The sequence below is a fragment of the Arsukibacterium sp. UBA3155 genome, from assembly GCA_002364615.1.
Classification (GTDB): Bacteria; Pseudomonadota; Gammaproteobacteria; order Enterobacterales; family Alteromonadaceae; genus Alishewanella.
Map to the genome: position 1 here is coordinate 173,015 of DEYP01000016.1, position 42,624 is coordinate 215,638.

46 protein-coding genes are annotated in these 42,624 nt (G+C 46.9%); 25 read left to right on the forward strand and 21 right to left on the reverse strand.

Annotated features, from left to right (window positions below):
* The first annotated feature begins 82 nt into the window (after positions 1-82).
* Entirely contained in the window at positions 83-841 is a 759-nt protein-coding gene (locus B2X65_RS07310) for an SDR family oxidoreductase (protein ID WP_290611615.1), read from the forward strand.
* An 88-nt stretch (positions 842-929) separates the two neighbouring features.
* Here the strand turns inward: B2X65_RS07310 and B2X65_RS07315 are convergent, their stop codons facing one another.
* The 3 genes from B2X65_RS07315 to B2X65_RS07325 are packed head-to-tail and all read right to left on the reverse strand — an operon-like array spanning position 930 to position 2,941.
* The gene (locus B2X65_RS07315; protein WP_290611617.1) at positions 930-1,400 is read right to left on the reverse strand and encodes a hypothetical protein; all 471 of its coding nucleotides are present in this window, start codon (positions 1,398-1,400) and stop codon (positions 930-932) included.
* A complete protein-coding gene (locus B2X65_RS07320; RefSeq protein WP_290611618.1) occupies positions 1,400-2,197 on the reverse strand; it encodes a hypothetical protein in 798 nt (265 codons plus the stop codon). The genes B2X65_RS07315 and B2X65_RS07320 overlap by 1 nt, the downstream gene beginning before the upstream one ends.
* A gap of 12 nt (positions 2,198-2,209) precedes the next feature.
* Positions 2,210-2,941 (reverse strand): tetratricopeptide repeat protein, encoded by a 732-nt coding sequence (locus B2X65_RS07325; RefSeq protein ID WP_290611620.1) that lies wholly within the window; start codon positions 2,939-2,941, stop codon positions 2,210-2,212.
* 372 nt (positions 2,942-3,313) lie between these two features.
* Between B2X65_RS07325 and B2X65_RS07330 the strand changes: the two genes are divergently transcribed.
* On the forward strand, positions 3,314-3,763 hold the full coding sequence (locus B2X65_RS07330) for a hypothetical protein (RefSeq protein WP_290611622.1): 450 nt from the start codon (positions 3,314-3,316) through the stop codon (positions 3,761-3,763).
* Positions 3,764-3,950: 187 nt separating this feature from the next.
* Entirely contained in the window at positions 3,951-4,400 is a 450-nt protein-coding gene (locus B2X65_RS07335) for a nuclear transport factor 2 family protein (protein ID WP_290611624.1), read from the forward strand.
* 119 nt (positions 4,401-4,519) lie between these two features.
* On the opposite strand, the gene B2X65_RS07340 is transcribed toward B2X65_RS07335, so the two are convergent.
* The gene (locus tag B2X65_RS07340) at positions 4,520-5,080 is read right to left on the reverse strand and encodes a hypothetical protein (RefSeq protein WP_290611625.1); all 561 of its coding nucleotides are present in this window, start codon (positions 5,078-5,080) and stop codon (positions 4,520-4,522) included.
* A 241-nt stretch (positions 5,081-5,321) separates the two neighbouring features.
* Here B2X65_RS07340 and B2X65_RS07345 point away from each other — a divergent pair, with 241 nt between their 5' ends.
* Both B2X65_RS07345 and lepB read left to right on the forward strand, forming a co-directional pair.
* Positions 5,322-5,777 (forward strand): SRPBCC family protein, encoded by a 456-nt coding sequence (locus tag B2X65_RS07345; RefSeq protein ID WP_290611627.1) that lies wholly within the window; start codon positions 5,322-5,324, stop codon positions 5,775-5,777.
* 96 nt (positions 5,778-5,873) lie between these two features.
* The gene (gene lepB, locus B2X65_RS07350; protein WP_290611629.1) at positions 5,874-6,545 is read left to right on the forward strand and encodes a signal peptidase I; all 672 of its coding nucleotides are present in this window, start codon (positions 5,874-5,876) and stop codon (positions 6,543-6,545) included.
* A gap of 48 nt (positions 6,546-6,593) precedes the next feature.
* Here the strand turns inward: lepB and B2X65_RS07355 are convergent, their stop codons facing one another.
* Entirely contained in the window at positions 6,594-8,246 is a 1,653-nt protein-coding gene (locus B2X65_RS07355; protein WP_290611631.1) for a tetratricopeptide repeat-containing response regulator, read from the reverse strand.
* A 218-nt stretch (positions 8,247-8,464) separates the two neighbouring features.
* Here B2X65_RS07355 and B2X65_RS07360 point away from each other — a divergent pair, with 218 nt between their 5' ends.
* On the forward strand, positions 8,465-8,776 hold the full coding sequence (locus tag B2X65_RS07360; protein ID WP_290611633.1) for a DUF6482 family protein: 312 nt from the start codon (positions 8,465-8,467) through the stop codon (positions 8,774-8,776).
* A gap of 36 nt (positions 8,777-8,812) precedes the next feature.
* On the opposite strand, the gene B2X65_RS07365 is transcribed toward B2X65_RS07360, so the two are convergent.
* The 3 genes from B2X65_RS07365 to wecA are packed head-to-tail and all read right to left on the reverse strand — an operon-like array spanning position 8,813 to position 12,405.
* Positions 8,813-9,979, reverse strand: a complete 1,167-nt coding sequence (locus tag B2X65_RS07365; RefSeq protein ID WP_290611634.1) for a polysaccharide pyruvyl transferase family protein — start codon at positions 9,977-9,979, stop codon at positions 8,813-8,815.
* Positions 9,980-9,990: 11 nt separating this feature from the next.
* A complete protein-coding gene (locus B2X65_RS07370; protein ID WP_290611636.1) occupies positions 9,991-11,304 on the reverse strand; it encodes a flippase in 1,314 nt (437 codons plus the stop codon).
* Between the two features lie 36 nt (positions 11,305-11,340).
* The gene (wecA, locus tag B2X65_RS07375; protein ID WP_290611637.1) at positions 11,341-12,405 is read right to left on the reverse strand and encodes a UDP-N-acetylglucosamine--undecaprenyl-phosphate N-acetylglucosaminephosphotransferase; all 1,065 of its coding nucleotides are present in this window, start codon (positions 12,403-12,405) and stop codon (positions 11,341-11,343) included.
* A gap of 155 nt (positions 12,406-12,560) precedes the next feature.
* Here wecA and B2X65_RS07380 point away from each other — a divergent pair, with 155 nt between their 5' ends.
* The 5 genes from B2X65_RS07380 to B2X65_RS07400 are packed head-to-tail and all read left to right on the forward strand — an operon-like array spanning position 12,561 to position 17,355.
* Positions 12,561-13,637, forward strand: a complete 1,077-nt coding sequence (locus tag B2X65_RS07380) for a glycosyltransferase family 4 protein (RefSeq protein ID WP_290611638.1) — start codon at positions 12,561-12,563, stop codon at positions 13,635-13,637.
* Between the two features lie 3 nt (positions 13,638-13,640).
* Positions 13,641-14,393, forward strand: a complete 753-nt coding sequence (locus B2X65_RS07385; protein ID WP_290611640.1) for a WecB/TagA/CpsF family glycosyltransferase — start codon at positions 13,641-13,643, stop codon at positions 14,391-14,393.
* A 13-nt stretch (positions 14,394-14,406) separates the two neighbouring features.
* Entirely contained in the window at positions 14,407-15,309 is a 903-nt protein-coding gene (locus B2X65_RS07390) for a glycosyltransferase (protein ID WP_290611642.1), read from the forward strand.
* Positions 15,309-16,673, forward strand: coding sequence for an O-antigen ligase family protein (locus B2X65_RS07395; RefSeq protein WP_290611644.1), 1,365 nt, complete (start codon positions 15,309-15,311; stop codon positions 16,671-16,673). Before B2X65_RS07390 ends, B2X65_RS07395 begins: the two co-directional genes overlap by 1 nt.
* A complete protein-coding gene (locus B2X65_RS07400; RefSeq protein WP_290611646.1) occupies positions 16,657-17,355 on the forward strand; it encodes a hypothetical protein in 699 nt (232 codons plus the stop codon). Before B2X65_RS07395 ends, B2X65_RS07400 begins: the two co-directional genes overlap by 17 nt.
* On the opposite strand, the gene B2X65_RS07405 is transcribed toward B2X65_RS07400, so the two are convergent.
* Positions 17,352-18,575: an MFS transporter gene (locus B2X65_RS07405; RefSeq protein WP_290611648.1), complete on the reverse strand. Its 1,224-nt coding sequence runs from the start codon at positions 18,573-18,575 to the stop codon at positions 17,352-17,354. The genes B2X65_RS07400 and B2X65_RS07405 overlap by 4 nt on opposite strands.
* A gap of 132 nt (positions 18,576-18,707) precedes the next feature.
* Here B2X65_RS07405 and B2X65_RS07410 point away from each other — a divergent pair, with 132 nt between their 5' ends.
* Together B2X65_RS07410 and B2X65_RS07415 are read left to right on the forward strand one after the other, a co-directional pair.
* On the forward strand, positions 18,708-19,700 hold the full coding sequence (locus B2X65_RS07410) for an amidoligase family protein (RefSeq protein WP_290611650.1): 993 nt from the start codon (positions 18,708-18,710) through the stop codon (positions 19,698-19,700).
* Complete coding sequence (locus B2X65_RS07415; protein WP_290611651.1) at positions 19,685-20,374, forward strand: gamma-glutamyl-gamma-aminobutyrate hydrolase family protein; 690 nt, start codon at positions 19,685-19,687, stop codon at positions 20,372-20,374. Before B2X65_RS07410 ends, B2X65_RS07415 begins: the two co-directional genes overlap by 16 nt.
* A gap of 51 nt (positions 20,375-20,425) precedes the next feature.
* Here B2X65_RS07415 and rrtA read toward each other — a convergent pair whose 3' ends face one another.
* Positions 20,426-21,025 (reverse strand): rhombosortase, encoded by a 600-nt coding sequence (rrtA, locus tag B2X65_RS07420; protein ID WP_290611653.1) that lies wholly within the window; start codon positions 21,023-21,025, stop codon positions 20,426-20,428.
* 164 nt (positions 21,026-21,189) lie between these two features.
* Here rrtA and ggt point away from each other — a divergent pair, with 164 nt between their 5' ends.
* The gene (gene ggt / locus B2X65_RS07425; protein WP_290611654.1) at positions 21,190-22,941 is read left to right on the forward strand and encodes a gamma-glutamyltransferase; all 1,752 of its coding nucleotides are present in this window, start codon (positions 21,190-21,192) and stop codon (positions 22,939-22,941) included.
* Positions 22,942-22,985: 44 nt separating this feature from the next.
* Positions 22,986-23,729: an enoyl-CoA hydratase-related protein gene (locus B2X65_RS07430; protein ID WP_290611655.1), complete on the forward strand. Its 744-nt coding sequence runs from the start codon at positions 22,986-22,988 to the stop codon at positions 23,727-23,729.
* Between the two features lie 38 nt (positions 23,730-23,767).
* On the opposite strand, the gene B2X65_RS07435 is transcribed toward B2X65_RS07430, so the two are convergent.
* Together B2X65_RS07435 and cysK are read right to left on the reverse strand one after the other, a co-directional pair.
* Positions 23,768-24,214, reverse strand: a complete 447-nt coding sequence (locus tag B2X65_RS07435; RefSeq protein WP_290611656.1) for a hypothetical protein — start codon at positions 24,212-24,214, stop codon at positions 23,768-23,770.
* Between the two features lie 107 nt (positions 24,215-24,321).
* Complete coding sequence (cysK, locus tag B2X65_RS07440; protein ID WP_290611657.1) at positions 24,322-25,296, reverse strand: cysteine synthase A; 975 nt, start codon at positions 25,294-25,296, stop codon at positions 24,322-24,324.
* 125 nt (positions 25,297-25,421) lie between these two features.
* Here cysK and B2X65_RS07445 point away from each other — a divergent pair, with 125 nt between their 5' ends.
* The 3 genes from B2X65_RS07445 to B2X65_RS07455 all read left to right on the forward strand — a co-directional run bounded on the left by B2X65_RS07445 (position 25,422) and on the right by B2X65_RS07455 (position 28,710).
* Positions 25,422-26,267 (forward strand): AAA family ATPase, encoded by an 846-nt coding sequence (locus tag B2X65_RS07445; RefSeq protein ID WP_290611659.1) that lies wholly within the window; start codon positions 25,422-25,424, stop codon positions 26,265-26,267.
* 185 nt (positions 26,268-26,452) lie between these two features.
* Positions 26,453-27,622 (forward strand): vWA domain-containing protein, encoded by a 1,170-nt coding sequence (locus tag B2X65_RS07450; RefSeq protein ID WP_290611660.1) that lies wholly within the window; start codon positions 26,453-26,455, stop codon positions 27,620-27,622.
* Positions 27,623-27,669: 47 nt separating this feature from the next.
* Complete coding sequence (locus B2X65_RS07455; RefSeq protein WP_290611661.1) at positions 27,670-28,710, forward strand: sulfite exporter TauE/SafE family protein; 1,041 nt, start codon at positions 27,670-27,672, stop codon at positions 28,708-28,710.
* A 16-nt stretch (positions 28,711-28,726) separates the two neighbouring features.
* Here B2X65_RS07455 and B2X65_RS07460 read toward each other — a convergent pair whose 3' ends face one another.
* The 7 genes from B2X65_RS07460 to asnB form a co-directional block, all read right to left on the reverse strand.
* Positions 28,727-29,020, reverse strand: coding sequence for a DUF3297 family protein (locus B2X65_RS07460; RefSeq protein WP_290611662.1), 294 nt, complete (start codon positions 29,018-29,020; stop codon positions 28,727-28,729).
* Between the two features lie 111 nt (positions 29,021-29,131).
* A complete protein-coding gene (atcC, locus tag B2X65_RS07465) occupies positions 29,132-30,022 on the reverse strand; it encodes a cold adaptation protein AtcC (protein WP_290611664.1) in 891 nt (296 codons plus the stop codon).
* A 44-nt stretch (positions 30,023-30,066) separates the two neighbouring features.
* Positions 30,067-30,828 (reverse strand): cold adaptation protein AtcB, encoded by a 762-nt coding sequence (gene atcB / locus B2X65_RS07470; RefSeq protein ID WP_290611665.1) that lies wholly within the window; start codon positions 30,826-30,828, stop codon positions 30,067-30,069.
* Positions 30,825-31,475: a cold adaptation protein AtcA gene (gene atcA, locus B2X65_RS07475; RefSeq protein ID WP_290611666.1), complete on the reverse strand. Its 651-nt coding sequence runs from the start codon at positions 31,473-31,475 to the stop codon at positions 30,825-30,827. Before atcA ends, atcB begins: the two co-directional genes overlap by 4 nt.
* Before the next feature lie 61 nt (positions 31,476-31,536).
* Positions 31,537-31,818, reverse strand: a complete 282-nt coding sequence (locus tag B2X65_RS07480; protein WP_290611668.1) for a J domain-containing protein — start codon at positions 31,816-31,818, stop codon at positions 31,537-31,539.
* 131 nt (positions 31,819-31,949) lie between these two features.
* Positions 31,950-33,113: a hypothetical protein gene (locus B2X65_RS07485; RefSeq protein WP_290611670.1), complete on the reverse strand. Its 1,164-nt coding sequence runs from the start codon at positions 33,111-33,113 to the stop codon at positions 31,950-31,952.
* 199 nt (positions 33,114-33,312) lie between these two features.
* Positions 33,313-34,977, reverse strand: a complete 1,665-nt coding sequence (gene asnB, locus B2X65_RS07490; protein ID WP_290611671.1) for an asparagine synthase B — start codon at positions 34,975-34,977, stop codon at positions 33,313-33,315.
* Positions 34,978-35,179: 202 nt separating this feature from the next.
* Between asnB and B2X65_RS07495 the strand changes: the two genes are divergently transcribed.
* The 6 genes from B2X65_RS07495 to B2X65_RS07520 all read left to right on the forward strand — a co-directional run bounded on the left by B2X65_RS07495 (position 35,180) and on the right by B2X65_RS07520 (position 40,371).
* Positions 35,180-36,013, forward strand: a complete 834-nt coding sequence (locus B2X65_RS07495; protein WP_290611672.1) for a DUF3025 domain-containing protein — start codon at positions 35,180-35,182, stop codon at positions 36,011-36,013.
* Positions 36,014-36,022: 9 nt separating this feature from the next.
* Entirely contained in the window at positions 36,023-36,820 is a 798-nt protein-coding gene (locus B2X65_RS07500; RefSeq protein ID WP_290611674.1) for an ATP-binding cassette domain-containing protein, read from the forward strand.
* A gap of 1 nt (position 36,821) precedes the next feature.
* The gene (locus B2X65_RS07505; protein WP_290611675.1) at positions 36,822-38,024 is read left to right on the forward strand and encodes an ABC transporter permease; all 1,203 of its coding nucleotides are present in this window, start codon (positions 36,822-36,824) and stop codon (positions 38,022-38,024) included.
* Between the two features lie 78 nt (positions 38,025-38,102).
* Positions 38,103-38,309, forward strand: coding sequence for a bacterioferritin-associated ferredoxin (locus tag B2X65_RS07510; RefSeq protein WP_290611676.1), 207 nt, complete (start codon positions 38,103-38,105; stop codon positions 38,307-38,309).
* 246 nt (positions 38,310-38,555) lie between these two features.
* Positions 38,556-39,446, forward strand: coding sequence for an aspartoacylase (locus B2X65_RS07515; RefSeq protein ID WP_290611677.1), 891 nt, complete (start codon positions 38,556-38,558; stop codon positions 39,444-39,446).
* Positions 39,447-39,588: 142 nt separating this feature from the next.
* The gene (locus tag B2X65_RS07520; RefSeq protein WP_290611678.1) at positions 39,589-40,371 is read left to right on the forward strand and encodes a substrate-binding periplasmic protein; all 783 of its coding nucleotides are present in this window, start codon (positions 39,589-39,591) and stop codon (positions 40,369-40,371) included.
* Between the two features lie 27 nt (positions 40,372-40,398).
* Here B2X65_RS07520 and B2X65_RS07525 read toward each other — a convergent pair whose 3' ends face one another.
* Both B2X65_RS07525 and gloA read right to left on the reverse strand, forming a co-directional pair.
* The gene (locus B2X65_RS07525; protein WP_290611679.1) at positions 40,399-40,887 is read right to left on the reverse strand and encodes a GNAT family N-acetyltransferase; all 489 of its coding nucleotides are present in this window, start codon (positions 40,885-40,887) and stop codon (positions 40,399-40,401) included.
* A gap of 16 nt (positions 40,888-40,903) precedes the next feature.
* A complete protein-coding gene (gloA, locus tag B2X65_RS07530; protein ID WP_290611680.1) occupies positions 40,904-41,305 on the reverse strand; it encodes a lactoylglutathione lyase in 402 nt (133 codons plus the stop codon).
* Positions 41,306-41,522: 217 nt separating this feature from the next.
* Here gloA and B2X65_RS07535 point away from each other — a divergent pair, with 217 nt between their 5' ends.
* Positions 41,523-42,437 (forward strand): DUF808 domain-containing protein, encoded by a 915-nt coding sequence (locus tag B2X65_RS07535; RefSeq protein ID WP_290611681.1) that lies wholly within the window; start codon positions 41,523-41,525, stop codon positions 42,435-42,437.
* Positions 42,438-42,624: the final 187 nt, after the last annotated feature.

The window sequence follows — 42,624 nt, forward strand, 5'->3', positions numbered from 1 at the left end:
GCTTTTAGCTTTGTTTCTAAGAGAAAATAAGCTTACGCGCAGATTAAATGTACATAGTAATCGCGCCTACGGAGAAAGTGGTATGAACCTGCAAAACAAAACCATCGTTATCACTGGCGGTGCCCAAGGCTTAGGCCTGGAAATGGCCCGCATGTGCGCCGCTGAAGGCGCCAAACTGGCAATAATTGATATGAATGCCGAGCAGCTAGCGGCAGCTAAAGCAGAGCTGTCAGCCAACACCACCGTGCATACCTATAGCGCCAATGTGGCAGATGAAGCTCAGGTTGAAGAAATTTTTGGCCAAATCGATAACGACTTTAACGGTATCGACGGCCTGATTAACAACGCCGGAATTTTACGTGATGGTCTGCTGCTGAAATACAAAGACGGTGAGCTGCAAAGCAAAATGTCTTTGGCCCAGTTTCAGTCAGTTATTGATGTTAACCTGACCGGCGTATTCCTGTGTGGTCGTGAAGCGGCAGCCGTAATGGTTAAGCGTGGCACTAAAGGCGTTATTATTAATATGTCGAGCGTCGCCCGTGGCGGCAATATGGGTCAGACCAATTATGCGGCATCAAAAGCCGGTGTTGTGGCCATGACAGTAACCTGGGCGCGCGAATTAGGCCGTTATGGTATCCGGGTTGGTGCAATTGCCCCTGGCGTTATCCGCACCGCTATGACTGATGCCATGAAGCCAGAAGCGCGCGATCGCTTAGAAAAAATGAAACCGGTAGGGCGGCTTGGTGAAGCCAGCGAAATTGCCCACACCGCCAAATACATTTTTGAAAACGATTTCTTCACAGGCCGTGTCGTCGAAATTGATGGCGGCATCAGCATGTAAGCTGTTGGTTGTTGAAAACAAAAAGGCGCCGCGGCGCCTTTTCTGATGGGGTGAACTACCTGATAAGAAAGTTTCATCCTATTTAATGCTAATTAGTCCAATGTTTTTGCTCGCCTGATACAGAACAAGCAGTTAGTTCTGAATTTGTATCAGACTCCTCAGATTTGATGTAAATGAGGCTTTTACCCCTGGAAACCCTGGATAAGGACTCAGGGGCATCGCAAGCGAGATAACTGGCTTCTTCTAACCTGCTTTTTTGCACAATTGAAATGCTGTAAGCGATAGCCAAACTAGCAACGAACCACCCCACTAAAAACACACTGGCATGCCGGTATATAGTATTTTCACTCTTTCTCAATCCAAGGTATTGAATTAAGCTCAGTGCCCAAAATACAGAAGATAGCAGTAAGAAGCTAATTCCGGAGTCGTAAAAAACTATCTCTTCTTGCTTTGCTATGGCCTGTTCAACCCGGTATATGTCAAATACCAGGTAACCAACACCTAAACAGGCTAACAAGTTAAAGCCAACAAAGATTATCTGAGCTGGTTTGGGCGACATTAAAAACCTCTGATGCCTGCACAGGGACCAAATAAGCAAGGAATAAATTGTGGGTTGCGTTCAAGAAAATTAAGGTTGCGATTGACTTCATATTTTGCAGCCTCAATATCACTTTTTATTTCTTCAAGCGTATGACCAAGCCTGCTATAGGCTCGGATTAAGGCTTGTGTAGCGCCAAAATGCTCATCAATTTTGTCTAAAGCGAAACCAACTAGTACCCCAACTGCTATAGCAGCAATTATAGGTGCAGCGGCAGTGGTACCAATGATTGCGGCACCCCCAACAGCGATACCGGCTGCTAAACCTGCAATGCTGCTTAGGCCTATTTTAATCAAATCACCGGTAATTGTGCCTAATAGCTCTGATAACAAAGCAGTGTCACGAATTATGTAGTCAAAAATTTCAATGCCTACACACAGAACAGCGGTTAATACAAAACCACCTTTTGCAGATTTAATTATGGCCTTTGGTCCTACAGCCATTCTCACTACTGTGGGGTGATCTGTTAAATAGCGCGAGCCTTTAAAAATCTTTCTCTCTCCAGGCCGACCTTTAAATACTACATACTGTTTATTAGCATATTGTTTTATTTTTATCTGTCCGGGAGTGATACCCCCAACTTCATAAATTAGCCGGGCAGCCCATGCAGCATCTTTTGTTGGCCCAATATGTTGGGCAACGGTTTTTAAATTTCTTTTATATTCAAGATATTCTTTTTCAAGCGCTTCCACCGATAAAACATGAATGATGTGCTCGTTTTGCTGTAATTCGTTTATAAGCTCTTGCTTTCTATTCATTAATAATCTTCCTTAATCTTCGCATTTTGTGATCAAGTTGCCTTTCGCTGCCCAATATTCAGCCGTCTCAAGGTCTTTATCGCCGACGATACCTCGGCAGTAAAAATAGCTGGTTATATAAGAAGCTCTTATATGACCGCTTTGGGCCGCGGTCAAATACCATTTAAAGGCAGCGCTACGGTCAACCGAGGTAAGGTGCCCTTTGTCATATAGAGTAGCAACAATGAATTGAGAATCTGTGTCGCCTGCCTGAGCCTTCAGTAGCAGATGTTCAAAGTACTTTGCTGGTTGATATTCGGTGAGTGTCCCATCTGACCCGGTTATAAAAAAGACAGAATCATCTGGTGGGGTAGAATGCTGTTCTGACTTTCTAAACCAATCCATCGCAATAAATTGATTCTGACCAACGCCATCTCCTGCCTCATAAGCAATGCCAAGCTCCCACATAGCAAGAGAATGACCAAGGCTTGCCGCTTTTTTAAAATGCGCCAGCATGTTTTTATTGTTCTGTTGCTTAGCACTCGACATTTTATCGATCAGACCGAGGTAGTAGTGAGCATTTGGGTCTTCAGTTTGTGCTAATTCAGCATAATAGTTTTTTGCAACAATAAGATCGCCTGCATAAAAAGCTTGCTCGGCTTTAGTGGCTAAGTCTTCAGAATTTGCTAGAAGTGGGATAAAGAGAGCACCTATTGCGAATATTGCTTTAGACATGAAGCTTAAGACAGAATCTTGTATGCGCATTCAGTTGTTACCTGCCCGATTAGATTACTGAAATTTATATTATTTGTTTATATTTTGCAAATTAAATGGGCTTTTCTTGCAGGCTTTTCAGGATTTGGCCGACTTATTATTGTTTATTAAGGGGGTTTTAATTAGGGTTAATTGAAGGGTTTCAGAAAACTATCGCCCATCCGGCAGCGCCGGAGTTGCACCGACAATCACTTTCACAACCAGTGGTTGCTAATGTTTTACTTTGGGAAAGTAAAAATAATGCAATTTATTCAGTCGATTAAGTATTAGAAGCGCAATTTCAGGGCTTTCTACTATACTTTGCTGGCTCTTTGTTTTTCTCTGATGTGAGCAGTAATTATCATTCTTATAAGGAAATTTAAAATGAAAAATATACTCATCACACTCTCTTTTCTGGTTCTCAGTTTTGCAATAAACGCAAAAGACAGGCTAGAGGTATATGAAGATTACGATATTGGTAAAGAAATCATGGTGGTAACAACTGTAAAAGTTGATCCCAACATGGGTGACGTTTATTTAGCCGGACTGAAAGACAGTTGGGTTAAAGCCGTTAAGATCCAAAAAGAGCTGGGATATATTAAAGACTGGAAAATTTATGGCAGCGATATGCCTAACAGCGGCAACTTTAATATGTTGTTAATAGTTACATTTAACAATAGTGCCGATTTAGAACCCAGCAAGAAAAAATACGATGCCTTTATGAAAAAATGGAGTGAGGCAGATGAAAAAATGTCGAACGAAATTTCGGCTAAATACCCCGAGGTAAGAACCATAACGGGTGAATATCAGCTACGTGAGATTATGATGAAATAGTTTAGCTAGCCCCTGTATTTTAGTTATTATTGACCAAATAGGCTTAAACAAATTGTGTTAATAATATAAGCGCCTGACTTCGCTGTTCAGGTGCTTTTTTATTTGTTTAATATCAATTGATTAATTTAGACCTAAAGTTTGTGGTAGCTTAACTTTTAAAAATCCGATGCAGAACAGGAATCTATTGATGAAGACCCGTTTACTACTTACCACCTTGTTACTAAGCTCGGCCGTGCTACTCCCAACCTTTGCCATTGCCATTGCCGATGACAAAGCCGAACTTACCGCCTTACTTAGTGAGTTTTTAGATGGCGCTACCCGCAACGATGCGGCTATTCATAATAAATACTGGGCAGATGAGCTGATATATACCAGCTCCAACGGCACCCGTTTTGGTAAAGCTGAGCTAATGCAAGGGGTGAACAGCAGTGCCAAGCTAAAACCCGATGAAATAGATACCGTTTATAGCAGCGAAGATGTGCGTATTTTGCAATACGGCGACACTGCTGTTGTGGCGTTTACCCTGGTAGGCACCTCTGAAACGGAGACCTTGCGCTTTCTAAACAGCGGTACCTTTATTCGCAAAAATGGTAAATGGCAGGCCGTGAACTGGCAGGCTACAAAGAAGGCGCAATAGTACATAAGCACCCTCTATAGATATACCATACGGCGGCCGATGATTTGTTGCGCCGCTTTGTATTTCGCTCAGCCCGTATGGCACATAAACGGTATGCCGGTTTTTGTTTACTACAAAGATTACTTATCTAGTCCAAATTTTTTCCGGAAGCGTTTTGCCCATGCTGGTCTTTGAATTTTGTAGCCATAAACCTTTTCCGGGACGATGATGTTCGGATTAGCCAATACAAGGGCGTCGAAAAAGGCTCGACGATCAAATCCACGATAACTCCCATACATTAGCTGCTTCTTCTCTCCGTTTTTGAGCACTATTAAGTTAGTAGCGTAATCTTGCGTTGTATCAGTTATTTGCTTCAACTCTGTAATATCTGAAATATTGACCTGCCAGCTTACATCACCAAAGGTAGGGTCAAAATAGGATAATGTCGTCGGCGTAACACAAACTCTAATTTCTTTGTTTTCAAACCAAAACCAGAGTGCTAACCCAAGTATAAAAGCTTCAACAAACCAAATAGCGATGTTCAAAATATTAAGAAGCTGCGATAGCGCGTTTCTATCGTTCGTCAAATCAGGAAGATATTTATGTGCGGCCAGGTATAGAAAAAATACCACGCACGCATTTAAAACAAGTATCATCGAAGAAGAACGTTGTTTTTTTGTATAAATGAAGTAATTTGCCAAATTTATCCTCTGCTAGCTTTTATCATTTGTTCGCAGTGTTAATCTTACTCGCTAAAGCCGATCTTCACTACCTGCGACGTAGTCTTCTGTTATTAGCTCACAGCACGCCAATTGTTCAGGTATGAGTCAGCCGTTGACGTAAGCGCTATATGTTGTAATGTATTTATGTTTTATTAACTTAAGAAATGGCTGAGAAAAATGTTGATGGCATTTCTTTAATACAATACTGGTGAGCACAACCATGCGTAACATAACTAAAATACATTTCAGTACTGTCATTAACGCCCCGGTAGAGCTTGTATGGCAGCGAATGTTTGGTGATGCCGGTTTTCGCAACTGGACGTCGGCTTTTTGCGAAGGCTCTTATTTTGAGGGAAGCTGGCAGCAGGGCGAACCTATCCGGTTCTTATCACCATCGGGCGATGGTATGGTGGCGACTATTGCTAAGCTTGAACCGCTTAAATCTGTGTCAATTAAACACCTCGGTTTCGTGGTTGCTGGTAAAGATGATTTAAGCAGCGAGCAGGTGATTAGCTGGGCGCCGGCATTTGAGAATTATTATTTTAAAACGGTCGCTCAGGGCACAGAAGTAAAAATAGAGCAGGAAATTGACCCATCATACCAGCAATTTATGACAGATAAGTGGCCAGTGGCGCTGCAGAAACTAAAAGCCTTGTGCGAGCAGAACGGAACTTGATTACATACCGTAAGTCTGACCAACAGCTTACAAGGCTTGGCGGCCGTCGGCGGTTAATTAATGTATAGACTGCGGGCCATTAAAACAGAGGATGTTATGAATAAACTTAAGAAGTTTTGGCGCAACAACCGCGGTTTTGTGCTGTTTATCGGGTTAATGCTGGTATTTCGCAGTGCGGTTGCCGACTGGAACGATGTGCCTTCAGGTTCAATGCAACCAACCATTGAAATTGGCGACCGTATTTTAGTGAATAAAATGGCTTACGATCTGCGGGTGCCGTTTAGCACGGTTTCGTTGCTGAAGCTGGCCGATCCGAAGCGCGGCGATATTGTTATTTTTGCCTCTGAAGCGGCTGACAATCGTTTGGTAAAACGGGTGGTGGGTGTGCCAGGTGATGTAGTGGCAATGCAGCAAAATGTGTTAACCATTAATGGCAAAACGCTGGCATACACTGAAGTTGATGAGCCTACCGAGGCGATGGCAACAAATTCCAGTAGTGAAATACTGCTGACCGAGCAGCTCGGCAGTGTGGCCCACCCGGTTAAGTTGGCACCATTGTCCAGTGCTCTGGCTAATTTTGTCCCAGTACAGGTGCCGGCCGGCCATTATCTGGTGCTGGGTGATAACCGTGATAACAGCGCGGACTCACGGGTCATTGGTTTTGTACCACGGCACGAGATTATTGGCAGGGCCGGGAAAGTATTATTTTCGCTGGATTATGACAATTATTATTTACCGCGCAGCGAACGCTTCCTGGCCGCTTTGTAGCGGCTCATGCTATTACGGGGTGATTGAAACTATTCAGTATGCGTACCTTTAGCTATTGGCTTTGGGCCGGCGGGTACGGACCACCAATTGCGGATACTGCTCACATAATAACGTGACATAATGCTTAAATTTATCCTGAATGGATTTCTCAAGCACGCTGGCTTTTAGTAACTTTATCGCTTGCTTGCAATAACGAAGGTATTTTACCGGCAAGCTATCGCATTTGCTTGCCGTTTGCAGAATATTCATCGCCAGTATGGTGTTAGTCGGCATCAGGTCAAACGTTTCACAAAACAAGCTGACCGCCTGAATAAAAAAACCATTTTCGTAAGCATCGCCAGCTTCACCACTAATTTGTTTAATGGCTGCTTTTAGCTCCTCATGCCTGATCTTTTCCATCTTCAGCATAATTTTCTGCGTTTCGGTCAGATAATCATCGTTAATTAAATAACTGGCCAGTTTGTCGATATAAAACTGACTGCTATGAATATCGCCCAATTCAAAATAAGCTTTGGCCGCATCCATGCAGCTGTCGATCGTCATTTTTTCTGCTTTATCGGCTACGCCGTTATCAAGCAGTGGCTGCCTTGCTTCAATAAGTAAGCCTTTCGCTGCCAGAATGCGACTGCGGACAACATTCACCGCTTTATTCCAGCCGTTATCTATTGACCGTTTTGCCACACTATCGACCAGCTGACTGGCATTTTGCAAAATAATCGTTCGCTCCAGAGGGTTCTTGCTGTAAGCGACATCAATTAAGCTTCGGGCATGGTTTAAATAGTTTTCGGGGCTTTCGTCAACGGAATAGCGAGCCGTGGCGACCAGTTTGCCATTAATTCGCGCTGCGGCCTCTTTATCGCCAATAATGACGTTCAGGTTGCTAAGTGTGCGTTGGCGATCAATATTTTGTGGTGATAACAACACCGCTTGATATAAGGTTTGCTGCGCACTGTCGTAGCGGCCATATTTCACCATCAGATGCGACAGCCAATCCAGTGCTTCCACTTTAGTAATGTCAAACTGAGTTAAATCGGCTAACTGTAGTTCAGTATCATCCCAGCGCTCCAGATAAAAAGCAGCAATAGCCGCGCCCAGTCTGGCCCAGGGTAATGCTTTCTGGGTTAATACTTGCTTATAAAACTGTTCTGCCTGCTGATATTTTCCGGCTTTTAGTAATAATTCACCTTTAATTCGCATGGCCTGAAAAGCAAATTCGGATTTGTTTCTGGCTACGCTGTCGCATTCTTTAATGGCGTCGCTGAAGTTATGTTCAAACAGATTTAAATGGACTTTTCTTAAGGCAATTTTCTGTCTGACCGCCCGAATAATCCGCTCGTTTAATATTGGAAAGGTGAACGGTTTTAAAATGTAGTCATCAGGTTGCAGTTCTATGACACCATGTACCAACTGGCGCTGGCTTTCAGCACTGATAATAATAAAACAGCACAGCGGTGGCATCAGTGCTTGTTGTTTGAGTATCTCGAACAATTGATAACCGTCTTTACCCTCTCCAAGATTGAAGTCGCACAGAATAAAGTCAAATGGAATATTTTGGCAACGGCTTATAGCATCGTTGGCGTCCCGGCTTAGGTGAATCGACTCAAACCCTATTGTTTGCAGCATGGCTTTGACCGATGCACGCACTGGTGAGCTGTCTTCAACAACAAGAACCTGTTTACAACGAAAAAAACTGGCATCCATGGCAGTACCTAAAGGCGATAAGCGTTATCGCAACGGCCGAATAAAACATTCCCGATAGTAGCTTTTTTTTAACCTGTAGGTAAAGTAATGAATGCTCACCGTCTTGACATGCTACTTGCCATTTTTATTGGTTGAAAATTAATCTATAACGGAATGCGTCGCGTAACAGATTAAGGTCTAAACACAGGACATAAATAATAACTAATTGGAGCCTTGTTATGCATTATCATCGTGTTGCTCATTTGAACCGGCAGGAAGTGCGGATTGATGAACTAAAAATCCATTCCCTTGAAATGGGTATTTATCTGGTTGAAGTCGATTTCGACAGCCGTAAAGGCTTCATTGTTGATAACAATAACCGCCCCCAGCAATTCCACAGCGTGGAAGAAGTGAAACTGGCGTTTAACGAGTGTGTCGTGCGTGAGGCATTTCTGGTTCACCAGTCAGCTTATGATGAAATGTGCGGCGGGCCGGAGACAGTAGACAACACCCTTAGCGTAGCGGTCCACTTTAGCCGTACCGTAAGTTAGCCAAGTTATCAGACGGTAATGAACTGGCGGGTAACTTTAGTTACCCGGCGTCAGATGCGGCCATAAATGCTGCCACATCTGTTGATTACGCTGTTTTAATTGTGCTGCGCTATCGGCCAGCTGCGGCAGAATGTCAGTTTTACTGGCCAGCAGCAAATCAATAGTCAGGCATAAGCTGCCCGCTGTAAGATCTTGTACACAATAATCAGCCATACCGAAATCACTCATCATGGCATGGTACTTATGGCTCCAGCTGGTAGCAATACAGGGCACGCCCTGGCTTAACGCATTTACCGCGCCATGAAAGCGCGAGCTGATCACCAGCTCAGCGCCACCGATAAAAGCTTTGACTGCTAGCGGGTCTTCAATCTGGACCAGACCACAGGGTGATAATTTGGCAATTTCAGCGCATAGCTCAGCATCTTCACGCCCCTCATGATTAACCAGTACCACCTGGTATCCCAACACCGTAAGTTTATCTGCCGCAGCGGCAAAAGCGCCGACGTAGCTTGCCCGCATGGCTTCTGCATCAGCATGATTATACTTTGACACAACTTTGGAGTTTGGTATCAGTGCAACGTAAGGCTTACTGACCTCAGGTAACTCATGATTAGCCAGCGGAGTTAGCCCCACGGTAAAATCCGGAGTTAAAATTACACTGTCAGGTAGCGGGTTTACGCAACTTTGTAAGTGAGCCAGAGACACGGGGTCACGTACAAAAATAAGCCTGGCATGGTGAATAATGTCTCGCATCGCTGCTTTGCTCTGCTCACTGGCAAAAGGACCGAATGCTTGCGGCATAAAAACGAAAGGCTTGCCGGCATGATGAAAACGCTTCACTTCTTTGGCAGTATTTTGCAAAAACTGCAATGGCCACTGATCACCATAAGCAAAGCCGCTGGCTTCCAGTACGATATCGATGTCGCGTTCGGTTACCATGCCGTAGCGTTTAAACAGCCGTTGCAGGGCAGCCGGCAGTTTGGCTATCACACCTGTTAAATCCAGTCCTTTACGCCGGAATGCCAGTTTTTGCCAGGCGCCAAGCCGGGCCCGCTCCGGGTAAGGTAAGTTCGGCCCCGGAGAGAGCACTAACTGATAATCTGGCAGGCCTTTTAAACCGTCCAGACAAGCCAGTAACATCAGATAGGCGCCTTTATTGCGAAACTGGACACCTTTAATTTCAACCAGCAGCGGCTTGTTCATATAAAACCCTTTTAACGTTGACCAGCATGACGTGCGGTTATTAGCTGCCAGAGCTGTGCACGGGTACTGGCGAAGAAGAATAAGAAAAAAAATGAGGCAAAAGCATAGGAAATTAAAGTAGCCCAGGCGGCACCTACAATACCCATGGTTGGAATTAACCACAGGTTAAGCCCAATATTGAGTAGTGCGCCAATGCTATGGCTTGCCAGTGATAGGGGTTCCTGTTCGGTTATAATTAAATGCTGGCTAATCAGGTAGCGCACAAAAATAAAGCATCCGGCCCAGATATGGATACGCAGCACTTCAATGGCCGCGGTAAACCCCTCACCAAATAATAGTGTTATTAACCACGGGGCTGCCAGTGTCATGGCCAGAGCGATACAAAATGCGGCACTGAAGAACAGCAAACCAAACCGGCGTAATTTTAAATAGTACACGGTTAAACCATGGTGATAGCTTTTTAACATGTCCGGATAATAGCGGGTGGCTAAAGTTGCCGGAAAGACATACCAAAGTTCTGATAAACGACTGGCGGCTGCGTATATACCGGCCTGCTCGCTACCCGCCATCGCGCCGAGCATAACAATATCAATTTTAAGATATACCACAGCAACAATACCCGACACCCACAGCCAGCTGGAGCGCTTTAATAGTGGTTTAATTTGCTCAGCGTCGAACCAGCGTGGGTGATAAGCGGGCCAGGGGGCTTCACCGGGTATAAAAGGTTGTTGTTTGTAGCGGTATAACAAATATTGCCCGACGCCTACCAGCATAAACTCGATGCCGGTGATCAGGATCAAACTGGCAATGCCAAAGCCGCTATACAGCAATGCCAGTTTTGCGATAAAGCTGACAAGTGTAATAACGGTTTTGGTGTAGGCGGTGCTTCGAAACGTACCTTGATAATTCAGGTAAAACTCAAATAACAATAAGCCAAAAAAGCTTTGCAGTAAAAACAATACCGGTATAGCAATGCCCTTATTACCACTGAGCATATCCGGATACAGTAAATAAAAACCCAGCAGCATCAGGCTGCCACCAAGTAACCCCAGGGCTAGACGAACCGTTACTGCACTGTACAGCAGGGTCATTGCTTGCTGACTACTTTGCTGCTGCACGATGCGCCGCACTACATTATTGTTAAGCCCCATGCTGGTTAGCGGCACCAGAAAGGTGCTCCACGCCATCACAATAGAGAAAATACCTAACTCACTGGCTCCCAGTACCCGGGCAACAAAAATGGTTAATACCGCTGCAGCGACTAATTTAACCAGACGGTCTCCTAACATCGCTGTTGCTCTGGCAACTAAGATTTTTTTTAGCATAGTAGGCTCATATAAAACGATTATTGAAAATCAAGACTAGCGTCGATTGGCTAAGCTGTGGCGAATGGCTGAGATAATGCGCCAGATATTTTGCATCAGGCCGATATACAAGGCAAACACCAGGAAAAACAGGGCTAACATTGCCGGTTCGGGTACCAGCAAATATTCACCAATAATACCGATGCAGGCAAACACCCAGGCCAGCGCCGTGATCAGAATGAGTGACTCGCGGGAGTTCAATCCAAGTCGCAACGAGATATGATGCAGATGCTCACGGTCAGCCAGAAATGGCGACTGACCTTTTAGTATCCGGCGTAGCATTATTGCCACCATATCCATTAGGGGTATGGCAATCAACCACAAGGCAGTCACGGGCCGGAAGCTGGCGGTTTCGCTTTGGGTGCTTATCAGCAACAACCAAATTACCGACAAACCGATTAACATGCTGCCGGCATCGCCCATAAATATTTTTTTCTGCTTAACCCAGCCCAAATTAAACGCCAGGTAAGGGAGTAATGCAGCAATAAATACCAGCGGCAACAGCGCTTGGCTGGCCTGGCCCCACAACAACATGAATACGGCAACACTACTAAAACTTACCATGCTGAGCAGTCCGGCTAAACCGTCTATGCCGTCGGTCATGTTAAAGGCATTAATTGCCGCAATTACCGCAATTAAGGTTACAGGAATACCCAGCACGCCTAACCCGACGTCACCTAAGCCAAAAAGATTACCTAAATTACTAATATGCAGTTCCAGGCTGTATATCATTGCCAGGCCAACAGCAAGTTGCACGACAAGACGCAATTTAACACTTAAATCCAAAGCATCATCAAATACGCCAAGGATAACAATAACCGCCGAGCACGCCAGATAGTAGCCAAGCATCGGGTCTGTAGAAAGCTGACTACTCAAAACCAGCAATAGGGTGATATAAATTGCCAGGCCACCAATTAACGGCACTGCGCCGCTATGCTGTTTACGGCCATGTGGGATGTCCAGCAAACCCACTTTCCCCGCCAGCGGTCGTAATGAAATGATTGCCAGCAGACTGGTTATCATCGCCAGGATTAAAATTAACGTTAATTCAGCTATCGGCATTTTTGTTCCGCATTGACGTTATTCAGCCTGTCGTCAGCTGAAATCGGTTTATAATCTGTGTTAAGTACATACAAAACTGGTTTGTTTAAGCTAATTAGCTATAAACTAAGTACTTTTAATGGCCTTGTGCCTATTGTAGTCAGGAATAGCGGCTTTTGGACAGTAAAACGTTACGTAACGAACCCAGCGTATTAATTATTACCAATATGGGCCCGAAACCGTCAGCACCATTTCAGGGCCAGTTTGTAACTGCGCAAGTTAATGGCCTGGCTGCAATTAACCCTGGTTATCATTTTATGCGCTGGCATGCTGACTCAATGCTGAACCGGTTACTGAAATATCCGGTATTTTTATTAGATTTTATCTGGCGGTTTATTCTTAGCCGGCGCACCTACTCGGTTGTTCATGTTCATTTTTTCTATCCGACGATTTGGCTGGCGCTGTTATACCGGTTATTGCGAAACCCCAGGGCAAAAATTATCGTGACCTGCCATGGTAGCGATATCTATAAATATCAGCCACCAGGACCCTGGTATCGCTGGTGTGCTGATAAAGTGCAGCACTGGATTTTCACCAGTGACGCGCTGAAAAGTCGGTTTAGCTTACCGTGTTCGCCCAATTCGGTACTATCTGCCGGTATCGCAGATAGTTTTGCAGAGCAAACACCGCTTGAACTGGCTAGCAAGCCTATAGACTTACTGTATGTCGGCAGCCTTGATTTTAACAAAGGTATCGATCGTTTAATCGGGTTATTACCGGGATTAACTAATAAGAAAATTGTTATTGCCGGAACTGGCCCCTGGTTGTCTAAACTACAGCAAGCTGCTGCGGTATTTCCTAACGTCAGCATACTGGGGCCGCAAACGGCCAGTGAACTGGCGGGTTTATACCGGCAAGCCCGCTGTTTTATCAGTACCTCGCGCCATGAGTCATTTGGACTGGTTATGGCAGAAGCGATGGCTTGCCATACCCCGGTAGTTGCCACCTATACTGATGGTGCTGCGGCCCAGATCCAACATGGCGTAAATGGTTATCTGGTCGCACAGCATAGTGAAAGCGATAGCCAAAATGAGCAGCGGGTAGTGGCGGGTTTATTAGCGGCACTGGAGCAACTGTGGCAATTACCTGCTTCGGACTATCAGCAAATGCAGCTTGAGGCCAGAGCGTGGGCAGAGCAGTGTTTAGTCAGTGATGTGGTTTCAAAATTAATTTGTCTTTATCGGAAAGTGTGAACTATGTCAGATATGATGCAAACAGCACAGCAAACAGCGATGCCAGAGCAGGTAAAGATTGGCGTTATTGATGTGGCAGCTTTTAAAGATATGACCGCGCTGCTGGAGTATATTGTGCCCGCCAACGGACCTGTTTTTGCAGGCTCTGCCATTGCAGTAAATCCGGAAAAGGTACTCACTGCCAGTCACAACACGTCACTTCGTCAGGTGATTGAGGCAGCAGATATCCGCTATGCCGACGGTATTGGCGTAGTCAAAGCCATGCGCCGTCGTCTGAAGCGTCATGTAGCGCGGATACCAGGCTGTGAACTGTGGCAAGCGCTGATGTTACGTGCGGCGAAATATCAGGTGCCGGTATTTATTGTTGGCGCAAAACCACAGGTTTTAGCCCAGACCCATGACAAACTTATTGCCGGGGGCACGTTAGTGGTGGGGGCTGTTGATGGGTATTTTAAAGATGAAGCTGCCCTTATTGCCCAGATTAAACAGTGTGATCCGCGTATCATTACTGTTGCCATGGGATCACCAAGGCAAGAACTGCTAATCCAGCGGCTGCAGCAAGCACATCCTGATTGTTTTTATATGGGGGTGGGTGGCACCTATGATGTGTATACCGGCAACGTAAAACGGGCGCCGGCACTGTGGTGTAAACTGAACCTGGAATGGGCTTATCGGCTGGTATTGCAACCGAGTAGAATAGGCCGCCAGCTCGGCTTAATGCGCTATCTGTGGTGGTATTGGACAGGCAAGGTGTAACAGGATGACAAACATGAGCGCTAAACAAGACTGGCCGTTAATTAGTGTCTATATGCCGACTTATAACCGGGTGCAAATGGCTATCCGGGCCATTGATTCGGTGCTGGCACAAGACTATCCCCACTTTGAACTACTGGTGGTCGATGACGCTTCTAAAGACGACACCTGGGTGACGCTGACCAATAAATATGGCAATGACGACAGGGTACGGTTTTTTCGCCAGAGCGAAGGCAAGGGAGCCTGTGCCGCCCGCAACCTGGCTATTTTCAATGCTAAGGGTGAGTTTGTTACCGGCATTGACGATGACGATGAGTTTTTGCCTCATCGTCTTAGCAGCTTGTACCGGGCTTACGATGCCCAGTATAGCTGTGTAAGTTCCGGTTATATCTGGGATTATGGCAGCGTGCAGAAAACTTTATTTGCCAAAGATGAGATGGTGACCCTGAGCAGTTTGCTTGATTTACATACCTTATCGAATCAGGCTCTGGTAACGCGAGACAGGATGCTGCAATTACAGGGTTTTGATGAAAACCTGGCCGCGTTTCAGGACTATGATATGTGGGTAAGAGTGGTCGCACAGTTTGGGCCGGCGCGGCGCATCAGTGATGCCAGTTATAAAGTAAATGTGGGGCACGAACTTGGCCGGATCACGAATTCACCAAAACGCTTAGACGCCCACAAGCAGTTTGTTGCCAAACACCGGGCTTTGATGAGTGAGCGCAATTTACAAAACCAGATGTTTTACCGGTTGATGATGGAAAAACAACCGTTAGGTTTACTGGAGTTGCTGCGCCAATGCCGCTTTGGTTTGCAAAAGTTAAAGTGGCGATATTATCTTAAGCAAAAAATGGCTCGTCTCAGCAGTTTGCGTATTCGGGTGTTCAGCAAGGGGCTTGCCGGATTATTTAAAAAGTAATGCTGCAACTGCACTTCCCTGGGTCAGCATCGCCGTTACCCCTGCCTGAACTGGCAGCTAAAAGCTGGCCGGCGATATTACTATTTTATCTGGCGCCCTGGTTTTTACTGGTGGACAGTATCAGTGGCGCCTTGCAATCGTTGCCACTGGCGTTGCCGTGGTCACTGTTTTATAAAGCAGTGTTGCTGACTTTATTGGTTTGGCAATTGATCCTCTGGCGCGACAAAGCCTTGCTGCTGTTAGTAGGGTTGCTGTTATTAGCGCTGACAGGCCCGTTATACAGCTATCTGACATTGCCGGTGCTGCAGAACGCAGGTGCGGCAGGGTTTGCTGGTAACGAACTTCCAGTGTTGTTAAAGGCCCTGGCACCGTTACTGGCGTTTCGTTTTTACCAGCAGTTTTGTGCGCGGTATCCTGTTGGTTTTACCGTAATGACAGACCGGCTGATGCTATTGAGTTTTCTTGTTATTCAACTGAACCTGGCACTGGGACTGGCCGGTTTTGGTGATACCGCTTATCAGCCAATGGATAATGTTGCGCAGTCATTTTTAGGGTTAAAAGGCTTTTTTTACTCAACCAATGAATTAGCTGCTGTGCTACTGGTGGTCAGTGGCTGGTTGTTATGGCGCAGCTGGCCGCTAAACAAAGCCTGCTTTGTTGCCGTTAGCCTGCTAACGATCGGCAGTGCTATATTGCTGCTGACGAAAACCGGCCTGCTAGGTAGCGTGCTGCTGGTAACCTTTATTCCTTTATTGAGCGCACGGCCCGGTTTCTGGCGGCAACACCGTAAAATCTTACTAAGCTGTCTGCTACTGCTCTTAAGCGCAGTGCTGTTACTGTTGTGGTACGCAGAGCCAGTGCTACGCGCGGCCGGGATATATGACAAACTGGCTTATGCTTACCAGCAGCGGGGCGTGGCAGGTATTGTATTGTCATCCAGAGATTTGTATTTAACGGTGATCTGGCAGCAGACAGAACAACACTATAGCGGGTTACACCGCTTGTTTGGGGTAGGAGTCGCCGGCGTGAGTGTCTTGCTGAAAAAATACTTTATTGAAATTGACCTGTTTGATCTGATGGTATTCTACGGCATTGCGGGGGCGCTGATTTTTGGCCTGACATTCGGCCACTTTATTTATGCTTGCAGTCGTCGCTTGTATGAACACCCATTAGCCGCAACGGTGTTGTTTATTAATGTGTTATTACTGGGGGTGTCGATGTTTGCCGGCCATATTCTGACGTCGGGCATGCTGTGGCTACCCTGGGCGTTGCTCAATGCTGCGGTATTTAATCAGCGGCTTATTTCACCGTTAGCCAGCACCATGCCAAACGTTGCACGAGGGCCAGATGAAAGACTTACTTGAACCTTTTTTATATCCACAGAATATTTTTTTGTATGCTTTTTTAGTTGCGTGTGTTTTTTATCGCAAAAAAGGCCTGTGGCTATTACTGCTGGGGTTTTATCTGGCGGGAAATACTTATTTCGCCAATATGGTACGAAGCCACTACGCTGGCCAGATTGGCGGCAGCAGTCTGCCACAAAGTAACAGCACCTATGTGGTACTGGGGTGTGGTGGCTCGACCGAGACATTGCCAGCTTGCGCAATGGCCAGACTGGACCGGCTGGGACAAACCTTGGGCGGACAGACAGCGGCGGTGATTATCACTACCCGCCATTGTCAGCCCTATCAGGATTATTTGCTCAACCAGCAATCCCAGCCCCTGGTAGTGGATTGTTTTGATGCCGGCGATAACACCTATCAGGAGTTTAGTCAGTTAAGTAGACGGCTCGGTAAGCAACAACGTCTGCAAGTGGTTACCAGCGATTTTCATGGTTGGCGGGTAACTAAACTTATCGGTTATCACCAGTTAAATGCGGGTTTAACGACGGTAAGCAGCCAAACCTTTCGCCCACTGAACTGCCACCTGAATTGCATGTTTACCGTTAACCTCAGTAATTATGATTTATACAGCAAACTGATTGCAGAATATGCCAGTTACCTTGTCTGGCGTGTTAGCGTTAGTGCCGGAATATGGCAGTCTTAATCATCATTCAGGGCGTTGTTAATCATGGTTTGGGTAACCTGAGTCGGCGACACCGCATTAGAGTGAGGTCGCTGACTGGTATGGCGCCGGAAGCAATAATGATAAAACGCCATGAGTGCGACAATAGCGGGTAGCAGGCCAATAAAATAGAAAAATACGGCGCTGCCAAACTGGTCAAGCAGTAATCCGGATAACATTAAACCGCCGATAGCACCTAAGCCATTAGCTCGGATAAGCACGCTGCTGGCTGCAACCATCTGTCGTTTTGCCAGATGATCATTCGTATGGGCAATTGCCATAGAATACAGCGGCAAAAATAACGCACCAAAAATATAACAAGCCAGATACAGCTGCCAACCGCTGGCGGCAGTTAGCTGCGCCAGCCAGACTGCGACCGTACTGGCGCCAAATCCACACACCGTCATAATCAGCTTGCGGTCAAAACGATCTGACAACTTACCTAATTGAAACTGCATACACAGACAACCGAAGATAAATATGGCCATCAGGCTGGCGATATTAAGTAGCGGTAAACCCAACCTGGAAAAATAGACCGGCCCAAAACCAAACATCGAGGCGTAACCAAATTGCAAAATAAAGCAGCCCAGCACGCCCAGTGGCACCATTTTTAATAGCTGACGAACCGGCATTTTTTCAGCTTGCTGAAACGTCGGGGCCGGCGTTTTGGTGATTAACAGCGGAATGACTGCGGCACTTATTAACACTGACACCAGACTGAACTGAATAAAATCCCGAGGGTCGCCAACTGTAATGAGAAACTGGCCCAGGCCAATACCGCCGAATAACATTGATACATATAAAGACAGCAGTGTGCCGCGGTTCTGATTGTCTGCTTTATCATTTACCCAGCTTTCGGCAATCACAAAAATAGCAGAGAAACAAAAACCTGATAGTAGCCGTAGAAAAAACCAGGCGTAGGTATTAACCCAGATAGCATGCAGCAAAATGCTGATAGAAGCCATTGACGCCAAGGCAGCAAAGGCCCGGATATGACCTACCCGCATAATCATTTTTGGGGCACGGATTGACCCCAGCAAAAAACCAATAAAATACCCGGCCAGCATCAAGCCAATACTGACACTGGCGAAGCCTTCCAGTTCAGCGCGCAGCGATAGTAACGTGTTCTGCAAGCCTGTCGTCATACCGACAATGGCGACGCCAAGAAACAGTGGCCAGCTAGATTGCAAAAGTGTTTTCAAAACTATTCTTTCCTGATGACCAAAGTGGCTAGTTTAACCTAAAGCTTGTGGTATTGCCGCATTTAGCCAGTTTGTTGACAAGGCTTAGCCGGTACTTTAGGCTATTTTTCAGTAACTAAGCACGAGGTGAATTTGTCCAGTAAAACTGCTTTTAAGACGTTACCGTGGCAAACAAGCCATCGTGAAAAGCCCAGACGCTTTGGGATTGAAATAGAATTCAGTGGCCTGGAGCTGCATGACGTGCAGCAATTGGTTGCCACGCATTTATCGCTCAGCGCTGAAGAGAGCGGTCGTTATCGTTACAAAATTAGCGGCGATCCGGCAGGTGACTGGCTGGTAGAGCTCGATTTTCAGTTGTTAGCTAAAATGGGTGAACAAAAATTTAAAGCTGACTCGATAACAGATAATGTGCAGGAGTCGCTGGAGTCGATGCTGGCCGCAGTGGCCAAACAATTGGTGCCGGTGGAATTAGTCACGCCGCCGTTGTCATTTGCACAGCTTAATACTGTGGCTGAACTTATTGCAAAATTGCGCGAAGCAGGTGCAAAAGGCTCGTCTGAGTCGCTACGTTATGCGTTTGGTTTGCAACTAAACCCTGAGATCCCCGCGGCAGACGAAAATGTGTTACTACGTATTATTCAAGCTTTTGTCTGTTTACAGCCCTGGCTGCGGCAACGTGAAAATATCGATTTTATTCGGAATCTTACCTCTTATATTGAGCCTTACCCAACAGCGTATCAGCAGAAAATTCTTGATAAAAATTATCAGCCCAGCCTGGCTAAATTAATAGATGACTATCTGGAGTTTAACCCCAGTCGCAACCGGGCGTTGGATTGCCTGCCGTTGTTTTTGCACCTCGACAAAGAGCGGGTCAGAGCGGTTACCGATAATAAACTGATTAAAGCACGGCCTGCTTTCCACTACCGGTTACCCAGCTGTGAAATTCATCAGGCTGACTGGAGCTTACAACGTGCCTGGGATGGCTGGGCTCAGGTTGAAATGCTGGCATATGATCAGAAACGTTTGCAACAGTGCATGGCAGCTTACCAGCACTACATGGCAAAGATCGGCAGTTCAAAGAAGTCCTGGGTAAGCGAGGTAGAGCAGCAATGGCTAAACCTGTAATTGCCATAACCGGTCCGGAGCGTGGCGCATTCGGGCCAAGAACCCTTGTTGCCATTGCGGTCAGGTGGTACGGCGGAGTACCGCTGCAATTAAAGCCATCAAGTAAGCTGTCAGCTAAGCGGTTTGATGGGGTGGTCATTACCGGTGGCCATGATGTTGATCCGGTTTTGTATGCAGCTGAGGCAGAAGTGCAGCCAAAGTACGATCAGGCGCGGGACGAACTGGAAATGGCAGTAATTAAAAAAGCAGAAGCTGAGCAATTACCCATGCTGGGAATTTGTCGCGGTGCACAGTTATTGAACGTGAGTCGGGGAGGCAGTTTATTTCAGCAATTAACCAAGCAACGGCAGCATACGTCAATGCGCTGGACCGTGTTACCGCTTAAAACTCTGTGTCTGGAACAGACTGATTCTGCTTTACAAAAGATTTTTCAGTGTCGCAAAGCCCGGATAAACAGTTTACATAATCAGGCAATTGATAAGCTTGGTAAGGGCTTGAAGATTGTTGGTCGTGATCTGGACAATATTGTCCAGGCGGTGGAGGACCCATCACGTCAGTTTGTGATGGGAGTGCAGTGGCATCCGGAGTTTTTAATTTTTATTCGGCGCCAACGCCATTTATTTAAAGCGGTGGTCAGCGAGGCGCGGCGCCGTCTTGCGGATACTGCAAGTTGATTCTTGTTTAGAGCGCTCAACAATACGTTTAGGCTCTGCGCATGAGTGTAATCAAGATATAGGCTTTTTACGCAGCTTAGCGTTAATCATTACAAAACTAAATAATAACGCGCCGCCAATAACACCGTATAAATGGGCATCAATTGCCACGGTAGCACTAATTAACTGGCCTAACTGCGGGTCTGGTCCCTGAAATTGTTCATAGATTATTTTTGCCAGAATACCTAAAGTAAGCAGCACGCCGCCGGTTTTGCCGGTTTTAATGTCCAGTAGTGCCCCAAAAAACAGCAAGCCATGCAATACTCCGGATAATCCGACGTACCGTTGAATGTCGGGTTGAAACCAAAACATCAGGCTACTGATCAGCACCGCGTTAAACAGCAGCTGCCACACTAACGCTAGTTGGCGTTGATAACCGGCATGCAGCAGCATAATGACCAGCAAACCGCCGCCATTTAATAGCAGGTGGTAAAAGTTTGAATGGAGCAAATGGCCGCTGATTAACCGCCATGCTTCGCCACTGGCGACGTTCGCTTGTTGGTAGGTCAGCGTTTGTTGCATCGGTTCTGGTAGCATAAAGGCTAGAATGGCCAGTAATAACAAGAGATAAAAAGGGCCAAAACCTGCTTTAGCGTTAAATAATGGCTGCATGCTCGCCTGAAATTAAAGTAAGAGTAAGAATAGCGCTATCCAAAACTAATTTGTAAGCGATATCAAGTTGTATTTCGCTGAACGCCTTGATCAGCCGTTGAACACGCTTGATCTGCTGCACGCTTCTGGTTAGGGTGTAACGCTGCATCCAATGGGAAAAAAATATGAAACCGTTTTATCTGTTGTTGACAAGTTTTACTCTGCTATTGGTCAGCGAATGTGCAACAGCAACAGCGCCGGTGCAGCAGGAAACCCGTGAGCCTGAGGCTGCTACCGGTTTAACTGAGCAGCAATTAATCCGCAGTAAGCAGGCGATGGTCGCTGCGGCACATCCTTTAGCGGTGGCGGCTGGCCAGCGTGTACTGGCCAAAGGCGGCAGTGCTATTGATGCCGCTATCGCCACGCAGTTAATGTTGGGGCTGGTAGAGCCGCAAAGTTCTGGCATTGGCGGCGGCGCCTTTATTTTACACTGGCAAAAAAACGGCCAGCGCTTAACCAGCTTTGATGGCCGTGAAACTGCTCCGGCCCTGGCTAATGAGAGATTATTTACTGATGATGGTAAAACACTGGACTGGCGAAGCGCCTATGTGGGCGGCAAGTCAGTGGGGGTGCCCGGCGTTTTAAAAGCCCTTGAACAAGCGCATCAGCAGTATGGCCGGTTGTCTTGGTCTGAGTTGTTTACCGATGCAATTGAGGCTGCCGAACAAGGTTTTAATGTGACCCCACGCATGGCCAAACACCTTAAGATGGGCTGGAATGAGGGCGTTAAAAACCTGGCACCAGCCAAGGATTATTTTTATCCCAATGGCCAACCATTGAAGGCCGGTCAACAGATCACTAATCCTGCGTATGGCAAATTACTCAGAGCGATTGCTGCAGAGGGTGTCAGTGCCTTTTATCAGGGAGCAAATGCCCAGGCGCTGGTGGCCACAGTGCGCGGCGCAGCTATCAACCCTGGACAATTATCCCTACAGGACTTAACCAATTATCAGGCAATTGAGCGCGAGGTGTTATGCCAGCCGTACCGCCAGTATCAGGTGTGCGGTATGGCACCACCTAGTTCAGGCGGCATAGCGGTGTTGCAAATACTGGGTATTTTATCTGAATTTGAATTAGCCAAAATGCCAGCGAATTCGCTGCAGGCTGTACATCTTATCAGTCAGGCAGCCCGGTTGGCATTTGCTGACAGAGAGCGCTATTTAGCTGATCAGGACTATAGTCCGGTGCCGGTTGCCGGTTTACTTGACCCCGCTTATTTAGCCAGCAGGGCAAAGCTGATTAACCCGCAACAAAACCTGACTGACGTTAGTGCTGGTCAGCCAGCCGGTGCAAAGCCTCTGGCAGATGCGGCTGCAATTGAGTTTGAAAATACCAGTCATTTGTCGGTGGTGGATCAATATGGTAATGCAGTCAGCATGACCACCAGTATTGAAAATGTATTTGGCTCGGGCTTGATGGTAAATGGTTATTTATTGAACAATCAACTTACTGACTTTAGTTTACAAGCAGAAATTGACGGTAAATTAGTGGCGAATCGGGTGCAGGGCAACAAACGTCCACGCAGTTCTATGGCGCCAATGATGGTGTTTGATAACGACAACAATCTGACTTTATTAACCGGTTCGCCCGGGGGCAGCAGAATTATTAATTATGTTGCGCAAAATCTGGTGGCCGTGCTTGATTGGAATATGGATTTGGAGCAAGCAGTTAATTTACCGCGCTTTACCCATCGTAATGATTATCTTGCGTTAGAAGCTGGCACCCCGTTGGCAGCATTAGCACCTGCTCTGCAAGCCATGGGGTACCAGGTTAAAGTGCAGGATCTTAATTCGGGTATTCATGCAATAGAGATTACGCCCGTCGGGCTGCATGGGGCTGCTGATCCAAGACGGGAAGGAACAGCGGCTGGCTTCTGATATCATTGATTGAGTAAGTAGAAAAGCAGAATAAGAGCAAAATTATGAGTGTACAGATAACGCAGAATGATGCTGGCGTGCTAACGCTTAGCCTGCAGCGACCAGATAAAAAAAACGCGATTAGCCTGGCGATGTATAACCAGCTGACTGAAGCGTTGCAGAAAGCCAGCAGAGATCCCGCCGTCAAAGTAGTGGTCTTGCAGGGTTCGGATAGCTGTTTTTCCAGTGGCAATGATTTAAAGGACTTCCTCAGGGCAGGTGAGCTTGATGCCCATCATCCTACCGTCGCGTTCTTATACCAGCTAAACGCGTTCACCAAGCCAATAGTGGCCGCAGTGGCCGGGTTGGCAATTGGTATTGGCACGACAGCTTTACTGCACTGTGACCTGGTGTATGCTGCACCGGGGTGTCGCTTTCAAATGCCATTTAGTCAGTTAGGATTATGTCCGGAGGCGGCATCAAGCTTGTTGCTACCGCAACTGGTCGGCTACCAGCGCGCAGCCCAGTATCTGTTGTTAGGGGAGGCGTTTGATACCGAGCAGGCGGTGGCCATGGGACTGGTGAACCAACAAGTCGATAGCACAGCGTTACTGGCCTTTGCTGCGGATAAAGCCCTGCAACTGGCCATGTTACCTGCTGAGGCCGTGCAACAGAGCAAAGCGTTACTTCGTGGCAAAGTAAAACGTAAAGCCGATAAGGTTATTGCTACAGAGCTTGAGGTTTTTGGCCAATTGCTGAAAAGTGATGCATGTCAGCAGCAGCTGCAGGGCTTTTTCACAAAAAAATAATACGGCAAATGCATCGCACTCTTTTTGCCTGATAGGGCTCAGTAAGTTGCGGTGCTGCTAAACGGATCGACTTTTACTTCTGTTACCAACCACTTACCGCTTTTTTTTACCAGGCTGACTGTTCGCAGGTTATCCATTTTTTTACCGTCGCGCTCACCGCTAAATACCAGAGTAATATCCGCGTTTTCATCATATTGCTGGCGCAAGTTCTGACCACTGCGGTTTACTTCAATCGTGACCGTATCGTAAGACATGTTCATCAGTGTTCTGCCAACCTGGCGCGGCGTTACGTAAGAATCTAACAGAGCGGCAAATTCATCAGTACTTAAACTTTTGGCTTTTTCCAAGTCTTTATCATTGTAAAGCGCATGAAAAAACTCGGTGGCAATATGCTCAGGGGTACCCCAGTGTGTGTTGCTTGTTGGTTTTTCTTTACAAGCGCAGAGCAGCGTTACGCTAAGGAGAATTAGCAGTATCATTTTCATCAGCGGCTAACCTTTGTGACATACTATGATGGCAGTGTGGAATTTTATTCAGTCAGTGTAAAGAGAAAAGGCCGCATTAAGCGGCCTGTATTACAGCAAACCTGAGCTTAAGGCTGAAGTTCCTGCTCAGTAAATATGTTAGCAAACAGCGGACTGGATAAATAACGCTCAGCAGCACTGGCCAGAATAACCACAATATTTTTACCGGCATTTTCCGGTTTCGCTGCCTGGCGCTGCGCTGCGATTAACGCGGCACCAGATGAAATACCGGCCAGAATACCTTCTTCTTTCATCAGGCGGTGGGTGGCGGCAAAGGCGTCTTCACTGCTTACTGTTTCGACTTCATCAATCAATGATAAGTCGAGGTTGCCTGGAATAAAACCGGCGCCGATACCCTGAATTTTATGCGGTCCGGGCTTAATTTCTTCGCCGGCTTTGGCCTGGCTGATCACCGGAGACTCAGTCGGCTCTACCGCAACAATGTGCACCGGCATTTTCTTCACTTCTTTTAAATAACGGCTGACGCCAGTGATGGTGCCGCCGGTGCCAACGCCGGCGATAAAAATATCTACTTTACCGTCTAAATCGTTAAAAATTTCCGGACCTGTGGTATCCACGTGAATTTGCGGGTTGGCCGGGTTCTCAAATTGCTGTAGCAACACATAACGGTTTGGATCTGACGCCAGAATTTCATGCGCTTTTTCAATTGCGCCTTTCATGCCTTTAGGGCCTTCTGTCAGCACTAAGTTAGCACCCAACGCTTTTAACAGCTTACGCCGCTCGAGGCTCATGGTAGCAGGCATCGTCAGGGTGAGTTTATACCCCCGGCTGGCGGCAACAAATGCCAGAGCAATACCGGTATTACCTGAGGTTGGCTCAATAATTTCTTTGTCGGCCGTGAGAACACCACGCTTTTCAGCATCCCAGATAAGTGCAGAGCCTAAGCGGCATTTAACACTGAAGCTGGGGTTACGTGATTCAATCTTCGCGTAGACATTGGCACCACCAGTAATGGTCCGGTTTAATTTGACCAGAGGGGTGCGACCGATAGACAATGAGTGGTCTGCAAATACGTTTGCCATAAAAAGCTCCAATTACAATGATAATGCTGCTAAGAATACGCCAGCAGCATAAAAGATGAAGTAGCGTTTGGCTATAACTTATATCATTTCACTTTAGCTGAAAATTTTACCGCAAGAGGATGAAGATGGCCTTTGAAAGTACTGACAATTATATCGTATCGACTGAGCTTGGCCTGGCGGTTAACGCAGCGGTAACGCTGCAGAAACCATTACTGATTAAAGGCGAGCCGGGCACAGGTAAAACGAGATTGGCGGAAGAGCTGGCCCAGAGTCTTAATACTGAGCTTATTCAGTGGCATATCAAGTCCACAACTAAAGCTCAGCATGGTTTGTATGAATATGATGCCGTATCGCGGCTGCGCGACAGCCAACTGGGTAGTGACAAGGTGCAGGATATTGGCAACTATATTCGTCCAGGCAAATTATGGCAGGCCTTTACCGCAGCGAAGCGGCCAGTGTTGCTGATTGATGAAATTGACAAGGCCGATATCGAGTTTCCAAACGATTTGCTGCACGAACTGGACCAGATGGCGTTTTATGTCCATGAAACAGGCGAGCAGATACGTGCAGTTGAACGGCCAATCGTTATCATTACCTCGAACAATGAAAAAGAGCTGCCCGACGCCTTTTTGCGCCGCTGCTTTTTTCACTATATTCGCTTTCCTGATGCGCAAACGCTGCGCTCGATTGTGGCGGTGCATTACCCTGATATTCAACAACAGCTGCTTAGCACTGCGCTGGAAATATTTTTTGAGCTGCGCGAATTACCGGGATTGAAGAAAAAGCCCTCTACCTCTGAGCTGTTGGACTGGTTAAAGCTGTTGTTGGCAGAAGATATCCCGGCCAGCGTGTTAACTGATAAACAGCAAAAAGGCGGGCTGATGCCAATGTTTGGCGCGTTACTGAAAAACGAGCAGGATGTTGCCCTGGTTGAAAAGCTGGCGTTTTTAGCGAAGCGTCAGGGACGTTAAGGGATGTTTGTATCATGTGTTTTGTTCGCAGGGTTGAATGTAATACTGATGCGAGCAGAGGGCCAGAACCTTGTTTCGGTCGGCGCAGAGTGTCTGAGTGAGGGCGCGAGCCCGAGCGAGTTGCTGCGACGAGCCGGGGCAAGTGTTGTTGCCCTTAGCGATTCGACAGCGCCAAGGCAAACAATATGTTAATTGATTTCTTTTTTACTCTGCGTAAATACGGCTTAAAAACCAGTATTACCGAGCTGCTGGATTTACTCAACGCCTTAAAACAGCAAGTGATCTTTGCCGATACCGAGGCGTTTTATCAGTTATCCCGGTTATGCCTGGTCAAAGATGAAACGCAGTACGACAAGTTTGACCGCGCCTTTGCCGATTATTTTGAAGGTGTAGCTGAGGTCGATATTGCCGCCAGTATTCCGCCCGAATGGCTGGTGCCGGAAGCGCTGCGTAAGTTAAGCGATGAAGATAAAGCGAAATTGCAAGCACTGGGCGGGCTGGATAAATTACTGGAAACCTTACGCGAGCGCTTAGCCGAGCAGCAAAAAAAACATGCCGGTGGCAATAAGTGGGTTGGCACCGGCGGCACGTCACCCTTTGGCGCTTACGGTTTTAACCCGGAGGGAGTGCGCATTGGCCAGCAGGGCAGTGGCCAGCGCCGGGCTGTGAAAGTGTGGGATAAGCGTGAGTTTAAAGATTTAGACACCGACGGCGAACTCAATAACCGCAGTATTAAACTGGCATTAAAGCAGCTACGTAAATTCGCCCGTACTGGAAGCGAGACCGAGCTGGATTTGCAGGGTACCATTCAGGCAACGTCGGAGCAGGCGGGCTGGCTGGACTTGCGCTTTATTCGTGAGCGGCATAATGCCATAAAGTTATTGGTCTTTTTTGACGTTGGCGGTTCAATGGATGACCATATTGAGCAATGTCAGAAGCTGTTTGCTGCGGTTAAAACAGAGTTTAAACATCTGGAATTTTTCTACTTTCATAACTGTGTTTATGAGGGCGTTTGGCGTGACAATAAACGACGTTACACTGAGCAGATAAAAGTGGACGATATTATTCATACCTATGGCAGCGACTATAAACTGATATTTGTCGGCGATGCCACCATGGGCCCTTATGAAATAGAGTATCCGGGGGGCAGTGTCGAGCATTTTAATGCGTTGCCCGGTAAAGTCTGGCTGCAGCGGTTACTTAATCAATACCCGAAAGCAGTATGGCTTAACCCACAACCACAGCAATGGTGGCAACACTACTTTTCCATTGACCAGATTAGTCAGATCATGACTAAACGCATGTTTCCATTAACGCTGGACGGCCTTGGTGGCGCTATTAAAACGCTTTTATAAAGGTTGGGTTAATCAGGCAGTGACGTAATTAAGCAAGGATAAACAGCATGACATTACAGCGGCCCCTGAAAAGCCGGTTGTGGATTTGGTTATTATGGCTGGCAGGTTTTTACGCTGTCTGGCTATACCTTGTTGCCGGGTTAGGGTATTGGTCTACTGCCGCTGCGCACTGGCCGATGGCCGTCGCAATGACCATTGGCAGCTATGCGGCAGGCTCGACCCCGATGGGCGGCGGTACAGTCGGCTTTCCGGTGCTAGTATTGTTATTTGAACTTCCTGCCAGCCTGGGCCGGGATTTCAGCTTTGCTATTCAATCTATAGGTATGACCAGCGCCGCAATATTTATTCTGGCCAGACGCCAGCCGCTAGCCTGGGCCACTTTGAACGGCGCGATTCTAGGTGCATTGTTCGGTACGCCTTTTGGTATTTTCTTTATTGCACCTTATGTGCCTGAATTGTGGATAAAACTGCTGTTTGCCGTGGTTTGGGCCAGTTTCGGCTTACTGCATTTATGGCGTTTAAATGAAATTGCCGGCCACAGCGGCATCACCGACTTTGATGAAAAATGGGATTTTAAACTCGGGCTCTGGATTGGTGTGCTGGCGGGCGCTACTGTGGCCGCCGTTACGGGTGTTGGCATTGATATGGTGCTGTACACCGCACTTGTACTGTTGTGCCGGGCTGACTTGAAAATTGCCATTCCTACCTCAGTGGTGATTATGGCGTTTACCTCGGTGCTCGGGGTGCTTGTTAAAATCGTGTCGGGGCAGGGGCTGGCCCCGGGCGTGTTTGAAAACTGGCTGGCCGCGGCACCGGTAGTGGCAATAGGTGCGCCGCTTGGAGTCTTTATTGTGGCCATAATTGGCCGTAAACCGACGCTGCTGGTGGTGGCAACATTATGTGTTGGGCAGTTTATCTGGACCTTGTATGCAGAGCAGCAGCGGCTTGGCCTGAGCGGTATGTTACTGGCAGGCCTGGCCGTACTGGCTTGTCTGGCTGGCTTCGAATTACTGCGCCGTTGGGGGGCGATACTGGTGGGTGAGAAAACTGCCAAAGCTCAAGCTAAAGCGTTAGCAGCCAATAGTTAAGTGTCTGTTACTTCACTTAACGGTAAAAAGCTTCAACCTTGCCTTTTACTTTCATTAGTAACGGCTGGCCACGACGGTCTACCGCCTTACCTGCAGCCACTTTTACCCAACCTTCGCTAATGCAATATTCTTCCACATCAAAACGCTCTTTGCCGTTTAGCCTGATACCGACATCATGTTTAAAAACATCTGCATTGTAATGTGGGCTGCGCGGGTTCACCGACAGCTGATCAGGAAGCTGTGGCTGGGTTGCCAGCTCATCAGTTACTGTAGCAGTGGTTGCGGTATTGTTAGTTGTGGTATCAGTCATAGCGTTAGTCTTCGCAAATTAAAAGTGCGTCATTGTAGGCAAAGCCAGCAAGGTGCTCAAGTGTGTTCAACACAAATTACACCACAAAGCCATTTTACCAGACCGGGCTCTTTATAATTCCAGGTACTGCGGCCAGCCTAGTAGCGGATTAGTCAGACCTTGTTTACCTTCAAACGCGTCCAGCTTTTCGGGTGACGCGTCTTTTTTTGCAAGGGCCTGGTAATCTTTGGCAAAGCTTAAGGTGCGTGCCAATGCTGGCACAAAATGCTGACCTAAATCGGCGCGAATAGCCTCTGCATTGGCCGCAGGCAACTCGGCCAGGGTAGCTTCGGTTTGCAGTGCAAAAAACGTGTCGTTAAACCAGTGTTGTTGCAAGGTAATGCTATGCAGTCGTTTTTTTAAATCCTGGCGTACTTTGTCGCCACCGGTCAGGGCGCGATAAAATACTACTTCGGCTAATACCTCTTCTAAGCTGAAATGCTCAAACTCATCAAAATGACTGCGGGCGTAAAATTGCTGCTGCAGTAGCTGCATACTCTGGTTGCGCCGGTGCTCAATTAAGGCCTGCTGATAATGTTGCCAGCCACTCCAATCTTCTGCATCGGGTGGGCTGGATACCTGCTGCAGTAGCTGCTCTTCCACGTCACCATATAATGACTTGCTGCTGCTTCTGCTAACGGTGTTTAGCATGCTCCAGCCTTTCTGAAACGGCTTTACCAGGCCTTCGGGTGCCAGTAGCAGGGCCAGAGCACGTTGCTTATCGTGGTCTGCCAGCTCCAGTAAACCCAGGCTCACTATCCCAATAACGTCATGTGCGGCTTGTTCCAGCAGGTGCATTTTATATTTATTATAAAATTTATCAGCAAACTTCAGGCTCATCAGCACCGCTTTGCTTTTAATCTGGCTAAGCTGTGCAGTATTTAGCTGCTCGGCTGCCAGTGCACCGCTGATCACCTGACTTAAAAACGGCCCTGTGCTGCCATCACGTAACATTAACTGCATGGTTTTCCCTGCTTCCCTGCCAATAAAGGCAGGTTAGATAACGGTTAGTCTAAAAAGCTGAACATATCGTCCACTTCGGCAAATTCATCTTTCGCCTGGTTTTTCTCTTTGGCTTGCATTACCAGCTCGGTGGCGAATTTATTAATAATGCCTTCCCAGCCTGAATTTTCATTGCGAATAAGCGCTTTAATAGCCTGTTCTACCCGGGGCGCCAGCTGCCGGATAAGCGCCAGCAAGCTGCGTGGATCGTCAATACCAAGACCATGCGCATCTTCATTCATCTGCCGCTCGGTGTAGCGCACGGCTTCTTCTAAGTCTTCTTCTTCGTCATGCAGCATATCGTGCAGACCATCGTCATCAGTAATAGCTTCACCGCGGTACAACTCAATAAAAGGGATAGACAAATAAAACAAGCCGGCCGGATCTTCTGCCACACACTCTAAAATTTCAGCTTGTTTCTCTTCGTTGTCCTGGGTGCGGATAAGATAGGTTAAAAAATCAAAAGTATGTTGCTGTAGCTCGTCAGCATTATTTTTGATTTTCTCTTCCCAGTACAATGGCTGTTGACAGACGATATCGCGGATCCGCTCCGGGCTCATCAGCTCGGAAATAATGGACGGAAACGAAATATCGTGCTGGCTGTTCATTTGGGTAAGGGTGACGATATCAATATTTTCAATCACCTCAACCAATTGCTCATCGCTCATGGTATTGGCAATTAATTCAAATTTTTTGCTGGCCTGTTTCGGCTCAATAACGGCCAGCTCTTTAATTTCGGCAACCGCAATTTCAATCAAATTAGTCATTCAGGTTTCTCTCTGTTAAAGCGAATGTCATCGTATTGGTTGTCATAACCTGGCTCGTCGCTATCAACGCCATCGTTAAAGCCGTTATCGTCATTGTTGTCATCGTTGCTATAGCCATCACTGTCGTAGCTTTCATTGCTGTAATTGTCGCTGCTAAAATCATCCTCTGGCGCCAAATCGTCCATATCAGCTTGCCCGTCATCAGCATCTGGACGATGCTGGCCAGCACTGCGCCCGCCGCCATTGGTATTAAGCTTGTCACCATGCGCCATTAAAAATAATACCGCGCAGCTTTCTATTAGCATGGGCTCTGAGTATGCCCGAATTGCTTTTACCAGTTCTACATCAGCGTTATTAAAGGCGGCGGATGTTTTAAACTCATCCCAGCTTGGGGCTGTGCCGGTATTAAGCCACTGCTGCCATTTAGCCTGAGCTGCCGCCGGGAATTTTACCCGGCCAAATAGCGCTACCGGCAGATATTCCGGTAATGATTCCAGCAGTTTGGGGTCGCGCAACAATACCGCCTTCATTTTCGCGGTATATTGTTCCAGCGCTTTCGGGGTTTCTGGATCCAGATAAGATTCAATATTTTCTCTGGCATCTGTTTGCAGGGCGCGAATGCGCTTTAAATTAAGTTTTGTAGCCATAGCGGGGTGACGACCTGTTTAAGTAAAAGTTCAAACCTATGTTAAAGATAATAGCAGTTTGTCAGTAGTAGTGATCCCACAGTTCCTGCATGGCGGCGGCAGGGTCGGTTACAATGACATTATTAAAGTCTTTTATAAAAGCGCTTTTTAGTTTTGGATCTGACAACACTTCATAGGCCTGCTTAATCCGTTGCAGCTGAGTTGCAGCCAGTTCTTTCTCTTCATCGCTTTGCCCCAGCAATTTATCCGGGTGGTAGCGATTAGACAGGCGTTTATAGGCTTTTTTAATATCGTCATCGCTGGCATTGGTTTTAATGCCAAGCACGCGAAAGTGGTTAATCATAGTGTATCCTGCAACACGGTTATTTTAGCGGTATCGTAAGCTGGCAAAATTAACTAAACCAACAGCACATTTCCTGGCCGGCAATGATAGCAGAAGGTATCGATGCTACCTAGCGCTGGTTAGCGGCATGTTCAGGGTTGAATAAACCAGCGTGGGTCGGTGTTTAATTGAAAAAGCAGCGGTGAAAACTGTTTATAATTTTCGCTGTTGGCCTGGCATTGAATGTTGTCAGGGTATTTGCTTTTCCATGGGTCATTAACCAGATAAACCTGATCTCCTGCTACCGCTACCCCTTCAATTGAGGTGTTTTTGAGTTTTTCATAAGCCGGACAGGACTTATCTGTAGCGTTTTGGGCGGTGCTTTGCACTTTGGTCAGGCTGACCGGCGGATTCGGCGCATAAAATTGCAGTTGCTGCACAAAAGGTGCTTGCTGCTGGCTGATGTCGATAACCCATATTTCATCATCATTGCGCGCGGCCGCGACCAGGTAACCCGGATGGGTGCTATCCGGGTGTGGCAAGTAATCCAGACCATTAATAGGATGGTTGTTTGCATCAGGCACAGGCAGTACAAAACCAGTGTCGCGCACTGCGACAAACTCCTGAAGCTGCCAGAAGTCATTGTTATAGGGTGTCACAAAAATCATTGGCGCATTTGCCAGGTTTTTTTCCAGTGCCAGATACAAATTAGCGTTGTTATCTATTGCCAGCCCTTCAATTCCATCATTGGCAAAATTGCCCACCTTCGCCTGCTCTGGAAACTGTACCGGCCGTACTGCAACAATTTCGGCTTTGCTCAGGGCTTTATCAGTTTTAATTTTAACCAGCAATGTTGGGTATGGCGTGGAGTGGGTCGCCTGATAGCGCCTGGCGCATTCAGGGCTAAGTTGATAGTCAGACGAGTCTTCGGTAACGGTGATCAAAGTGGTGTCATCCTGTCGGTCCCAGGTTAACGACTCCCAGTCAGGATAGGCAGCTAATAAGGCGCCAAAACAGCCTTTAGTTAGCGACTCAGCCACTGTTATGTTAACGGGCGCGGCCGTCAGTTGGCCGGTCGTCGGGTTAATCTTTAATAAGACATTGCGCTGGGGCATGGCAGCACTATTATCCCCGATATGAATGAGTTCGTTATGACGCAGGGTTAAGCCAGAGCTTTGCGGGTCAACCAGCCGATGCCCATCTGTATCACTGAGCCACTGGCCGCGTAAATGCAGTTCATTGGCCAGGGCACTGGGGCTTAAACTGCCAAAAACTAATGTCAGAGCGCTTGCGATGAACAAAGTAGATACGTGCATAGTGTCAGCTCCTGACAGTTGTTAGTGATTAAGTTGTCAGTGATTACTATAAAATAACTGATTATCATCCAAATGTTAGCCGATATTGTGCCAGTTAATTACCGTCTCGAATATATCGCGCTGATAAATAAAACAGGTCACGCCAAGGTGACCTGTTTTATTAACCGAATGGTTTACTTATGGCAACGTTACCGGTGAACTAGTAACCCTGAGTGTGAACATCCCGCACGGCCCGGCCGGACGGGTCAGTCATTTCTGCCATTTTGGCATCCCAGGCTAATGCTTCCGGGGTAGAGCAGGCGACCGATTTACCACCAGGTACACAGCTAATAGCACCGGCATGCGGGAAGTGCTCCTCAAAAATCACCCGGTAGTAGTAGGCCTCTTTGCTATCGGGCGTATTAACCGGGAAGCGGAAGCTGGCAGTGGCCATTTGCTGATCGCTGACTTCTTTGCCGGCATGCGCTTTTAAGCTGTCTATCCAGTTGTAGCCCACGCCATCAGAGAATTGCTCCTTCTGGCGCCACAAAATTTCCTTGGGCAATAAACCATCAAACGCCTGGCGCAGAATATGTTTCTCCATTTTGCCATTGCCACACATTTTCGCCTGTGGGTTTAAGCGCATGGCGACATCCATAAACTCTTTATCGAGAAAGGGCACCCGGGCTTCGATACCCCAGGCCGACATGGCTTTGTTAGCCCGGTTACAGTCGAACATATGTAATCGCTTTAGTTTGCGTAAGGTTTCTTCATGAAACTCTTTAGCATCTGGCGCCTTATGAAAATACAAATAGCCACCGAAAATTTCATCTGCGCCCTCACCCGACAGTACCATTTTAATGCCCATGGCTTTAATTTTGCGGGCCATCAGATACATCGGGGTAGAAGCCCGAATAGTAGTGACGTCATAGGTTTCCAGAAAATATATAACGTCCCGTAGCGCGTCGAGTGCCTCTTGCACCGTAAAATGCACCGTATGATGCACGGTGCCAATCGCATCGGCTACTTTCTGGGCGGCAGCCAGATCCGGAGATCCCGGTAAACCCACTGCAAATGAGTGCAAACGCGGCCACCATGCCTCAGACTGGTCGTTATCTTCTACCCGGCGTTTGGCATACTGCTGGGCAATAGCTGAGATTAATGAGGAATCCAGGCCGCCAGATAGCAAGACGCCATAAGGCACATCTGACATAAGGTGGGTTTTGACACTGTGTTCCAGTGCCGCCTTTAATTCAGTCTCGCTGGCAGGGTTGTCTTTAACGGCATCAAAACTTTGCCAGTCACGGCTATAATAACTGCGTAGCTCGCCTATTTTGCTGTCAAAGTAATGTCCGGGGGGAAACTCTTTAATCTGCTTACAGACCGGCACCAGCGCCTTAAGCTCAGAGGCTACGAATAGCTGGCCGTTTTCGTCATAGCCATAATACAGCGGGATAATGCCGATATGATCGCGAGCGATAAGATAGCGGCTTTGTTCTGCATCGTACAAAATAAAGGCGAACATACCGTGCAACTTATCCAGGAAGTCGGCGCCATGTTCTAAATACAGCGGCAGAATAACTTCACAATCAGATTTGGTTTTAAACGGGTAAGGCGTAGCAAGCTCTTTTTCGAGTTGCTTATGATTGTAGATCTCACCATTCACTGCCAGAATGTGATTTCGATTATCATTAATAAGCGGTTGGGCGCCGTTTTCAGTATCTACAATTGCCAGACGCTCGTGCACCAGAATGGCATTATCGTCATTCCAAATACCTGACCAGTCAGGACCGCGATGACGTAATAACTTAGATAACTGCAGCGCCTGCTGGCGCAACGCTTTGACATCAGTACTGATGTCAAGCACCCCAAATATCGAACACATGATAACCTCTATTAATTAATTTCGAATAAACACTTTTATACCCAAAAGATTTCGAAAGACGATGGGTAGTTTTGGCAGTATGTACGTCTAAACGTACTTCCTGAATGTGCCATGCCGGCATAAAATTGCAAGCGCTTTTTTGCGCTTTAGCTAAGTAATTCGCGCTGAAAACGTTCAGCCCCAGCAACAGAAACTATACGCTATGCTAAAAAATGAGGTAAAAAACCGTTTTATGCCGCCACCATGGTGGGACGCTGAGTGTGTTTCAGGTAATCCGATCTTTGCCGACCTGGAGCAGTTTTTTGATATTAGCAGGCGCGACGCCGCACCAGATATAGCCTGGCTTAATCAGTTTGCGCCAACCACAGCGGTAAGGTTTGTTGATAATGAATCGCTAAGCGCTGACGGTCGCTATTACGAAGCGTATATTTATGCAACCGGACAAGTGCCTACCCGAAGCGATAACTGGCATGACTTTTTTGGCGGATTAATCTGGTGTTTGTTTCCAAAGACTAAAACGTTGCTTAATCAGCTGCATATGGCCGAGATAACCAAGCACGGGGCAAAGCAGCGCAGTAAGCTGCGCAATAAGCTGACCTTGCTGGATGAGTGCGGGGTCATTATCTGCCTGGAGCCTGCTATGCCGCAGCATGCAACGCTGCTGCGCAACCATCAGTGGCAACACACCTTTGTGACGCAGCGCAGTGACTGGTGGCAGGGCGTCAGGCCGGTTATTTTTGGCCATGCTATCTATGAAATGGCCACCCGGCCCTTTTTAGGCTTAACCGCAAAATGCCTGTTTATCGATGTCCCGGCAGGATTTAGTCACTGGTCTTTAACAGATGCTTACAGTTTTCTTGATCAGAAATTGCAGCAACAAATTGCTAACGGCGGGTTACTTCTTGATAATGGGCAATTGACTCCATTGCCATTATTAGGGGTGCCTGGTTGGTGCAGTGCTAATATCAAGACCAGCTTTTATCAGAATACGGATTATTTCCGACCGGTTTCAACAAAAAAATCAAGCAACGATTAGGAAGCTTACATGATAGAAATAAAAGGGTTAGCTAAGGCGTTTGCTATCAGCAAAGGCAATAAATTATCGGATACCGAAAAGCAGGATGTGCGTTACAGCGAAAAAGCCTTCCATTCAGTACGAGATGTTAGTTTTACTTGCGGCAATGGCGAAGTGTTAGGCTTGCTGGGCCCCAATGGCGCAGGCAAAACCACTACCTTACGGATGTTATCTACGGCGCTGAAACAAGACAGTGGTTCGGTATTTATTAACGATATTGATGTACTGCAAAAGCCGATTCAGGCCCGCAAAGAAATCGGCTTTTTATCGGCAGATACCGGCTTATATGGCAAGCTTACTGCTTTTGAAAATATTGCTTATTTTGCCCGGTTACACGGTATGAAAGAAGCAGCGATAAAAAGCCGGATTGAAGAGTTGTTTACCATGCTGGATATGCATGACTTTGCCAATCGCCGGGTAGATACCATGTCGACCGGGATGAAACAAAAAACCGCGATTGCCCGCGCGGTGGTGCACTCGCCCAAAGTGGTTATTCTGGATGAACCGACGACGGGCCTGGACATTATGACGGTTCAAACGGTACTGGATTTTATTAAATCTTTAAAAGCACAGGGCACCCCGGTAATTTTCTCTACCCACCATCTGGATGAAGTCGGGGCCTTGTGTGACAGAGTAGTTGTTATAGACAAGGGCGTCAGCAGCTTTTCTGGCAGCCTTGCAGAATTTAAACAACTGACACCGGATGGTGATTTACGACAAGCCTTTTTGGCCGTTATTGCCAATCAACCTCAGCAGGGAGCAGCCTAATATGTGGCAGGTTTACTTTAAAGAATTAACCGAATTACTGCGCGATAAAAAAACCCTTATTTTTGTTATTTTACTGCCCATTCTTATTTTTCCGGTACTGTTTGGTATTGTTGGCCTGGTGATGGCAACCACCACCAGTAAAGCAATGGAAGAGCAGCATCGTTATGTCATTATCAATGAGCAACAGGCACCAGAGTTTGCTGAAGCGCTGTTCTACCATAAAAACTTTAAAAAAGTTGAAACCACGCTCAATAGTGAGCAAGAACTGATTGCCGCTATTCGAAATGAAGAGTTTGATGTGGCACTGGTGATCCCGGCTGACTTTGCCAGGCGAAAAGACGCGGTAGAGCAGACAGAGTGGCAACTTATATATAACCGTTCGTCGCAACTGGACTTTATGTACAACTATTTCGACGAAATGCTAAAAGAGTATACCGAGACGTTGCAGCGGGGCACGCTAAGTCAGCTCGGCGTTGACCCGGCCAATCTGACCGCGATATTGAAGCCGGTTGAACTTACAAGGGTTAATACGGCTGAGCAGCGAGAAAATATTGGGGAGAGCATGGGCGCGATCTTAGCTTATGCCCTGGTGCTGTTGTGCTTAAGCGGCGCAATGTATCCGGCAGTAGATATGGGCGCGGGCGAGAAAGAGCGTGGCACCCTGGAAACTCTGCTAATTTGTCCGGTTAGCCGCACTGCCATTGTTTTGGGTAAGTTTTTAACCGTGCTGACTACCGCGCTAATGACAGCCTTGATAACCGTCGTCAGTCTTGGTGTGTGGGGGGCGATTATCAGTGCTTTTGCTGACTTGTCGAAAGTATCTGAAGCCCTGGCCAGCATTACCATCGTCGATTTAATGCTGATGTTTTCTTTACTGCTGCCTACCGCCGCTATTTTTGCTGCATTACTGCTGGCTATCTCTATCTACGCCCGCACCTTTAAAGAAGCGCAGAATTATATGAGTCCGCTGACAATATTGGTGATAGTACCGTTAATGATTGCCATGGCGCCAGGCATGGAGCTGGATGTCACCACAGCCTTAATACCGCTGACCAATATTGCGCTGGCGATTAAAGAGTTACTTAAAGGTACTGCCGACTACGGTTTGCTGGCACTGATATTCGCTTCAACCACCGCTCTGGCGGGGGCGCTGATTGCGTTTTGTGTCCATTGGTTTCAACAAGAAAAAGTGCTATTTCGTTAAACAACTAAACAAAATGGTATTGATAACAATTCGTAATTAGATTAATATGGCGCTGTGTTGATATTGAGAGGCAGCGCCATGTTCGTTTGTTTATGTAAAGCAGTGTCAGATAAAGCGATTAAACAGCAGATTGCTATGGGTACCAGTACGATGCGGGAATTAAAAGCCAGCTTAGGAGTGGGTAGTCAATGTGGTAAATGTGTTTGTCAGGCTAGCGCTATTTTGCACAATGAACTTGTAAAACAATCAATTGATATTGATAAGCTGGCAAAACCCGCCGCCTGAGTCACCTGTTATTGTTATTTGTAGTACGGCGGTTTAGCACGTAACCAAACCTAGGCTGCTTGCCCGACTTATTTTCCGCATTAATTTTTTATTTATTCCACTTTCCACTTTCCATTTCCAGGTTTATTCTGAATTTTCTGCTATTTCAGTTCTGTTTTGAACGACTTAACGCCATAATATCCACAGATAAATGGGCTAAGCTTGTATATCGACTACTAAAATCTGATAGGAGCGCACGGTAACGTTATGGATAAAATTAAACAGGTCGCCATAGTAGGCGGGGTACACGGTAACGAATTCTCGGGTATCTATTTAGTAAAACAATATCAGGCAACGCCACAACACGTTACCCGGCCCAGTTTTGACAGCCGTTGCGTCTGGGCTAACCCCGAAGCGTATTATGCCAATAAACGCTATATACATAGCGATTTAAACCGGCAGTTTAAAAATGTTGATCTGGCTAACTCTTCACTTAGCAACTATGAACAAAGCCGGGCTAAAGTGCTAAATGCTGAACTTGGCCCAAAAGGCGCCGCGAAAACCGACTTACTGATAGATTTACATAACACCACCAGCAATATGGGCGCCTGTTTAATTCTGACTCAGGCGGGGCCTTTCTACAATAAGTTGGCTGCGTATGTGAAAATGAAAATGCCCGAGGCGATAATTTCCCGCGACGAAGATCATTTTGCTGCTGCAGACCATGCGCTGATGTGCACGCTTGGCCGATATGGTGTGCTGGTTGAAGTGGGGCCGCAGCCGCAATCGGTACTGCGCCACGATGTGCTGGAGTTAATGGATCGGATGACCCAGCATATTCTTGATTTTGTTGAGCTTTATAACACAGATAAACTGCCACCATTGCCAGAGCACACGGAAGCATTCCGGTATCTGCATAGTATTAAACTGCCAATGAATGAGCAGGGTGAACGGTTGGGGATGGTCCATAAAAATGTGCAGGATAAAGATTATCAGCCCATTCAACCAGGCGATCCGATTTTTATGCTATTCGATGGTACTGAAATTTGCTATGAAGGCCAGCAGACGGTATATCCAACTTTTATTAATGAGGCAGCTTACTATGATAATAATCTGGCAATGTCATTAAATGAAAAAGTGCTGATTACGCTGGAATAACCGCAACAATACGTTCGTTTTAGCGGTTAATTATGTTATTAATTTGCTACGTTTTTAGAGATGGTTAAACTGGAGCGCTATGTATCGGAAGTGTGGGCTGAGTTTACGGTGTGCGAGTGCAGCGGTGCTTTTTAGCACAGCAATGCTGTTTAGCCTTGCAGCTAGCGCCGGTGCGTTGCAACCTGAGCAATCTGTTTTACATTTGTACACAGAATATAGTCCCCCGGGCGAGTACCTCGATAGTAACGGTGAGGTAGCCGGAGCTACAGTAGAATTGATTAAATTGCTGCTGCAGCGGCTGGATCAACCTGCAACAATTGAATTGCTGCCCTGGGCCCGTGCTCTGGAGCGGGCCCAACTGGAGCCCAACAGTGGGGTGTTTGAAACGGTGCGTAATCAAGAACGCGAAACGCGATTTAAATGGGTTGGGCCGTTAAAAATGCATACTATCGGTTTATATGGTCGTAATGATGTCTTCAACGGCCGTCAGATAAACCCCATTGTCAGCAACAACTATCTTGCTTGTGAATATCGCAAGTCGGTGCATGTTAACACGTTAAAAAGACTAGGTTTTGCTGAAGGACGCAACCTTGTCCTGACGGTTAACCATGGCGATTGCTTTAAATTGTTAGTTAAAGGCAGAGTGCAGCTGGTGGTACTAAACGAAGCGGGATTTGCCGAACGTCAGCTGCAAATGCAGCAAGCAGGTTATGATTTGGTTTTTTTACAACCGTTAAACCAGGTAAGGCTGTATCTGGCTCTCTCGGTGGATATTGATGACAGTGTCATTTCGCGCTGGCAACAGGTGCTGGAACAGAGCTACCTTGACGGCAGTATGCGGGCGCTCTATCAGGGCGTCTATTCTGAACAGATGATAAACCGCCTAGAGCAATTCGCCATTGAGAGGCAAATGCCGTTGCAGTAAATATTACTGCAACTTTTAGCAGGGCGCTTATTCTGACTGGTTTGCCAGGATTTTAATTTGTTGTTCGGTTAAGCGATAACCTACCCATTCGGTTTTCTCTTGCGCTTCTAATGCCTGATAAAATTTAATTGCCGGTGTATTCCAATCCAGCACGCTCCACTCGAAACGGCCACAATCGTTATCAGCGGCAATCTTTGCCAATGCTCTAAACAACGCTTTGCCAGCACCGCTGCGCCGGGCGTCAGGGGTAATATACAGATCTTCGAGATATAAACCGTATTTACCCAGCCAGGTCGAATAATTATAGAAGTACACGGCAAAACCAATGGCGCTACCACCCTGTTCACAAATCAACGCATGGGCTTTGGCATCAGCGGTAAACAAAGTGTCGTTAATCATCTCAATCGAAGTCAGCACCTCGTGTTCGGCCTTCTCAAAAATGGCCAGTTCGGTGATAAATTGCAAAATCGTTGTAGCATCAGCAGCTGTCGCTGCTCTGATGTTTAAATCTCTCATAAAAGCTCCGTGTTGATTACAGGCTGTCGTAGTGTGCTTTCTTTTGAATAAGTTCAATGGAGTAATTATCAGGATCACGGACAAAAGCAATTTCAGTGGTACCGCCTTTTACCGGACCAGGTTCGCGGCTTATTACACCGCCTTTGGCACGAATTTTATCGCAGGCGTCGTACACGTTCTCAACTTCCAGCGCAATATGGCCATAAGCATTGCCTAAGTCGTAGCTGTCGGTGTCCCAGTTATACGTAAGCTCCAGCACGGTATGCTCGCTCTCTTCACCATAACCGACAAAGGCTAAGGTGTATTTATACTCTTTATTGTCAGACTGGCGCAGCAGCTTCATACCCAGTACTTCGGTGTAAAAGGCGATCGACTTTTCTAAATTACCCACGCGCAGCATGGTATGTAGCATTCTCATGCAAACTCCTATTCGGCTTGTGTGTTTAAATTAGCGGTTAGATAGCTGATGTTAGCATAATATGCTGCGGCAAAAGGACCGCTAAGCGCCAGAAGCACCATATTGATTGTTAAATCGACTCACCTTGCTGATTAGGTGGATAAGAACAAGCGAACATATACAAAGCCAGCTAACCCCAGTATGCTGAAAACTATATTGATAAGAAAAGGAATTATTCTTGGCTTCAGCTAATCTACTCGCCCTTATTGATGATATTGCCACGTTGCTGGATGATGTTGCGGTGCTTTCAAAAGTGGCGGTTAAGAAAACCGCGGGGGTACTCGGTGATGACTTGGCGTTAAATGCTAACCAGGTCAGTGGTGTTAAACCTGATCGGGAAATTCCGGTAGTTTGGGCGGTGGCAAAAGGCTCTTTTCTAAACAAGCTCATTTTAGTTCCTGCAGCGCTATTAATCAGCGCGTTTGTCCCGGTGCTGATTACCGTATTGCTTATTCTGGGCGGTTTATATCTGTGTAATGAGGGCGCTGAAAAAGTACTGCACCGTTTTTTTCTGCGGCCATCGCCAGTCGAACGTGCGGCTCGCCTTAAAGCACTGGCAGATGAGAGTATTGACATCGTGGCTTTAGAAAAGGAAAAAATAACAGGGGCCATTCGTACCGATTTTATTCTGTCGGCAGAGATTGTGGTTATTGCGCTTGGTAGCGTAAAGCAGGCTGGTATCGTCACTCAGTTGGGCGTGTTAAGCGCCATTAGTATTGCGGTAACCATCGGCGTCTATGGTCTGGTGGCGGCCATAGTGAAGATGGATGACGCCGGTTTACATATGCTCAGAAAAGCAGTCAGTGGTAATTGGAATAATGTACAACGCACGGTTGGTCGCGGCTTGCTGATTGCGGCGCCATTATTGATGAAGACACTGGCTATTGTCGGAACCATTGCGATGTTTCTGGTAGGTGGCGGCATTCTTTCACATAACATCCCGCTATTTCATCACGTTTCATTGCTGCTTCAGCAAGCCGCTCCGTCGCTCAGTGTGATTACGCCAGTGCTATTTGATGGCGTAATCGGTTTTATCGCCGGTGCTATTATTGTCGCGATCTTGAGTCTGATTGGCCATATGCGTGGTAAATAGTCAGTTGGTCTGCACCAGCTCAGAATGGACATATGTTGCAGCCGGGGTAGTTAGCCTGTCTGCGACACTCAGATTATTATTCCGTTTGGTTGGTTTTTTGCAACAAAGAAGGGCCTCTATTATAGAGGCCCTATGAATACTTCACTGTCATTAATGTGAGGAACTGTAGTGGCACACTAAATTTGGC

What these genes read in the sequence shown, in the direction of transcription:
- rrtA (WP_290611653.1), bottom strand. Translation starts at nt 21,025, where the DNA reads ATGCAGCCATTATTTAACGCTAAAGCAGGTTTTGGCCCTTTTTATCTC.
- B2X65_RS07500 (WP_290611674.1), top strand. Translation starts at nt 36,023, where the DNA reads ATGATAGAAATAAAAGGGTTAGCTAAGGCGTTTGCTATCAGCAAAGGC.
- B2X65_RS07450 (WP_290611660.1), top strand. Translation starts at nt 26,453, where the DNA reads ATGTTAATTGATTTCTTTTTTACTCTGCGTAAATACGGCTTAAAAACC.
- wecA (WP_290611637.1), bottom strand. Translation starts at nt 12,405, where the DNA reads ATGCCGATAGCTGAATTAACGTTAATTTTAATCCTGGCGATGATAACC.
- gloA (WP_290611680.1), bottom strand. Translation starts at nt 41,305, where the DNA reads ATGAGAATGCTACATACCATGCTGCGCGTGGGTAATTTAGAAAAGTCG.
- B2X65_RS07525 (WP_290611679.1), bottom strand. Translation starts at nt 40,887, where the DNA reads ATGAGAGATTTAAACATCAGAGCAGCGACAGCTGCTGATGCTACAACG.
- B2X65_RS07360 (WP_290611633.1), top strand. Translation starts at nt 8,465, where the DNA reads ATGCATTATCATCGTGTTGCTCATTTGAACCGGCAGGAAGTGCGGATT.
- B2X65_RS07325 (WP_290611620.1), bottom strand. Translation starts at nt 2,941, where the DNA reads ATGCGCATACAAGATTCTGTCTTAAGCTTCATGTCTAAAGCAATATTC.
- B2X65_RS07430 (WP_290611655.1), top strand. Translation starts at nt 22,986, where the DNA reads ATGAGTGTACAGATAACGCAGAATGATGCTGGCGTGCTAACGCTTAGC.
- B2X65_RS07390 (WP_290611642.1), top strand. Translation starts at nt 14,407, where the DNA reads ATGAGCGCTAAACAAGACTGGCCGTTAATTAGTGTCTATATGCCGACT.
- B2X65_RS07510 (WP_290611676.1), top strand. Translation starts at nt 38,103, where the DNA reads ATGTTCGTTTGTTTATGTAAAGCAGTGTCAGATAAAGCGATTAAACAG.
- B2X65_RS07445 (WP_290611659.1), top strand. Translation starts at nt 25,422, where the DNA reads ATGGCCTTTGAAAGTACTGACAATTATATCGTATCGACTGAGCTTGGC.
- B2X65_RS07355 (WP_290611631.1), bottom strand. Translation starts at nt 8,246, where the DNA reads ATGGATGCCAGTTTTTTTCGTTGTAAACAGGTTCTTGTTGTTGAAGAC.
- cysK (WP_290611657.1), bottom strand. Translation starts at nt 25,296, where the DNA reads ATGGCAAACGTATTTGCAGACCACTCATTGTCTATCGGTCGCACCCCT.
- B2X65_RS07320 (WP_290611618.1), bottom strand. Translation starts at nt 2,197, where the DNA reads ATGAATAGAAAGCAAGAGCTTATAAACGAATTACAGCAAAACGAGCAC.
- B2X65_RS07505 (WP_290611675.1), top strand. Translation starts at nt 36,822, where the DNA reads ATGTGGCAGGTTTACTTTAAAGAATTAACCGAATTACTGCGCGATAAA.
- B2X65_RS07345 (WP_290611627.1), top strand. Translation starts at nt 5,322, where the DNA reads ATGCGTAACATAACTAAAATACATTTCAGTACTGTCATTAACGCCCCG.
- atcB (WP_290611665.1), bottom strand. Translation starts at nt 30,828, where the DNA reads ATGACTAATTTGATTGAAATTGCGGTTGCCGAAATTAAAGAGCTGGCC.
- B2X65_RS07335 (WP_290611624.1), top strand. Translation starts at nt 3,951, where the DNA reads ATGAAGACCCGTTTACTACTTACCACCTTGTTACTAAGCTCGGCCGTG.
- lepB (WP_290611629.1), top strand. Translation starts at nt 5,874, where the DNA reads ATGAATAAACTTAAGAAGTTTTGGCGCAACAACCGCGGTTTTGTGCTG.
- B2X65_RS07480 (WP_290611668.1), bottom strand. Translation starts at nt 31,818, where the DNA reads ATGATTAACCACTTTCGCGTGCTTGGCATTAAAACCAATGCCAGCGAT.
- B2X65_RS07315 (WP_290611617.1), bottom strand. Translation starts at nt 1,400, where the DNA reads ATGTCGCCCAAACCAGCTCAGATAATCTTTGTTGGCTTTAACTTGTTA.
- B2X65_RS07370 (WP_290611636.1), bottom strand. Translation starts at nt 11,304, where the DNA reads ATGCTAAAAAAAATCTTAGTTGCCAGAGCAACAGCGATGTTAGGAGAC.
- B2X65_RS07330 (WP_290611622.1), top strand. Translation starts at nt 3,314, where the DNA reads ATGAAAAATATACTCATCACACTCTCTTTTCTGGTTCTCAGTTTTGCA.
- B2X65_RS07455 (WP_290611661.1), top strand. Translation starts at nt 27,670, where the DNA reads ATGACATTACAGCGGCCCCTGAAAAGCCGGTTGTGGATTTGGTTATTA.
- atcC (WP_290611664.1), bottom strand. Translation starts at nt 30,022, where the DNA reads ATGCAGTTAATGTTACGTGATGGCAGCACAGGGCCGTTTTTAAGTCAG.
- atcA (WP_290611666.1), bottom strand. Translation starts at nt 31,475, where the DNA reads ATGGCTACAAAACTTAATTTAAAGCGCATTCGCGCCCTGCAAACAGAT.
- B2X65_RS07310 (WP_290611615.1), top strand. Translation starts at nt 83, where the DNA reads ATGAACCTGCAAAACAAAACCATCGTTATCACTGGCGGTGCCCAAGGC.
- B2X65_RS07460 (WP_290611662.1), bottom strand. Translation starts at nt 29,020, where the DNA reads ATGACTGATACCACAACTAACAATACCGCAACCACTGCTACAGTAACT.
- B2X65_RS07515 (WP_290611677.1), top strand. Translation starts at nt 38,556, where the DNA reads ATGGATAAAATTAAACAGGTCGCCATAGTAGGCGGGGTACACGGTAAC.
- ggt (WP_290611654.1), top strand. Translation starts at nt 21,190, where the DNA reads ATGAAACCGTTTTATCTGTTGTTGACAAGTTTTACTCTGCTATTGGTC.
- B2X65_RS07435 (WP_290611656.1), bottom strand. Translation starts at nt 24,214, where the DNA reads ATGAAAATGATACTGCTAATTCTCCTTAGCGTAACGCTGCTCTGCGCT.
- B2X65_RS07385 (WP_290611640.1), top strand. Translation starts at nt 13,641, where the DNA reads ATGTCAGATATGATGCAAACAGCACAGCAAACAGCGATGCCAGAGCAG.
- asnB (WP_290611671.1), bottom strand. Translation starts at nt 34,977, where the DNA reads ATGTGTTCGATATTTGGGGTGCTTGACATCAGTACTGATGTCAAAGCG.
- B2X65_RS07395 (WP_290611644.1), top strand. Translation starts at nt 15,309, where the DNA reads ATGCTGCAACTGCACTTCCCTGGGTCAGCATCGCCGTTACCCCTGCCT.
- B2X65_RS07365 (WP_290611634.1), bottom strand. Translation starts at nt 9,979, where the DNA reads ATGAACAAGCCGCTGCTGGTTGAAATTAAAGGTGTCCAGTTTCGCAAT.
- B2X65_RS07400 (WP_290611646.1), top strand. Translation starts at nt 16,657, where the DNA reads ATGAAAGACTTACTTGAACCTTTTTTATATCCACAGAATATTTTTTTG.
- B2X65_RS07495 (WP_290611672.1), top strand. Translation starts at nt 35,180, where the DNA reads ATGCTAAAAAATGAGGTAAAAAACCGTTTTATGCCGCCACCATGGTGG.
- B2X65_RS07415 (WP_290611651.1), top strand. Translation starts at nt 19,685, where the DNA reads ATGGCTAAACCTGTAATTGCCATAACCGGTCCGGAGCGTGGCGCATTC.
- B2X65_RS07520 (WP_290611678.1), top strand. Translation starts at nt 39,589, where the DNA reads ATGCTGTTTAGCCTTGCAGCTAGCGCCGGTGCGTTGCAACCTGAGCAA.
- B2X65_RS07485 (WP_290611670.1), bottom strand. Translation starts at nt 33,113, where the DNA reads ATGCACGTATCTACTTTGTTCATCGCAAGCGCTCTGACATTAGTTTTT.